Source organism: Microbacterium sp. HM-570, from assembly GCF_054165885.1.
In genome coordinates this window covers 3,079,842-3,137,512 of record NZ_CM135111.1, presented here as the reverse complement: position 1 = coordinate 3,137,512, position 57,671 = coordinate 3,079,842, and the positions used below count along the sequence as shown (strand labels likewise).

Here is a 57,671-nt window from a genome sequence, read left to right as displayed (position 1 = left end):
CTCCCCCGCCTCGGGAGTCGCGCGGCGACGCTTCCTCCTGATCAGCGGCATCGCTGCCGCGGGGGCCGTGGTGGTCGGCATCGGCTCACGTGTCGCCGGGGCCACGACATCCTCGATCGCGGCGCTTCGGCGCGGACTGAACCTTCCCGCACCCCGCACGACTGTCACGGTTCCCGCCGGCGCCGAACTGGACATTGAGGGCATCTCGCCCTTGTACACGCCGAACGCGGACTTCTACCGTGTCGACACCGCGCTGACGGTGCCGACCATCGACCCCGAGACCTGGCGCCTCAGCGTCGTCGGCATGGTCGACACGCCTCTGGAGCTGACGTTCGATGATTTGGTCGGGATGGGCCTGGACGAATACTCCGTCACCCTGACCTGCGTCTCCAACGAGGTCGGTGGCGATCTCGTCGGGACGGCGAAGTGGTGGGGCGTCCCCATCCGCGATGTCCTGCGGGCGGCGGGACCGGCGGCCGCAGCAGACATGGTGCTCTCGCGCAGTGTCGACGGATACACGGCGAGCACGCCTCTCGAATCTCTGACAAACGACGGCCTCGACGCGATCCTCGCGGTCGCGATGAACGGCGAGCCCCTGCCCCTCGAACACGGCTTCCCTGTGCGGATGGTCGTGCCCGGCCTGTACGGATACGTGTCGGCGACCAAGTGGCTCACGGAGCTGAAGGTCACCACGTTCGCCGAGGACGAGGCCTACTGGACCCCACGCGGGTACAGCGCCGAAGCGCCGATCAAGATGTCATCCCGCATCGATACCCCGCGTCCGGGCAACCCCGTCGCCGCGGGACGCGTTCCCATCGCGGGTGTCGCCTGGGCCCAAACCGTCGGCATCGAGCGGGTCGAGGTATCGATCGACGACGGTGACTGGCAGGTCGCAAACCTCTCGACCGCCGTCGGTGTCAACACCTGGGTGCAGTGGTACGTCGACTGGGATGCCACCCCAGGAACGCATTACGTCACGGTGCGCGCGGTGAACGCCGTCGGCGAGGTTCAGACGCAGGAACGCGCGCCGATCGCGCCCAACGGGTCGAGCGGATGGCAGCGGACCCTCGTCACCGTGACGTAGCAAAGTCTCTTCGACAGGCTCCGCAACCGGTCACTCAGCGACCGGCGAAAAGTCCGTCCGGGTCGCCCTGCTCCGCGAGATACGCGCTCCGGCGGGCGAACAGGTCGGGAGCGAGGAATCGCACACGATCGATCAACTCGCCGAGATCCGCGGTCTGCAACTCGCCGTCGCGCACCACGATGCGCCCGTCGACCATCGTCAGATCAACATCAGAGCCGCGCACCGCGTGCACGAGGTTGTGGTGCAGATTGGCGTAGCCGCCATCCGCCAGGAGGGGCGTCATCCTCGGTGTGTGCGTCCGCACCGCGATCAGGTCGGCCTTACGCCCCACCTCGATCGCACCCAGCTCAGCGCCACGCCCGATCGCCGCCGCTCCCCCGCGTGTTGCCATGCGCAGCACGTCCCAGGAATCCATCGCCGCGGCATCCATCGTCCGGAGCTTTCCGAGAAGGGACGCGACCTTCATCTCTTCGAACATGTCGAGGTTGTTGTTCTCTTTTTCGCCGTCAGTGCCGAGCCCGACGTTGACGCCCGCCGCGAGCATCTCGGCGATCGGCGCCATGCCGCTCGCGAGCTTCATGTTCGAGACGGGGTTATGAGAGACGCCGACGCCGCGCTCGGCGATCAGGTCGACCTCGGAGCCATCGAGCCACACGGCGTGCGCGATCATCGCTCGTGGCACGTCGAAGAATCCGAGCTTCTCGAGCGCGAACATCGGCCGCATGTCGTACCGGTCACGGAAGTCGGCGAGTTCGATCTCGGACTCGCTGCAGTGCGTGTACAGCCCCGTGTCGAACTCCCGCGCCATCGAGATCGCTCGCTGCATGCCCGCTTCATCCGCGTAGAACGGATGCTCCAGCCCGACCCACGGCATGATTCGGCCGTTCGCGGCACCGGTCCACTCGCGCAGCATCCGCTCGTTGTCATCGAGCGTGTCGAAGTAGTCGAAGTCGGGGTGCTCGCCGACGTAATTGACCGTGACGACCCGGTTGCCAAGTGCCTCCGCCGCCCGGGCCGCGCCATCCATGTAGCGCCACATGTCGACGACCGTCGTGGTGCCCGAAAGCAGCCCTTCGGCGTAGCAGAGCCAGGCAGCGGCTTCTGCCTCTTCCGGCTTCAGCACCCGATGCATGGGGTCGATGTGCAGCCGCAGCCACTCCCAAACGGGCAGGTGCTCGGCCGTCCCTCGCAGCATGCCCGAGTGGTGGTGTGCGTTGACGAGGCCCGGCATCACCAGGCGGTCGGGCAGGTCGACGATCTCGGCGTCGGGATGACGAACCCGCAGGTCCTTTCCTTCACCGACCTCGGTGATCGTGTCGCCCACGACGAGGATCCCCACCCCCGACAGCACCGTGAGGTCATCGTCCATGGTCACGACGTGGTCGGGCAGCAATAGGAGGGGGCGGGTCACTCGACGAGTGTGCCGCCTCGACGCCTGTGAACCTGGCCGATGGGCGGTCGCGAAACAAAGAGTTTACGAAACGGGAACGCGCACGCCCAGCAACATCCGGGATATATGCCCGGTCAGAATGCTTTATCTGCGCGCCTGAACCGAATAGTACAACGCGCGACCATCCGCCTAACATGGGGCTACTCCCGCGCAGTCGCCCGTCTGCGGAGTGCGAAGGATGCTCCATGAACCACTCGATCCGGCCCGAGAGGCCAGACCTCGACCCGGGCGTTTCTGCGTTCCTCGATCAGGGCCCGCACGGCCTGCTGATCGGCGGACGGTGGCATCCAGCTGCGTCGGGCGAGACGTTCGAGACTCGCGACCCCGCGACGGGCGCGCTGCTGACGAGCGCGGCCCGCGCGGGAATTGCGGATGTCGACGCCGCCGTGACTGCCGCGACCCGGGCCTTGCGCGATCCCGGCTGGGCCGACATGACCCCGGCCGCCCGCGGTGCGTTGCTCTGGCGCATCGCCGACCTGATCGAGGCGCACGCGGACGAACTCGCCCAGCTCGAGAGCCTCGACCAGGGCAAGGCGTGGCGCACGTCTCGGTTCGGCGAGATCCCCGCGGCGATCAACCAATTCCGCTACTACAGCGGGTGGCCCACCAAGATCCTCGGTCAGACCATCCCGACGTCCCTGTCACGGACTCCCCCGGGCAAGAAGGTCTTCGCCTACACGGTGCGCGAGCCGGTCGGTGTGGTGGCCGCCATCGTGCCCTGGAACTCGCCGCTGCTCATGGCCACGATGAAGCTGGCACCCGCGCTCGCCGCCGGATGCACCGTCGTGCTGAAACCCGCGGAGGACACCCCGCTCACCGCGCTCCGCCTCGGGCAGTTGCTCGTCGAGGCGGGGGTGCCGGACGGTGTCGTGAACATCATCACCGGCTATGGAACCGAGGCCGGGAGTGCGCTCGCGGCGCACCCGGGTGTCGCGAAGATCACCTTCACGGGATCGACCGTCGTGGGCAAGCAACTCGCGGCATCCGCGGGTGCTGACCTGCGTCGGTTGACGCTCGAGCTCGGCGGCAAATCCCCCTCGATCGTCATGCCCGACGCCGACCTCGATGCGTCCGTCGAGGGAATCTCGCGCGGCATCTTCGACAATGGCGGGCAGGTATGCGTCGCGAGCGCGCGGGTGTACGCGCACCGGGATGTCTACGACCGACTCGTCGCCGGCATGGCGTCGTTCGGCTCGGCGTTGCGACTCGGGCACGGGCTCGACGCCGAAGCCGATCTGGGTCCCCTCGTGAGTGTGCGGCAGGCCGAGCGCGTCGACGACTTCATCCGCGAGGGCGCCGCCGATGGCGTGGAGGTCGTCACGGGCGGGCGGCGCGAAGGACCCCTCGGCACGTTCTTCGAACCGACCGTGCTGACCGGCGTGCGCGAAGACATGCGCATCATGCGTGAGGAGATCTTCGGTCCCGTCGCCGCGGTTGTGCCCTTCGATGACCTCGACGAGGTGCTCGGATGGGCGAACGATACCCGGTACGGACTCGCCGCGAGCGTGTGGACCGAGGGACTCTCGAACGCGCACCGCATCGCCTCCCGCCTGCAGTCGGGCACGGTGTGGATCAACTGCCACTCGTTCCTCGGCCCGGAACTACCCAAGGGCGGCCATAAAGAATCCGGTTGGGGATACGAGAACGGATCGCAGGGGCTCGAGAACTACCTCGAGACCAAGACCGTGGTGGCGGTCATTTAGTGGCTGGCATCTGATGGCCGGCATCTGATGGTTGGCATCTGATGGTTGGCATCTGATGGTTGGCATCTGATGGTTGGCATCTGATGGTTGGCATCTGATGGTTGGCATCTGATGGCCGGTGTCACGGCAAACAATGACGGGAACGGCCAAGGGATGAAGATGCTGCTGGGCGCATTCGAGATGGTCAACCCGAACAACGGGATGCCGACGTGGACGCATCCCGACGGACGCGGCGACGACTGGGATGACCTCGCGCATTGGACGTCGCTCGCGAAGACGCTGGACGCCGCAGGCTTCGACTTCCTCTTCTTCGCCGACACCTACGGGTACCCGACGCTCGACGGACGAGTGCCCGACGAGACGATCGCCCACGGCATCCAGTTCCCCGCGCTCGACCCGATGCTGATGATCGCGGCGCTCGCGGCGCAGACGACATCACTCGGCTTCGTGGTGACGTCGCCGACCGTGGCCGAACGGCCCTATGGCACGGCACGCCGCTTCGCGACCCTCGATCGGCTCACGGGCGGACGCATCGGCTGGAACATCGTCACGGGCAGCTCTCAGGCGACGACCGACGCCCTGTTCGGCCTCGAGGCGGCTGCCCCGGGTGCACACGACTCGCGCTACGACGCGGCCGAAGAGTTCGTCGAGCTGTGCCTGCGGTTCTGGGAGCAGTCGTGGGATGACGACGCCGAGGTGCGTGACCGCGCGCGGAACGTCTATGCGGACCCCGCGAAAGTGCGACCCGTCTCTTTCGAGGGCGAACACCACCGCGGACACGGGGTTTTCGCCGTGCCACCGACGCCCCAGCGCACGCCCGTCCTCTTCCAGGCCGGGACCTCAGACCGCGGCCGCGCCTTCGCCGCGCGGAACGCCGAGGCCGTGTTCATCCAGGGCCAGTCGATCCCGCAGGCGGCGGGCGTCGTCGCGGATGTCCGGGCCCGCGCGATCGCGGCGGGTCGCCCAGCCGACGACATCGCCGTGATCAGCGGCGCGACGATCGTCGTCGCGCGGACGGGCGAAGAGGCCCATGCCCGCCGCGCCGAACTCGACACCCTGTACGCCCTGGACGATGCCGCGGTCATGTTCGCCGGGTTCACCGGGGTCGACCTGACCCGCGAAGACCCCGACACACTGCTCGAGGATGTCGTGCTGCCCGCCGGCGGCGCGCAGGGGCAGACCCTGCTCGACCGGTACCGGGCACAGGGCAGCGTGCGCGTGCGCGATGTGCTCGACGGATTCCGGCGCCGAGGCATCCGCGGGTTTCTCGTCACCGGGTCGCCCGTCGAGGTCGCCGACGAACTCGAGACGATCGCCCGCGAGACGGGACTCGCGGGCTTCATGCTCGAGCCGACGTTCGGCGGGCCCGGGTGCTTTGAAGACTTCTGCGAGCTCGTCGTGCCGCTCCTGCGTGAGCGCGGGTTGCTGGCGGACGCGCCCGGCCCCACGCTCCGCGAGCGCATGCACCCGGGCGGCGGGCCGCGCCTCGCGCCGACCCATCCCGCCGTCTCGCTGCGCGCGCACGCCTGAATCCGCACGTACGCCTGAACGTCCCCAACGAATTCCCGAAGGCCGAGAGGACCCCATGCACAAGACCGGAGTGGAGGCCGTTCTGCGCGGCCTCGAACGTGCGGGGGTGAGCGTGGCGACCTACCTGCCCGACTCTCTCCTGAAGGAGCTGTACCCGGCGCTGGACGCGGCCCCCGACATCCGGACCATCCCCGTCACGAACGAGGGAGAGGGCGCCGCGATCGCGGGCGGGGTCTTCCTCTCCGGCAAGCGCGCCGTGCTCGTGATGGAGAACTCGGGCCTGCGCGCCGCGACCGAGCACCTCGCGCGTCTCGGGCTCGGCTCGGGCATCCCGGTCGTCATGATCATGAGCTACCGGGGCGAGATGGGCGAGAACAACTGGTGGGCCATCCCGCACGGCATCACGATGGAGCCGCTGCTCGGAGCCCTGCGCGTCCCGTACCGCGTCGTCCGACGCGAGGATGAGATCGAACAGGCCATCGTCGACGCGTTCGAGTGGTCGTACACGGCGTACTACCACTCGGCCGTGGTTCTGGGCGGGGAGGTCGTGCGATGAGCATGTCGCGTTTCGCCTGTATGCAGGCCCTGGGCGCTCGGCTGAACGACGAGCTCGTCATCCTCTCCCTCGGTGGCGCCGTCGATGAGTGGTTCAACGCCGCCCCGCACATGCGCGAGGGGAGCCTGTTCCAGCAGCAGCTCGGATGCGTGAGCGCCGAGGCATTCGGCCTCTCGGTCGGGCTCCCCCACCGCCGCATCGTGTCGCTCGACACCGACGGCGGCCTACTCTTCAACCTCGGCATTCTCGCGACGCTCGGCAATGAGCAGCCGCAGAACCTGTTCATCGTGGTCTGGGATAACGAGCAGTACCAGTCGATCGGCGGCCCTCGCACCCACACCGCTTCGGGACGGGTCGATCTCGCGGGCATCGCGCGCGCGGCGGGTGTCGAGCGCGCGTACACGGTCGACACGCTCGACGCCTTCGACGAGCACTGCGCCGCGGGCCTCGCCGCGACCGTGCCGTACATCGTCGTCGCCAAGACCGACGGCATCCTCGAACCGGGCATCAAGCGCAAGCACTCCGACGGCCGCGAAGACACCTACACGTTCGTCCGTCACGTCGAGCGCACCGAGGGCATCTCGATCATGGGTCCGAGCGAGCACAACTGATGCCGATCGTTCGTGCGGCGCGCCCGGGGTATGACTGGGTCATCGTCGGCGGCGGCTCTGCGGGGTGTGTGCTGGCGAACAGGCTGTCGGCGGATCCGGATGCCTCGGTGCTGCTGATCGAAGCGGGCCCCGTGGGCACCGGTTCGGACGGAACCACGGTCGAGGCGATCGACCGGGCCGACTCGTGGGTTTCGCTGTTGGGGTCGGAGTACGACTGGGGGTACAGCTACACCCCGACGCCTCTTGTCGACGCACGGACAATCCCCATTCCCCGCGGACGTGTGCTCGGCGGCAGTAGCGCGATCAACGCGATGCTCTGGTACCGCGGACATCCATCCGACTACGACCGGTGGGGCGCCGAGGGCGCGACGGGCTGGGATGCTGCGCTCATGACACGCCTGTTCCGCACCGTGGAGGACTGGGAGGGCGGAGCGGATGCCTGGCGGGGCGCCGGCGGACCGATCCGCATCGAGCGGTCCCGCAATCCGCACCCGATCGCCGTCGCGCTCATGGAGGGCTCGGCCGATCTCGGACTACCCGTCACGGACGATTTGAACGGCCCCTCGAACGAAGGCGCGGCGTGGACGAACTTCTCGGCGACGACCGCGCCGGATGGCTCGATGCGGCGTTGGAGCGCGGCGCGCGGATACCTCTGGCCGGTGCTGTCGCGGCGGAACCTCGACGTAGTCGTCGACTCCCCCGTGCTGTCGCTCGAGTTCGAGGGGCCGCGGGTTTCCGGCGTTCGGCACCTCGTCGGCGGCGCCCCTGTGCTGACGCGCGCCGGGCGGGGTGTCGTGATGACCGCGGGCGCGATCGACACCCCGCGCCTGCTGATGCTGTCGGGCATCGGCGACGCCGATGCGCTCGGTGCCCTCGGCATCCGTCCCCGGGTCGATCTGCCGGGCATCGGCGCGAACTACCAGGACCACCCGCTGATCGAGGGGGTGACCGCCCGAGCCCGCGGTCCGCTCGGGCCGGTGCGCGACAACGGCGGCGGCGCGATGCTGAACTGGCGCAGCAGCCTGGCCGGGGTCGCCCCCGACCTGCACGCCTTCGTCGTGCAGGGACCGCACGCCACGCCGGCCGTGCGTGACGAGTTCGATCTCTCGGGCGACGTGTTCGCGGTGTCGCCGGGGCTGATGGATTCGCGGAGCGTGGGCCACGTGCGGCTGCGGTCGGCGGACCCCGGCGTCGCCCCTGACATCCAGCCCAACTTCCTCGCAGAGCGTCATGACCTCGACGCGCTCGTCGAGTCGTTCGACACGATTCAGGACCTCTTCGGCACACGGGCGTTCGCCGACCTGATCCATGCGCCGCTCGCCCCGCCGGGCCGTCTGCCGCGGAAGGATGCCGAGCGGTACATCCGGCGTTCGGTGTCGACCTTCTTCCACGCGTGCGGCACCGCGCGCATGGGGTCGGATGCCGCAGCCCCCGTCACCCCCGAGCTCGCCGTCCGTGGCATCGAGGGGCTGTGGGTCGCGGATGCCTCGGTCATGCCGACGATCCCGACCTGCAACACCCTCGCCCCGGTCTACGCGATCGCTGAGCGTGCGGCCGAGCTGCTCGGCGCGCCCGCGGTCGCACCCGGTGACCCCGCGTCACCCTGACCCCGCGTCGCCCTGACGCCCCGACCCCAGACCCGCTCCCCTGGCAGTAGTCGCGGTCTACACGCACCGAACACCCCGATTACTGCCAGGCGAGCGGTGCCGACGGGCACGCAGAGCTCGTGCCAGGACCCGGGCGCGGATGCCTCGGCTAACGTGGATCCGTGACCCACGACGCCTCGCCGACCGAGATTGCCCGACCCCAGACATCCGCTCCCACCGCGCTCCGCGTGCCGCACAGCCGCGAGTTCCACGGCGACGTCGTCGACGATCCGTACGAGTGGCTGCGTGCCAAGGACGATGCCGGAGTCATCGCGCACCTCGAGGCCGAGAACGCGTATACGGCCGAGCGGACGGCGCACCTTGCCGGGCTGCGCGAGCGCATTTTCGGCGAGATCAAGGAGCGCACGCTCGAGACCGACCTGTCGGTGCCCTCGCGTCGCGGCGCGTGGTGGTACTACGGCCGGACGATCGAGGGCAAGCAGTACGGCGTGCAGTGCCGCGCGCCCCTGTCATCGCCGGATGACTGGACCCCGCCAGAGCTCACGCCCGGCGAGCCCGTGCCCGGCGAGCAGGTGCTGCTGGACGCCAACATCGAGGCCGAGGGTAACGAGTTCTTCTCGCTCGGATCGTTCGACGTGTCGGATGACGGACGCCTCATGCTGTTCGGCGTCGACGTTGCGGGCGACGAGCGGTACACGATCCGCGTGCGCGACCTCGAGACCGGTGCCGAACTCGGCGACGAGATACCCGGCACCTCGTCCGGCGCGGAGTTCTCGCCCGACGGCACCTCGATCGTCTACTCGACCGTCGATGACGCGTGGCGACCCGACACCCTCTGGCGGCACATCGTCGGCGCCCCGGTCGCCGACGACATCAAGCTGTTCCACGAGCCCGACGAGCGCTACTGGCTCGGCGGTGGCTTCACGCGCAGCGAGAAGTTCCTCGTGATCGGGCTCGGTTCGTCGATCACGTCCGAGATCTGGCTGGTGCCCGCCGACGACCTGGCGACCGAGCCGCGGGTCGTCTGGCCGCGCCGCGAGGGCATCGAGTACTCGGTCGACCACGCGATCGTCGACGGGGAAGACCAGCTGTACATCCTGCACAACGAGGATGCGCTGGACTTCGAGCTGGTGCGGGTTCCGGCGAGCGACCCCGCCGGCGAGCGCACGGTCGTACGGCCACACACCCCCGGCATCCGCTTGCTGGACGTCGATTGCTTCCGCGACTTCGCGACCATCGAGTACCGGCGCGAGGGGCTCGCGCGCATCGGCCTGCTCGACTACGCGAGCGGGAATGTCGACGAGCTCGCGTTCGACGAACCTCTTTACGCCGCGGGCTTCGGCGGCAACCGGGAGTGGGCCCCGCCGATGCTGCGGCTCGGATACGACTCGTTCGTCACCCCGAACACGGTCTTCGACTACCGCCTGGCCGATGGCGAGCTTCTGCTGCGCAAGCGCCAGCCGGTGCTCGGCGGGTACGAGGCATCCGACTACGAACAGGCCCGGGTGTGGGCGACGGCGCAGGACGGCACCGAGATCCCGATGTCGCTCGTCTGGAAGCGGTCGTTCGGTGATGCCGGCGTCGCGTCCCGACCGCTGCACCTGTACGGCTACGGCTCGTACGAGCACTCGATCGAGCCGCGCTTCTCGGTCGCACGCCTCTCGGAGCTCGACCGCGGCGTCGTGTTCGCGGTCGCGCACGTTCGGGGCGGCGGCGAGATGGGCCGCCAGTGGTACGAGGACGGCAAGCTCTCGAGCAAGCGCAACACGTTCACCGACTTCGTCGACTGCGCGCTGCATCTGATCGGCGCGGGGTACACCACGCCCGAGCGGCTGGTCGCCGAGGGCGGATCGGCCGGCGGGCTGCTCATGGGCGCCGTGGCGAACCTGGCGCCCGAGCTGTTCGCCGGGATCGTCGCGGACGTACCGTTCGTCGACGCCCTGACGACCATCCTCGATCCGTCCCTCCCCCTCACCGTGATCGAGTGGGACGAGTGGGGCGATCCGCTGCACGACGCGGATGTCTACGCGTATATGAAGTCGTACACGCCCTACGAGAACGTGCGCGAGGGCGTGACGTACCCGCGGATCCTGGCCGTCACGTCACTGAACGACACGCGCGTGCTGTACGTCGAGCCCGCGAAGTGGGTCGCGCGCCTGCGCGAGGTCGGCGCCGACGCGATGCTGAAGTGCGAGATGGTCGCCGGCCACGGCGGGGTTTCGGGGCGTTACAACGCGTGGCGCGAGCGGGCGTTCGAGTTGGCCTGGCTGTTCGACGTGCTGGGCGTCGCCGACGCCTGACCCGGGCCGCTCCGCGCTGTGTGTCCCACTTCCTGTGACCCGTGTCCCACTTCGGCACGGTAAACGCCCTGCATACCGCTTCGAAGTGGGACAACCTAGATGAGTGAGTCCGTTTGGTTCAGTGGTCGTAGGCGATGAGGGAGCGTTTGGCGGGGGCGTTGGTGAGCCAGTTGTGCCAGATGCCGGCGGCGAGGGCGAGGAGTCTTGCGGCGACGCGGGAGTAGACGCCTGCGGGGGTTCTGCCGCCGTGGTCTTCGAGGGTGAGTTGGCCTTTGAGGGTGTCGAACACGGACTCGACCCATTGTCGGATGCTGCCGAGTTTCCCGAACCTGGGGGTCTCGTCTTTGCGGTCGGGGCGGATCAGGTGCGCGCCGAGTTCGTTGGTGACGAAGTCCTCGAACTGCTTCCCAGCGAAGCCTTTGTCGCCAACGATGACCTGTCCAGGCTGGATGAGGTGTCTGTCGTGGTCGAGCATCGCTTGGGTGGCTTCGCGTTCACCGATCTTCGGGCTCGCGAGTCCCCAGATCACGGGCATTCCGTCGGGAGTGCAGATCAGATAGAGCCGGAAGCCCCAGAAGTATCGGGAGTGGGATGCGCAGTATCCGTAGTCGGCGTGCCCGGCAAGGTCTGAGCGTTTCACGGTCTCCCGCGATTTCCCGCACGGTAACGGGGTCGAGTCCACCAGCCGGGTGATCTCACCCCAGGACGGGGTGTCACGGGCCAGCTCGGTGATCACCGCAGAGAGAAGCCCGGTGGATTGGCGGACGCGTTTGCCCCACCCGGACTGGCCGGGCAGGTTCGGGAACATGCCCTTCAGGTGAGCGTGCGCGTATCGGATCCATTTCCGATCCGACGCGATCCCGAGCAGGTGTTGCGCGACCAGCAGGCAGAGCAATTCCGCGTCGTTGAGGGCGGGTTTGCGGCCCGGGTGGTGATCGCGGGTGAAGCCGATCGCGGGCAGGATCCGGTCATCGAGGTGGACGTAGAGTGTGATCAGGAGGGTGTTGAGTTCAGTTTTCACACACCGGGGTTAACACCCTCCGCCTGCGATTAACAGCATCCACGCCGACCCAGCCAAACGGACTCACTCATCTAGGGTCGGGCCGGGTCGGGCCGGGCGGACGACGCCGACGCGGGCTCATGCCCCGTGATGCCAGCCGGCACGGATGAGCCCATCCCGCACCCGCTCCACGGCCCGCCACGCCCCGTGCTGCATATGGACATTCAGTATGCGCACGTGCTCCCAACCCTGCTCCCGAATGCTGTCCCATCGGTCGGCATCCTTCGCGAATTGGCGGCGGTCGGTCTCGTGCACACGTCCGTCGTACTCGGCACAGACGCGCCACCGGGGATAGGCGAGATCGAGTTCGGCCACCGGCATCCCGTGTGCGTCACGCAGAACCCAGTTGATCTCCGGCTCGGGCAGACCCCCACGCGTCAACGCCAGTCGCAGTCGTGTCTCGCGAGGCGAACGTACGCCATTGCGCGCCTCGACCAATGCGCGACGAAGGATGCCTCGCCGCACGTCGCCCATCACCTCGATCTCGTCACGCAGCTGCTCCGACGTAGCAAGCGGCTGCTCGCCCGAGATCAGGTAGTCCGCGGCGGCGATGAGGTCGTCGAGAGGCCACAGCGACCCGACCTGGCGCCAGGCACGCACGGGGGACTCGATCGGAAGGCCCAGACGACTCAGAATCACCGCCGATTGCCGCGTCTGAAGGCGATGACCGACGACACCGGGGATGCGGGGTTCGCGACTCGGTCGATGCGCGGCCACATGCAAGCGCGGACGATAAGGCCATTCCGGCATCGGCGTGCCCACCCCTTCGAGCGCGGTCTCGTGGCTGAAGAACTGCCAGTCTGCGAGGCGTGGCGCATACTGCGCGGCGATCTCGAGAGACGACGACGGGACGGGTAGCGACCGCGACGTTCTCAGCCCGCGATACGGCGACCGGAGGTCGCTGCGGGAGAGCCGTGCGGCTTGCACGCCCATATCCCGCGCCTCGGACACCCGGAACACCGGAGGAAGGTCGCTGGGAAGAGGCTCGGGGCGCCGCATCCGCCCAGCGTCCTGGATTTCGAGCCGCGACCCGCCCGAACACGACCTCGTCGCGGACTCACTGCGGCCGCGCGTGGTTGTGGAGGATGCATCCGAGCGCCCGCTATCCCGGATCGTCAGCGGCTCCCGCCAGGGTGTGCGTGTCCCACTTTCAACCGCTGCGCGAGGCGCAGAACGGTCAGAAGTGGGACACTCACCCGAGAAAGTGGGACATCAGCAGCGCGAGGCGCGCCGCGCAATAACCAGCCGGATCAACCGAAGAGCGCCGCGGCCTCTTCGTAGCGGTACAGCGGCACCGTGTTGAGCTCGCCGAGCGCGTCGGCGAAGGGCACCCGCACGATGTCGGTGCCCTTCAGCGACACCATCTGCCCCCATGAACCCTCCACCACGGCGTCGGCCGCATGCAGGCCCAGTCGCGTCGCGAGCACGCGGTCAAAGCCCGAGGGCGAGCCGCCGCGCTGAATGTGGCCCAGCACCGTCGCGCGCGTCTCGATGCCCGTGATCCGCTCGATCTCGGGCGCGAGCACCTCGCTGATGCCGCCGAGACGCGGACGGTTGAATGCGTCGAGCCCCTTGTCGCTGAAGGCTTCGTCCATGTCCTTGAGCTTGAAGCCCTCCGAGACCACGACCAGCGGCGCACGGCCGCGATCGTGAGCCTTCGAGACGAGCTCGCAGATGTCATCGATCGTCATCGGCACCTCAGGGATCAGGATGGCGTGGGCTCCCGCCGCGATGCCCGCGTGCAACGCGATCCACCCCACGTGCCGCCCCATGACCTCGGCGACCATGCACCGCTGGTGCGAGTCGCCGGTCGTGCGCAGCCGGTCCATCGCCTCGGAGGCGATGTTCACCGCCGTGTCGAAGCCGAACGAGTAGTCCGTCGCCCGCAGGTCGTTGTCGATCGTCTTCGGCACGCCGACGACGTTGATGCCGTCCTTCGACAGGCGATCGGCCGCGGCGAGCGTCCCCTCGCCGCCGATCGCGATGATGCCGTCGATGCGGTGCCCATACAGAGTCTTCGCGATGTTCTCGGCGCCGCCGCGGGGACCTTCGTAGGGGTTGGTGCGCGAGGTGCCGAGGATCGTGCCGCCGACCTTCGACAGACCCTTCACCTCGTGGCGCGTGAGGGGAAAGAAGTCGCCGTCGACCACGCCGCGCCATCCGTCACGGATGCCGACGAACTCGAGGTCGTAGTTGGTCGTGCCCTTCAGCACGACGCCGCGAATGACCGCGTTCAGTCCGGGGCAGTCGCCGCCGCTGGTGAGGATGCCGATCTTCATGTCTGATCCTTGCGTTTCGGGAAAGGGATCCGGCGACGTTGCCCCCGTCACACTATCGCCGGATGACTCGCCCTGCTACACGAGCGCTGCCGCACGAGCGCAACCGCATGGCCGGATCGCGGAGGCGTGGCCCCCACGCCTCCGGTCGCCAAAGCCGCTACTCGCCGCCGAGGGCCCGGCGTGTGAGATGCATGAGCGCGCTGAGCTGCACGGAATCGCTCGAGGCCGGGTCGACCGCTTCGCCATCGAGAGCCCGCAGAGACAGACCCTGCTTGGAGTCGATGAGTTCGGCGATCTTCGTGTCGATCGTGTGCGCGGCGATGATGCGCCAGGCCGTGACCGGTTCGCCCTGACCGATGCGGTGTACGCGGTCGATCGCCTGCGTCTGCTCGGCCGCGGTCCAGCTGAGCTCGGCGAGCACGACGTTGGACGCCGCCTGCAGGTTCAGCCCGACACCGGCCGCGGTGAGCGAACACACTGCGATCCCGACGCTCGGGTCGTTGTTGAACGCGTCGATGCCGTCCTGACGGTTCGCCGTGGTCTGATCGCCACGGATCGAGATCGTCTTGAGTCCCGCCGACGCGAAGTGCGCCTCGGCCGCGTCCATGACGTCGATGTGCTTGGCGAAGAAGACGACCTTGCCGACGGCGCGCTGCAGCTGCACCGCGTAGTCGGCCGCGAGGTGCGCCTTCGCCTGACCGATCTTGCGGACCATGGTGAAGACGTTCTCGGACCCGGAACCGGCGGCCTTGGACTCGCCGAGTTCGTTCTGCGCGACGAGCCGCACGATGTCGGCGTCGATGTCGTCCCCGAGAGAATTGGCCATCCCGCGATCTCCGCGGGCGGTGACGATGCGACGATAACGATCGGCGAGGCGCTGACCGAGCTCGCGCTCCGCGTCCCGGATCGAGCGCCCGAATTCGTCGTCGAGCTCGACGGGCAGGTCGGCGACGAGCTTGTCGGGCAGGTCGGCCGCGACATCCTTCTTCTTGCGACGGACGATGCCCATCGAGATGACGGCCTCGCGCGCCTCGGGGTAGAAGGCCTTATCGGCCGGCGTCATGCCGGTCGAATCGAGCTTCTCCATCAGCTCAGGACCGGGCTTCTCGCCATTGGTCCAGCCGAGGAAGCGCCAGATCGCGTCGAAGTCTTCGACGTCGTTGATCAGGGGCGTTCCGGTGAGCGCCATGAGCAGCGGGTTGCCGCCGGGAGTCATCTCGCGGATGCGTCCCGCCAACGTCAGCACGTTCTGCGAACGCTGCGACGAGAGGTTCTTGATGAAGTGCGCCTCGTCGACGACCATGCCGCGCAGGCCGATCGAGCTCAGCCACGCGAGGTGACGGTCGAGGATCTCGTAGTTGACGATGAAGATGTCGGCGAACGCGTCGAGCGTCGCGCCGTCGCCCTGGATGACGGTGGCACGGCGGTGGGGTGTCCACCGCTCGACCTCGCGCGCCCAGTTCATCTTGACGACGTTCGGCACGACCGCGAGCAGCGGGTACGCGCCAGCAACGGATGCTGCGAGCAACGACTGCGCCGTCTTGCCGAGACCCGGTTCGTCGGCGAGCAGGAATGTGCGGTGTCCGTCGCGGACCGACTCGAGAAAGCGCGACTGGTGCGCCATGATCTCGCGACCCTTCGGCGAGAGCCGATCGAACTCGGGCACGGGAGGCAGCTCCATCGAGGCCGCACCGCCTCCGGCTCCGGTCTCGAACGCCTTGTACAGCGGGCCCATCAGTTCCCAGCCGTCGAGTCGACGGCGCGGGCTCTCGCGCCGCACGGGGCGGTCGAGGTCGGGCGCGAGGAACGGGTTGGCGAGCTGGCGAGCCTCGATCGCGGGCGGCACGACCTGCTTCTCGGCGAGTGCGGGCGGAACGACCGGGGCGAGCACGGGAGCCGCATCCGTGATGATGAGCTCGTCGGGGGCAAGTTCGGCACCCGACTCGAGCAGCCAGTCACGGCGCATGCGGCGGGCCACGGGCGACGTCGCCTGGTCGACCTCGAGCAGTTGGATGAGTGAGGTATCGCGCGCGGCGGTCTTCGCGAGAATCGTCGCGACGCCGTCGAGGCGCTTGAGCGACTCGGAGCGCACCGCATCCGGAACCGTGGTGTCGTTCTTGACCCGTGCGCGCTCTTCGCGCACCAGGAACGCGATCACCTGGAACTTGACGCGGTTGGTCGGTCCCAGCTTGCCGCGCTGCGCCTTCGCCTCGACCTCGCGCACCTTGCGCGCGAGGATCGGGATCAGGGGCGCGTCGTCGTCGCGACGTGCGGGCGACTGCTTGCGACGCCTGTTCAGCTGTGGCTGTGCCGTGCTCGGCATGCTCCTCCTGAGCGTGTGCACCGGCTGCTCCGGTGTGATCTCCAGCGCAAGGCTGGCGAGCTGATGAATCCCCGTGGGCGGCTGGTGGGCCGTGACAGACACGGGCGAGAAAAGCGGGGACGAAGCACGAAGCGGATGCCTCGATGCGAACGTCACAGCGCCGTTCCTCCCCTGTATTCTACGGCATCCGGGGCCGTGCTTGTGCGTTCGACGCGTCAGCCGCGCCGATCATCACTCCCAGAGCGTCGCGACGACGTCCTCGGTGTAGCCCTGCGGCCCGAAGTTGATCCAGCGCGTGGAGACCCATCCGTTCGCCCGGAGATAGTGGCTCTCTCCGAACGAATTCTCTTCCTCGGTCTGCTGGATCCGGCACACAGCGCCATCCGCGAGGTCGCCACAGGCGAAACCGGCGGCATCGAGCGCATCGCGCACGGCGTCGGTTTGGTCGGCGTCGACGATCGTGACGTTGGTGGCGAGCCCGTAGGACGACGGCAGCCCCCACGAGCAGCGGAGGGTTTGGGCGCCGGATGCGAGGACCTCGAGCGCTTTCGGTACCTCGGTGGAGTCCATCGTGACGCCCGGATCGTTCAGCGGCGGGTTGCCTGTCTGCAGCAGCGAGAGCATTTCGGCCGAGTAGATGTCTTCGCAGCTCGCCGGGATGGAGATGTCGGCCACGGGCTCCGAGCTGGGCGTCTCCGAGGCCTCTGGCGTCTCACCGAGGGTCGTGATCTCGGGCGTCGGGTCGCCCGTGCTCGTCGGCGTCGGCTCGGGGGCCGCGGCGCAGCCGGCGAGCGCGACCGCGCTCACGACCACCGCGCTCGTTACCCGGGCCAGCGCACCTCGACGAAGCAACGACACGTAGGGATCGGGGCGCATGGCATCCTCTCGGCGCGAGTGACGTTTCCCCAATGTACCGCCGCGGAGAACGCCGAAAGGACCGGATGCCTCGCGTCAGCGCGCGGAACGCAGACGCAGGCTGTTCAGCACGACGAAGACGCTGGAGAACGCCATCGCCAGGCCCGCAACCATCGGGTTCAGCAGACCCAACGCTGCGAGCGGGATCGCCGCGGCGTTGTATCCGAACGCCCAGAAGAGGTTGCCCCGGATCGTCCGCATCGTGCGGCGAGCGAGCCGGAGCGCCGTGACGATCGACTCGGGGCCGTTGCGGACGAGGGTGATGTCGCTGGCGTGCATCGCGGCATCCGTCCCGCCGCCCATTGCTATTCCGAGATCTGCCGCGGCGAGAGCGGCGGCATCGTTCACCCCGTCGCCGACCATCGCCACCCGACGTCCGGCCGCCCGCCGACGCTCCACCTCGGCCAACTTCGCCTCGGGCAACACCCCGGCAACGACCTCGTCGATACCGACCCGTGCCGCGACCGCGTGAGCTGCGCCCGGGCCATCGCCCGTGAGCAGCACGACGTCGATCCCCTGTTCACGCAGGCTCGCCACGGCCCGCCCCGCGCCCGCACGCACGTCGTCACCGACGGCGAAGGCGGGACTGCCCGCGAAGGCACGCACACCGTCGACGAGGTCGGTCACTCCCCGGCCCGCGTGACTGCGGAAGTCGTCCACCACGACGGCTGTGGGGGTTGTTGCTCCGGAGGACACGGCTGACGGCACACCATCCGACGCGACGAAGGTCGCGATAGCGCGCGCTATCGGATGCTCCGACCGACCCTCGAGCGCGGAGGCAACCGGCAGCACGTCGGCGCGGGCGCTGTCTCGTGCCACAACGACCTCGCGGACCGTCATGGCACCGGTCGTGAGCGTGCCGGTCTTGTCGATCAGCACGGTGTCGATGGGGTTCGCGGATTCGATCGCCTCGGGACCCGTGATGAGTACGCCCAATTGCGCGCCGCGGCCCGTGCGGACCAGCAGTCGCCCATCGACAGCGACGGTGCCACCGGTGACTTCGCCGCCCGTGCCGACCTCGATCGGGAAGGACTCGCCGGTCGACACCGAGGCGTCCACGGCCGCTCGACCCTCGACGACGATCCCGTCTGTTGCGATCGTTTCGCCCGGACGGACGACGAACGTGTCGTCGACCCGCAACCGGTCGACGGGGATGCGCCGACCGCTCTCGAGTTCGACGTCTTTTGCGCCGAGGTCCATGAGCGACCGCAGTGCGGCTCCAGCGCGGCGGCGCGAGCGTTGCTCGATGTAGCGACCGAGCAAGAGGAACACCGTGACCGCCGCGGCGACCTCGAAGTAGACGAGCGCTGTCGCGTCATGGACGGGCCCGAAGAGCACGACGTCGTGCCGCAGCCCGATCTGCCCCGCGTTGCCGAAGAACAGCGTCCACACGCTCCACAGGTAAGCGGCCATCGTGCCCAGGGTGATCAGGGTGTCCATCGCGGCTGCGCCGTGCCGTGCGGCTGCGAATGCGGCGCGGTGGAACGGCCAGCCTCCCCAGAACACGATCGGGGTAGCGAGCACGAGCGACACCCATTGCCAACCCGCGAACTGCCACGCCGGAACCATTCCGAGCACGACGACCGGCAGGGCGAGCGCCGCGCTGACGATCAGACGAGTCGCGAGCCGGGTCTGGCCCGGCACGTCTTCCACGTCGTGCTGGTGCCCGCCGGGGTCGTCCGAATCGTTCGGGCCGTGGTCGCCCGAGTCGTTCGGGCCGTGCCCGTCACCGGTGCCGCGTTCTTCATGCGCGTGCGCCTGCGCCGAGCTCGCGTATGGAACCGGCCGAACACGCGCGGTGTACCCGGCTTCGGCGACCGCCGCCACGAGTCGCGCATCATCGACATCCGCCGACAGTTGCTCGCGCGCAGACTCGGTGGCCAGATTCACGGATGTCGAGACTCCATCGACCTTCTCGAGGCGCTTCTCAACGCGCGCAACACAGCTGGCACACGTCATGCCTTCGATGTCGAGGGTCGCCTCGCGGTACAGGGTGGGAACGGCGGAGGTCATACCCCCCTGGGGTATTCCCGAACGTCCGAAACCATGCGATCAGGAGGAGGCCAACCACGTTGCGAGCCTCTCGGGCCGATCCGTGACGATCCCGTCTACGCCGAGATCGATGGCGTCGCGCCACTCGCGATCCTTATTGAACGTGTAGACCACCACACGGAGACCGGCGGCGTGCAACTCGTCCACGATCTCGGGGCGTGCGATCACGGCGCTGCCCTTCGCCACCACACCTCGCACCCCGAGTGCCCGCGCGGCCTGTACGACGTCGTCCGGAAGCGACCGCAGGATGGCGAGGCGCGAAATGACCTCAGACTCCGTCGCCACCACGGCGAGAGTGCGGGCGTCGAAACTCGATACGGCGACCCTTCGCTCGAGGCCGCGCGTCTCGATCTCGGCGACCAGGTGCGCCATCGCGACGGGGGTCCACTTTCCCTTCAGTTCGATCAGCGCGCGACTCTCGGAGGCGGCGAGAACGTCGAGGAATTCTTCGACCAGCGGCACGGGGGTACCCACGAACGCCGCGCCGAACCATCCGCCCGCGTCGAGGGATCGAACGTATGCCAGCGGAAGGTCTCCGAGGCGACCCGACCCGTTCGTCGTCCGATCGACCGTGGCGTCATGCATCAGCACGGCCGCGCCATCAGCGGTCAGCGCCACATCGACCTCGACGTAGTCGAACCCCGCCGCTAGCGCCGCAAGGACGCCGGGCAACGTGTTCTCGGGGGCGCTGTCGGCGTCGCCGCGATGGCTTGCGACAAACGCTGGCTGGCCCGGGTCGCGGGCCCCGCCCATCAGCTCGCGCGCGGAAACCGGAGCGGGCGATGCACCCAGAAAGGCGACCGTGAGGCTCATGGCTGCGAGCACGGCGATGACGATCAGCGGGCCGGCGCTGCGAGTGGCAGCGCGCCCGTCGGCGACGGTTTCGGGCATCGTCGATCCTTCGAGACAGCCGCGTCGTCGTTGACGCGTGAGCCCACTTTAGACCCCACCGTTATTGTTTCGTTACAGCGAAAGACCGCGGAAGCAACCGGTGGCGGCGGCGCGTACGCTGGAAAGCATGCCCCTCGACATCACCGAGGCCGCACTCGCGGCCACCCTTGACCACGCGATCCTCAAGCCCGACTTCACCCGCGCCGACGTCGACGCCGAGCTCGAGACAGCGGCACTCTGGCGTGTATTCAGCGTCTGCGTGCGCCCGTCCGACATCCCGTACGCCGTCGCACGACTCGAGGGCACCGGCGTCGCGGTCGGCACCGTGATCGGTTTTCCGCACGGCACCACCTCGACCGCCGCGAAGGTCGCGGAGGCCCACCAGGCCATTGCCGACGGCGCGACCGAGCTCGACATGGTCGTGAACATCGGATGGCTGCGCTCAGGCCTCGATGACGAGGTCACCGCGGACATCGCGGCCGTGGTCGAAGCCGCTGGCGGCCTGATCACGAAGGTCATCCTCGAGACGTCGCTGCTCGACGACGAGCAGATCGCCCGGGGAAGCCGCTTGACCGAAGCCGGCGGCGCCGACTTCGTCAAGACGTCGACCGGATTCGCCGGCGGCGGTGCGACCGTCCCCCACGTCGAGCTGATGCGCGCGAGCGTCGGCCCCCAGGTTCAGGTCAAAGCATCCGGCGGCGTCCGTGGCCTCGACACGGCGCTCGAGATGCTCGACGCCGGCGCGACACGCCTCGGCACCAGCGCGAGCGCGACGATCCTCGGCGAGCTGCGCGCCCGCCTGAGCGGTAGCGAGACGCGCACCACGATCGACGAGTCGTCGTACTGACGCCCACCGCTGGTCGTTCGGAGTTGCGCTCAGCCGCGTCGCTGCGCGTCTGACGCAGAGGGCACCGTCAAGAGGATCTCGCGGGACCGCTCGACATCGTCCGCCATCTGATCTTTCAGCGCTTCGATTCCGGCGAAAGCCGACATCCCCCGAAGGCGTGCGACGAACTGGACCTCGACGACGTGCCCGTAGAGGTCCAGTTCGGTCTCGTCGAGGACGTATGCCTCGACCTGCCTGCGGTGAACGTCGTCGAAGGTCGGGTTGTCGCCGACCGAGATGGCGGCGGGGTAGCGCACACGCGTGCCCGGCTGGCTCGCCGCGACGCCGTCGATCAGCCACCCGGCGTACACCCCGTCACGGGGCACGAGGCCCTGTGTGGCGGCCTCGAGGTTTGCGGTGGGGTAGCCGAGCTCGCGCCCGCGCTTCGCACCGTGCACGACCTCACCCCAGACGGCGGGCGGACGGCCGAGTAGCTGAGCCGCCGTTGCGACATCGCCGCTGGCGAGCAGTTCGCGAATCCACGTGGACGAGACGCGCCGACCGCTCGGCGCGCTGCGCACATCCGGCAGCTCGTCGACCGTGAAGCCGTACCGCTCGCCCAGCTCGCGCAGAATCGCAGGTGTGCCGGCTCCGTCGCGCCCGAACCGGAAGTCTTCGCCGATGAGGACGGAGCGTGCGTGCAGCGAATCAACCAGGACGCGGCGGACGAAGTCCTCGGGTTCTTCCGAGGCGAGCTTCTCGTTGAACTCGAGCATGAGCGTCGCGTCGATCCCGGTCGACGCGAGCAGGGCCGCTTTCTGGTGCGGCGCGACAAGGGCGGGCGGCAGCTTCGCGGGGTTCAGAAGAGCAAGGGGGTGTCGGTCGAACGTGACGACGGCCGACCGCGCGCCCAGACCTGCCGCGTCCACGAGCATCTTCTGCAGAACCGCGCGATGTCCCGCATGTACGCCGTCGAACTTGCCGATAGCGACAACGGTCGGCCCGAAGTCATCGGGCACCTCGTCCGGCGAGCGGAAGAGGATCATTTCCGCTCCCCGGCAACGGCTGATGTCTCGGCGTACGACACGTCGGCGTCCGAGACGGGCGGGTGCGTTCTCAGCCACCACAATCCTACGAAGGGCAGCACCAACGGAATGAACAGGTACCCGTATCCGAACACCGACCAGACGGTGGGGTGCTGAAACACGTCCGGGAACACGAGGCTCAGGGTGCCGACGACCAGGACCCCGAGCAGCTCGAAGGTGATCGCGACCCACGCCACGATGTACCACGTGCGCGTTCCGGCGAACACGAGTGCGAGCGTCGCCAGCAGGTAGACGGCAGCCGCCAAGGCCGACAGCGAATACGCGACCGGCGCCTCGTCGAAGCGCTGCGCGATCTGCACGAACGAGCGTCCGAGAGCGGCCAGCGCCATAATGGCGTACACCGCAACCAGCACACGTCCGATGCCGGTCATCCGTCGGCGCGCAGGAGATCTCATAACCCGTCAATCTTACGGCGGTCCTCCGACCCTGCGAGGCGCCCGCGTCATTCAGCCGATCGGTGCGGTCCAAATGACCTGCATACGCCAGACCATGACCGCAATGGACAGGGCCACGACACCCATGATCACGGTGCTCCAGCGACTGCGCTCCAGGAGCGCCCAGGCGACGCCCGCCGCGGGCAAGAGCGCGGCCGATATGAGGTAGACCCAGAATTCCAGCGCGCTGCCCGTCGGAGGGTTGCCGACGAGAGGCGCGCCGATCGAGACGACGACCTGCGCGATCAGCAGCAGTTCGATGAGCGCGAGTGAACCGACGGTCCAGTCGCTGGGTCGTCGACCCGCGAGGCCCGCCACGAGGCTGAAGAGTCCGACCGCTACCGCCACCACCACCTGCGTGATCGTGAACCACAGGATCATCGCGCTCCCCCGCTCTCCGCAGCACCCTCGGTCGTGCCTTCGGCCGGGGTACCTGTCGGCAGGTTCATCAGGCTCTTGAGGTCATCGCCGCGCCGGCCGATGATCCCGATGAGCTCCCCGGCCGGATCGATCGCGGCGGCATGCTCGCCCACGATGCGTCCAGCAGCGCCGGTCAGACGCTGACCGTGACGCAGAGCGGATGCCTCGGCATCCGTCACCTCGATGCCCCCGAGCACCCGCACGGCGACATCGGCGGACGACAGCAGCGGTTCGGTCGCGATCGCCTCGGGGACTACAGCATCGGCGATTTCGAATGGTCCGACGCGGGTCCGCCGGAGCGCTGTGAGGTGTCCCCCGACGCCGAGCGCAGACCCCAGGTCGCGGGCCAACGCACGGATGTAGGTGCCGCTCGAGCAGTCGACGACGACGTCGAGGTCAACCGTTTCGTCGGTACGTCGCACATCAAGCACGTCGAACCGCGACACGGTCACCTCACGTGAGGCGAGCACGACCTCCTCCCCCGCGCGGGCGAGGTCGTAGGCCCGGCGCCCGCCGACCTTGATGGCCGACACCGTGCTCGGGACCTGAGAGATGCGCCCGGTGAGCGCAGCGATGTGGGCGTGGATGGCCTCGGTATCGACCGCCGCGAGCACCTGTGGGTCGGAACGCCATACGATCTCGCCGTCCGAGTCATCCGAATCCGTCGCGGCACCGAGTCGGATCGTCGCCTCGTAGGTCTTGTCGAGCCCGACCAGATAGGTCAGCAAGCGCGTCGCTGCATCGACCCCCAGCACCAGCAGTCCCGTGGCGAGGGGATCGAGGGTCCCGGCGTGGCCGATTTTGCGCGTGCCGAGCGCCTTGCGAGCCCGCGAAACGACGTCGTGGCTCGTCATCCCGTCCGGCTTGTCGACGAGCAGGATGCCGGGTCCGTGTGCGCTGGCCATCAGCAGAAATCGGCGTACATACGCCGCGGATGCTCGGGGTCGGTGTTGTCGACGATGACGGACGCTGCACGAGAGGGAGCCGCCTCGCGCCGGTACAGCTCCTGACCGGCGCGGTACCGGTGGTTTGCGGGCGCCGTGGGGTCGGGATCGGAGCCGTCGCGCACGGCCATCCGCTGCGAGGCGACATCGACGGGCACCTCGAGCCACACCGACCAGTGCCACAGCCCTCGCAAGGTCGGCCGATGGAGGAAGATGCCGTCGATGATCAGCACCGCGTCCTCGGGCCCCGTCACCCAGCGCGCCTCGGCGCGAACATCGCGATCGACGTCCCAGGCTGCGAGCTGGAAGCCGGTCGAGGGCATCGTGGCGCCGTCGCGGAAGGGGTCGATCAAGACGCGGCGCAACGTCGCCTCGTCGTAGGAGTCCTGATAGAAGCCCTCGGGCGAGTCGCGGCCGCGCGCGTAGCGCTCTGCTCGAGGTCGGTGGAAGCCGTCGACCGAGGCGCGGAAGACGGATGCCCCGTCCTCGGCGAACACGTCGGCAAGTCCGTCGGCGAAGATCGTCTTGCCCGCACCGTCGATGCCGTCCACCGCGATGATCACGCGGCCGGCCCGGTACGAACGGCGCACCTCGTCGCGGAGCTCCCGCAGCAGGGTCGTGCGGGGCGTGACGGGCAGGCGCATCCCCCCAGCCTACGGCGCAAACCGGAGCGCGAAACTTCATCTATGTCACCGATACAGGGCGAAAATGTGCCACAGGTGAAGTCTCGAGCGAGGAACGGGTGGGGTGCGGGGATCGTAGGGTGGAGGTTGTGCCCACGTCACTCCGTCCCGAAGCGGCGGACGAGGTCGAGTGGGTGCCCGAGCTGATCGACTGGTACACGGCCACGGCGCGCGAGCTGCCGTGGCGGCGTGCCGGATTCGGGGCGTGGGGCGTGCTGGTCAGTGAGTTCATGCTGCAGCAGACCCCCGTGAACCGCGTCGTGCCGCGTCTCGAGGCATGGCTCGAGCGCTGGCCGACTCCCGCGGCGTTGGCAGCGGATGCTCCGTCCGAAGCCGTGCGGCAATGGGCGAACCTCGGCTATCCGTGCCGCGCCCTCTGGCTGCATCGCGCGGCGGTCGAGATCACCGATCGGCACGGCGGGATCGTGCCGGCCGACGTCGACGCGCTGCTCGCCCTCACAGGAATCGGCGACTACACGGCACGGGCCGTCGCCGTTTTCGCGTACGGTCTGCGCGAACCGGTCGTCGACACCAACACCCGGCGTGTCCTCGCCCGGGTCGTCGCGGGACGCTCCCAGCCCGGCCCCGCGCATCGCCGCGATCTGGACGATATGCGTGCCGTGTTGCCCCAGGATGTCGCACGCTCTGCCATCGTCAATGCCGCGACGATGGAGCTCGGCGCTGTGGTGTGTGTGGCGCGCTCACCGCGGTGTGACGGGTGTCCGATAGCTCGATCCTGCGCCTGGCGCGCGGCGGGCTACCCGGACACGGGCGACACTCGGCCGCTCCAAGCGCGATACGCGGGCAGCGACCGGCAGGCGCGCGGTGCCGTTCTCGCGGTCCTGCGCGCGGCCGACGGTCCGGTGACGCTCGACGAGATCATCCCCGATTGGCCGGATGCGTCGCAGCGCGACCGCGCGATCGATTCGCTCATTGCGGACGGCCTAGCCGAGGCATCCGACGGCCTTCTGCGTCTGCCGGGCAGCTGAGGCACGCCGCGCGCGCCCGCCGTCCCGGGACATCATCCCCACAGCGACTCACCGAGCGCGCCGGTTGCCACCCAGTCCGCCCGTTTCTCGCGCCCACAACCGGCGCACTCGGCGAGAACCGGCGCACTCGGCGAGCAATCAGGCGTCGGCGTCGGGGGCTGCCTCAGCGTCAGCGAGGTCCGCGTCATCAGCGGGGTCCGCGTCATCAGCGAGGTCCGCGTCATCAGCGGGGTCTGCGTCATCAGCGAGGTCGCGGGGCTTGACGTACGGGTCGGCGTCGCCGGCGTACTGTGCCGACGCGGCGAGGCCCGCCACGGCGGCGTCGCGTTCGCGCGCCTCGCGCAGCAGCGCCGAGATCGCGTCGGCGCTCTCGGGCAGAGCGTCTTCGATGAACGTCAGCGACGGGGTCAACCGGGTGTTCAGGTGCTTGCCGAGCTCTGAGCGCAGGAGCCCGGTCGCGGAGGCCAGAGCCTTGCCGCTATCGGCGCGCTCTTCTTCGGACCCGAGCACCGTGTAGAACACGCTCGCGTGTTGCAGGTCGCCGGTCACACGGACATCGGTGATGGTCACGAACCCGAGCCGCGGGTCGCGCAGTCCCTTCTCGAGACGCTCGGCGAGAACCACTTTGATGCGGTCGGCGACGCGCGCCGCTCTCTCACTTGCCATGTTCCTACTTCTTTCTCATCACCAGCCCACCGCGCAGTGAGCGCGTGGAGAACGACGGAGGTTCCGGATGTCGGCGGCGGAAGCATCGGGTTAGGTTCCCGCTCTGCTTCCACCACCGGCATCCGGAACCGGAGCCGATGTGGGTGCGGACGATTTCCCGTCCGCACCCCGATCAAGATCAGCCGCGCGGCTTCTCCACCATCTCGGTCGTCTCGATCTCGTCGCCGATCTGGATGTCGTTGAACTTACCGAGTCCGATACCGGCCTCGTAGTCCGTGCGCACCTCGGTGACGTCGTCCTTGAAGCGACGCAGCGACTCGATGGCCAGGCCATCGGCGATGACGACACCCTCGCGGATGACGCGGGCCTTCGCGTTTCGGGTGATCGTTCCGCTGCGGACGATGACACCGGCGATGTTTCCGAACTTGGAGGAGCGGAACACCTCGCGGATCTCGGCCACACCCGACTGCTTCTCTTCGAACTCCGGCTTGAGCATGCCGGTGAGGGACTGCTCGACGTCGTCGATCGCGTTGTAGATGACGGAGTAGAAGCGAACATCCACGCCTTCGCGGGCGGCACGCTCGCGGGCCTTGGCATCGGGCCGGACGTTGAACCCGATCACGATCGCGTTGTCGATCGTTGCGAGGTTGATGTCGGACTCCGTCACCGCACCCACACCACGGTGGATGATGCGCAGCTGCACCGAGTCGTCGACCTCGATCTTGAGGAGCGACTCTTCGAGGGCCTCGACGGCACCCGAGACGTCACCCTTGATGATGAGGTTGAGCGATTCGACCTTGCCCTCTTGCAGAGCACGCGTGAAGTCCTCGAGCGAGATACGCTTGCGCGCCTTCGCCAGGGCAGCGTTGCGCTCAGCAGCTTCACGCTTCTCAGCGATCTGGCGCGCGAGGCGGTCTTCGTCGGTGACGATGAACGTGTCGCCGGCGCGGGGCACCGAGTTGAGTCCCTGCACCTGCACGGGCCGCGACGGGTAGGCCTCGAGCACGGGCTCGCCGTTCTCGTCCGCCATCGCACGCACGCGGCCGTAAGCCGTGCCCGCCACGATCGCGTCGCCGACCCGGAGCGTTCCCGACTGGATGAGGACGGTGGCGACCGAACCGCGGCCCTTGTCGAGCTTCGCTTCGATCGCGACACCGCGGGCAGCCTTGTTCGGGTTGGCCGTGAGATCCAGGCCCGCGTCGGCCGTGAGAAGAACCGCATCCAGAAGATCCTGGATGTTGGTGCCCTTGGTGGCCGACACATCCACGAACATCACGTCTCCGCCGTACTCCTCGGCGACCAGACCGTATTCGGTGAGCTGCTGACGAACCTTGGCCGGGTTGGCGTCGGGCTTGTCGACCTTGTTGACCGCCACGACGATCGGCACACCGGCCGATTGAGCGTGGTTGAGAGCCTCGACCGTCTGCGGCATGATGCCGTCGTCGGCCGCGACCACCAGGATCGCAAGGTCGGTCACCTGCGCACCACGTGCACGCATGGCGGTGAACGCCTCGTGACCCGGGGTGTCGATGAAGGTGATGGCGCGTTCGATGCCCTCGTGCTCGGTCCACACCTGGTAGGCACCGATGTGCTGCGTGATGCCACCGGCCTCGCCGGCGACGACGTTGGCCTTGCGGATCGCGTCGAGCAACTTGGTCTTACCGTGATCGACGTGACCCATGACGGTGACGACGGGGGGACGGATTTCGAGATCGCTCTCGTCTTCGTCGGCCAGCTCCTGATCGAGGTCGAGACCGAAGCTCTCGAGGAGCTCCTTGTCTTCGTCCTCGGGAGAGACCATCTGAATCTTGTAGCCGAGTTCTTCACCGAGGACCTCGAAGGTTGCCTCGTCGAGCGACTCCGTCGCGGTCGCCATCTCACCCAGGTTGAACAGGATGGTGACGAGCGTGCCGGGCTGCACGGTGTAGCCGGTGATGTTCTCGATCTTGTCGGCGAAGTCCGAGATGGATGCACCACGGCGCATCCGGATCGTCTGCCCGTTACCGCGCTGGACGTTGACGCCACCGACGACCGGGGCATCCCTCATCTCGAATTCCTGGCGCTTGGCCCTGCGCGACTTGCGCTGCTTGGACTTGCCGCCACCCTTACCGAAGGCACCTGCCGTGCCACCGCCGGGGCCACGGCCGCGGCCGCCACCACCGCCGGGGCGACCTGCGAAGCCACCGCCGCCGGGGGCACCCGCACCGGGCGCGCCGGGTCGGAAGCCACCGCCGCCGGCACCGCCGGGGCGACCGGGGCCGCCGGGACGCTGCTGGAACGGGGCGCCACCGGGGCGACCGGGACCGCCGGGACGACCGGGGCCGCCGGAACGCGGTGCGCCGAGACGCGGGGCGCCGGGTCGCGGCGCCTGCGGGCGCGGGATGTTGCCGGGCGTCGGGGACGGGCGCTGACCCATGCCCTGCGCGCTGGCGAACGGGTTATTGCCGGGGCGCGGTCCTGCCGGACGCTGTCCCATGCCCTGCGCGCTCGCGAACGGGTTGTTACCCGGGCGCGGTGCTCCTCCGGGACGCGGGGGCGCCGAGGCGTCACCGGATGCTTCGGCCGCGGGTGCCGCGGGTGCCTCTGCAGCTGCGGGCGCATCTGCCGGGGCAGCGGGAGCCTGTGCGGCGGGCGCCGCGGGGGCTGCCGGTGCCGGTGCGGCCGCGGCGGGCGCCGGGGTCGCGGGCGCCGGGGCGGGAGCAGCCGGGGCGGGAGCGGCCGCGGGTGCAGCCGGCGCCGCCGGGCGCACGGGACCGGGACGACCGGCCGGGCGCGGGGACGACGACGCGGCGGCGGGCGCCGGGGCCGCAGGCGCGGCTGCGCCCTCGGCCTCGAGCGCTTGGCGAAGCTTGCGAGCCACGGGGGGCTCGATCGTGGACGAGGGGCTCTTGACGAACTCGCCGAGCTCTTTGAGCTTGGCCAGCGCGACTTTACTGTCGACGCCGAGCTCGGAAGCGATCTCGTGTACGCGTGGTTTGGAAGCCACAATTCTCCTGTCTGGGTCCACCCAGGCAGGGCAGACCGTTAGTCGCGGACGGGACTCATTCTGAGCCGTTCACTTTGTTTCCATAGCCGTTCAGCCTGTTCTCTAACGTCTGCGTGTCGAGTGGCCCCGAAGCACGTAGTGCTCGTACGAACGCGCGGCGCCGCAGAGCGGAATCCACGCAGGCGGGTGTCTCATGCACCCACGCACCCCGACCCGGCATCGACCCACGCTCGTCTGGGACGAGATGAGAATTGATGGAAACGACCCTGAGAAGGGCCGACCGGGGGGCACGTGCGCGGCATCCGACACACGTCCGTACAGGTTCCATCTTACACCTCCGAGGCCCCGGTCGTTGAGCGAGCGTAGCCCCGGTCGTTGAGCGAGCGAAGCGAGACGAAACGGCGACGTGGGAGATTTCGTCTCGCTACGCTCGCTCAATCTGGAGTCGTAGCGCATCAACGCGGCTTCGCCACATTGATCCCCTACGACTCCAGGATGCTGTCGGGCTGAATGTCGATCTTCGCGCCGGTCAGCTTGGCCGCGAGCCGCGCATTCTGGCCCTCTTTGCCGATCGCCAGCGACAGCTGATAGTCGGGAACGAGAGCACGAACGGCCTTGGTCGAGGCATCCAGAATGAAGCTCGACGTCACCTTCGCAGGAGACAGCGCATTGCCCACGAACTTCGCCAGTTCGGGGTCATAGTCGACGATGTCGATCTTCTCGCCGCCGAGCTCCTCGGTGACGGCGCGCACGCGACGCCCCATCTCGCCGATGCACGCACCCTTGGCGTTGATCGCGGGGTCGTTGGCCCGTACCGCGATCTTGGTGCGGTGCCCGGCCTCGCGGGCGAGCGAGATGATCTCGACGAGCCCCGACGCGATCTCGGGCACTTCGAGCGCAAACAACTTGCGGACGAGACCCGGATGCGTGCGCGAGACCGTGATCGACGGGCCCTTCGGCCCCTTGCCGACGCTCGTGACGTAAACGCGCAGACGCGAGCCGTGCGGGTACGCCTCGCCGGGCGACTGTTCTTCGGGGGGCAGGATGGCCTCGACCGAGCCGAGATCGACGTGAATCATGCGCGGGTTGGGTCCCTGCTGCACGACACCGGCGACGATGTCGCCCTCTTTACCCTTGAACTCCCCGAGCACCGCGTCATCCGCGATGTCCCGGAGCCGCTGGCCGATGACCTGCTTGGCGGCGAACGCGGCGATGCGACCGAAGTCGTCGGGAGTGGTCTCTTCTTCGCCGATGACGGCGTCGTCGTCGTCCGTCACGGGAATGAAAACACCGACATGGCCGGTCTTCCGGTCCATCACCACACGGGCACCATCCGGCGCCTCGCCCGAGGGCGACGTGTGCTTGCCGTAGGCGGTCAGAATCGCCTGCTCGATGATGCTCACGAGTTCGTCGAAGGGGATTTCCTTCTCCCGCTCGATCGTCTTCAGCAGTCCGAGATCGATATCCACGGAGACCTCCCTATTCAGCTCTCGTCAACGCGTCACACGCGTCGACATCCCGCCTACTTTACCGGATGTCATCACGAGAAGCCGGTGCGGATGAGTGCGGCGCCGCCGCATCGTTGCTACAGTCCGGTGCATCCGCACGCGGCCGCACTCTCGGGCAAGGTAGCCCCGTTCGTGTTGCGACCGTTGTGAACTCGAAATGTAGGCGAAACGCGCTTCGGCTTTCATCAACCTGACGAAAAGCTGAAGAAACCCTGAACACGGAAAGCGGTCGATCTATGGACATCATGGCGTTCCTGCAAAGCATCTTCCTTCAGATCGACTTCTTCACCTGGGGGTGGTCGCTGATTCCGATGCTCGTCATCTTCGGCATCGTCTTCACGATCTCGACGAGATTCATCCAGCTGAAATACTTCGGGCGCATGTGGCGGGTCCTCGGCGGCGGCGACAAAGTGGCCGATCCCGACCAGATCAGCGCGCGCCAGGCGCTCGTCGTCTCGATCGGCGGTCGCGTCGGCGGCGGAAACATCGCGGGCGTGGCGGTCGCGATCACGCTGGGTGGCCCCGGCGCCGTCTTCTGGATGTGGATGATCGCCCTCGTCGGCATGGCGACGAGCCTGATCGAGTGCACGCTGGCGCAGGCATTCAAGCGCCGCATGCCCGACGGATCATTCCGAGGCGGGCCAGCCACATACATCCGTCACGGCCTCGGCAAGAGCTTCCAGTGGCTCGTGATCATCTACGCGGTGAGCCTGCTGGCCTCGTTCGCTCTCGGGTTCAACGCCTTCCAGGCGAACACGGTCGCGGGTGCGGTGGAGAACACCTTCTCCATCGATCGTTGGATCACCGGGATCGTGATGGCCGCGCTCGCGGGCGTCATCGTCTACGGCAGCATCCAGCGCATCGCGAAGGTCGCCGACGTGATCGTGCCCGTCATGGCCATCGTCTACCTGCTGATGGCTCTCATCGTCATCGCCGTCAACATCACCGAGGTCCCGGCCATGATCTGGACGATCCTCCAGAACGCCTTCGGCTTCGAATCCGCCGTCGCCGGCGGAATCGGTGCGGCAATCGCCAACGGACTGCGGCGCGGCCTCTTCTCCAACGAGGCAGGTCTCGGTTCGGCTCCGAACGTCGCGGCCACCGCCTACGTCAAGCACCCGGTCAGCCAGGGCATCACCCAGATGCTCTCGGTGTTCGTCGACACGATGCTGGTCTGCTCGGCGACCGCGTTCGTCATCCTGCTCAGCGGTGCCTACGTTCCAGGAAACGAGGAGGTCGACGGCATCGTGCTCACCCAGACAGCCCTGGCCGACAGCCTCGGCGACTGGACCCTGTATGTTCTGACGTTCTCGATCCTGCTCTTCTCGTTCAGCTCGATCATGTACAACTACTACCTCGGTGAGACGGCGCTGCGAGAACTCACCAAGAGCAACATCGCCACCCACATCCTCCGCTGGGCGGTCATCGCGATCGTCCTCATCGGAGCGATCGCTCCGGGAGCCACCGCGGTGTTCTTCTTCTCCGACCCGCTCATGGGAGTGCTCGCGGTCGCGAACCTCATCGCGATTCTGGCGATGCTGCCCACAGCACTGCGATTCGTGTCGGACTACGTGAGCCAGGTGAAGGCCGGAGTGGACCGACCGGTATTCAACGTCGCGGAGTTCGCCGACCTCGACCTCGATGTCACGGCATGGGAAGACGTCGACGTGGACACAGACGTCGTCAAGGAGAAAGTCCGCAAACGATAGGGGCACCGCCGCCCTGGTGTCCTGAAGGTGTCCATCGGCTCGGCCGGCCAGACCTAGGCTGAGCCGATGGACACCGATGCCCCGAAGCGCGTTGCGCGCGAGGCGACGACTGTGCCGTGGTTCCGCGGCCTGGCGCGGCTCGGATATGTCTCGAGCGGCATCGTGCACGGCTTGATCGGCGCCATCGCCCTGATCGTGGCTCGCGGGGGCGATGCAGTGAGCGATCAGACGGGCGCGCTGCGGGCCATCGCCGTGCTTCCCCTGGGGTTCACGCTGCTCTGGATCATCGCCGCGGGATTCTTCGCCCTGGCCGTCTGGAAGATCGCCGAGGGCGTGCTGGTCTACCGCGAGAATCCGGTGCAGAGATGGGGCGGACGCGTGGGCCAATGGGGACAGGCCGCCGTTTTCGCCGTGTTCGGCACCGTCGCGGCCGCCATCGCACTCGGCGCGCAACTGAGCAGCGAGCGCGCGGCGGAAGCACTCAGCGGCGGAGTCCTGCGGATCCCCGGTGGGGCATTCCTGCTCGTCGGAGTCGGCATCGGCGTCGGCATCACCGGGGTTTCTTTTCTCGGCATGGGCGTGCGGCGCAGCTACCGCACGCAGGTCTCGGTTCCGGACGGCTGGCTCGGCACCCTCGTCGACGCCCTCGGGATCGTCGGGTTCGTCGCCAAGGGCATCGCCCTCATCGCGATATCGGTGCTGCTCGTGATCGCCGCGATCCGGGACGAGGCGAGCACGGCCGGCGGTCTCGACGGCGCGCTCGGGGCTCTTCTCGCGCTCGCCCTCGGTCCATTGCTCGTCGGCGCTATCGGCGTCGGTTTCATCGCCTACGGGATTTTCTGCTTCTTCCGCGCGCGCTACGCGCGCCTGTGATCCTGGCTCCGGCGATCCTTAGCACGCGCGCTGGTCGGCGTCGAGACCCGCGCTTCCCCTGCGTGAACGGCTCCGGTCGCGCGTAGCCTCGGGGGCATGGCCCCTGACGTCGCAGACTCCGCCGAGCAAACGGCTCGCAAGGCGGCATCCCATCCCGCATTCCGCACCCTCGCGCGGACCGGCTACGCCGCCAACGGTGTGGTGCACATCCTGATCGGCGCGATCGTGCTCGCGGTCGGCGCGGGTGGAGGTGGCGAGTCCGACCAGACCGGAGCTTTCCGCGCGATCTCGGAAGCACCCCTGGGGTTCGTCGCCCTGTGGATCCTGACGATCGGGCTCGCCGCCCTGGCCCTCTGGTACGTCATCGAGGGCGTCCTGGTCGACGAGGATGACGCGCGAAAGCGTTGGGCGAAGCGCATCGGCGAGTGGGCGAAGGCGATCGTCTACGCCGCGATCGGCTACAGCGCGGCCTCGGTCGCCCTGGGTGCCGGGTCGAGCGGTGACGAGAGCGCACAGGACGCCAGCGGCACTGTCCTGTCGCTGCCCGCCGGTCCCCTGCTCCTCGGCGTCGCCGGCATCGTCATCGTGGTGATCGGGGGCGCGTACGTCGTGAAGGGCGCGACACGCAGCTTCCGAAAGAAGCTCCGGATGCCCGGGGGCACTGCCGGACGCGTCGTGACAGCCCTCGGCGTCGCGGGCTACATCGCGAAGGGTGTCGCCCTCGCGATTGTCGGCATTCTGGTCGTCACGGCGGCGGTACAGGTTGATCCCACCGAGGCGGGTGGGATCGACGAGGCGATAGCTTCACTGGTCGCGCTCCCCTTCGGGCCCTGGCTCGTAGCCGCGGCCGGCGTCGGGTTCATCGCGTACGGCGTCTACTGCTTCTTCCGCGCCCGCTACGCGCGTCTCTGACCACGACGGGGACGCCGGTCAGGCCGGGCAGTCATTCGCCGCGGCCGTGACGGGCACGCCATCGAATCGCGCCTGCGTCCAGCGCATCATGGTCGAGAGCAGCGGCGAACCGGGCAGCATCGGGCCCGTGTGGTCCATCCGATCGAACACGCGCACCTGCAGGGCCTGCCCCTCGGCGCATCGTTCTTCGACGAAACGCTCGTACAACATGGACGGGATCACCTCGTCCCGGCCTCCCCACGCCACGAGCACCGGGGATGTCCAGGGTCCCGTCGCCGAGTTCTGCGCCAACCGCTCGCCCAACGCTCCCGCCGTCAGGTCGGTGTCGTAGAGGGGCCGATCGGCCGAGACCCCGAGCGCGGCGAGCACCGACACGACGACGCCGGGCTCGGTCGGGCAGCGCTGTGTCATCTCACGCACGATCGAGCGCCCGCCGGGCGCGACGTAGTCCGAGATCTCGACATCGGGATACGTGTCGGCGTAGGGCACCAGCACCCACGAGATCAGCACCGACAGGATCGCCGAATCCTGAGTCCGGGCCAGCTCCGCGGCGAGGGCCAGGGGGTCGGCCGCGGGCGAGATCGCCACGGTCCCCTGCACGCTCAGTTCGGGTGCGTACTCGGGCGCGACCTGACTCACCCAGAGCGCGGCATGGCCGCCCTGCGAATGCCCCCACACCACGACCTCCGGCGAAAGCCACATACCGTCCGCGTCGTCGGCCGCACGCACCGCGTCGATGGCCGAGCGAGCCTCGCCCTCACCGATCAGGTAGGGGAAAGTACCCGGTGCACCCTGACCCGTGTAGTCGGTCGCGACGACGACCCAGCCCGCCGCCAGGGCGCGATCGATCGCGGGGATCGCCCATCGTGTCGCCGAGGCATCCGCGAGGCTCGGGGCACACCCCCGCGCGACGCCGGTGGTGCCGTGATTCCAGATGATGACGGGGCGCGGGCCCGGGGGCATCTCGGTGGGCGAGATGACCAATCCGCTCGCCAGCGCACGGTTTCCGAAAGTGTCCGTTGTGCTGTACAGGATGCGTCGCACCTCGCCGCCGACCGGGGTGCGTCCGTTGTACGCACCCTCGCGCAGCAGCGTGCCGGGGGCGGTCGGGGGGCCGTCGGGGGCGTCGTAGAAAGCATCGACGACGGGCGCGCCGTCGGCCAGCCACGTGCTCACCCACCAGGACCCGCCCGCGAGCCCGAGCAGCACTGCTGCGAGCGCGTACCGGCCGACCGCCGCCCAGACGATCCCGCGGCGGTTTCCGGTCGTCTCACCGGGGCGCGCAGAACGTCCTCGAATCCGCCGCGACGCGCGCCAGGTCAGGACCGACCCGAGCACCAGCGTCCGCAACCCGAATGCGATCGCCACCACGAGCAGGGTGACATCCGGCCACAACAGGGCGAGCAGGCCGAAGACCACCTGCGCCGCACCCGAAGCGCCGGCCAGCACCCTCTCGCTCACCCGCCCGCGGAACAGACCGATGAACGCCCCGAGCCCGCCGAGCACCAGCAGTCCAGCGATCAGCTCGGGCAACAGGTCGAGATTTCGTCCGAGCCAGAACAGGATCACGCCACCACCGATGATCCACAGGACGGCGAGGAGGATGTTCGCCCGGCGGGGAACGTCGCGTGGCGCGATCAGGTCCATCGCACCGGAGGCGATGGCGCTGATCCCGATATAGATCGCCAGGACCCACAGCGAGGTCAACGGGCGGGTGACGATGAAGACGCCGAGCACCATCAGTCCGAGTCCGACGACGACGCCCACCCACGCGGGCGCGCGGCCCACGAGCCGGCCCACCCCGCCGCGTCGCGGCACGGGCGCGCGCGGGGCCCTCGGCTCGTCAGTCACTCGGGCAATGCTAGATCGACTTCCGGCGTACCGGCCTCAGGAGGTGAGGGCAGCGACCGCGTCGGCGACCGACACGACCTCGCGGTCACCGGTGCGGCGGTCCCACAGCTCGACCTGGCCCTCGGCGGCACCGCGGCCGACGATCAGGATCCGGGGCACACCGATCAGCTCGGCATCGCCGAACTTCACGCCCGGTGACACCTTGGGCCGGTCGTCGTAGAGCACATCGAGTCCGGCGCCCTCGAGCTCGTCGGAGATGGATGCCGCGAGGTCGAACGCCACGGCATCCCGTCCCGTCGCGACGACATGCACGTCGAACGGCGCGACGGAGGCGGGCCAGATCAGACCCTTGTCGTCGTTGCCCAGCTCGGCAATGATCGCGAGGATGCGCGTCACGCCGATGCCGTACGAACCCATCGTGACGGTGACGAGCTTGCCGTTCTCGTCGAGCACCTTCAGGCCCAGCGCCTCGGCGTACTTGCGGCCGAGCTGGAAGACGTGACCGATCTCCATGCCGCGTGCGAGATTGACCGGGCCAGAGCCATCCGGAGCCGGGTCACCCTCGCGCACCGAGGCGACCTCGACGAAGCCGTCGGCGACGAAGTCGCGGCCCGCGACGAGCGAGTGCACGTGCTTCTCGTGCGCGTTCGCGCCCGTGATCCATGAGGTGCCGTCGACCACGCGAGGGTCGAGAACGAAGCGAATGTTCGTGGCGGATTCCGCGCCGAGGATCGCTCCCGTGGTCGACCAGGGGCCGATGTAGCCCTTGACCAGCAGCGGATGCTTGGCGAAGTCGGCCTCGGTGGCGGCCTCGACCGCGGCCGGTGCGAATGCGACCTCGACGCGCTTGTCGTCGACGTCGCGGTCACCGGGCAGGCCCACGACGACCAGTTCGCGCGTGCCATCGAGGTGCGTGAGCGCGAGCACCACGTTCTTCAGCGTGTGCGCGGCGGTCCACTCCCCCGACGCGGGTGCGTCGAGGTGCGCGTTGGCGTGGGCGACGAGCGTGGCGATCGTCGGCGTGTTCGGCGAGTCGAAGATCACGGGCTCGGGCAGGCCGTCGAACGGGATCGGCTCGGGCGCGAGCGTCGTGAAGGCTTCGACGTTGGCGGCATAGCCACCGTCCGAGCGGACGAATGTGTCCTCGCCGACCGGGGTCGGGTGCAAGAACTCTTCGCTCCTCGAACCACCCATGGCCCCGGCATCCGCCTGCACGATCACGTACTCGAGGCCGAGGCGCGAGAAGATGCGCTCGTACGCATCCCGCTGCGACTGGTAGCTCGCGTCGAGACCGGCGTCGGTGTAGTCGAAAGAGTAGGCATCCTTCATCGTGAACTCGCGGCCACGCAGCAGGCCTGCGCGGGGCCGCGCCTCGTCGCGGTACTTGTCCTGGATCTGGTAGATCGACAGCGGCAGGTCCTTGTACGACGAGTACAGGTCCTTCACGAGCAGCGTGAAGACCTCTTCGTGCGTCGGCGCGAGCAGATAGTCGGCGCCCTTGCGATCTTGCAGGCGGAACAGCGCGTCGCCGTACTCCTCCCAGCGGCCGGTGACCTCGTAGGGCTCGCGCGGCAGCAAGGCCGGGAAGTGCACCTCGTACGCTCCGGCATTCGCCATCTCTTCGCGAACGACGGCCTCGATCTTGGCCTTGACCTTCAGCCCCAGCGGCAGCCAGGCGAAGACACCGGGCGCCTGGCGCCTGATGTAGCCGGCGCGAACGAGCAGCCGATGGCTCGTGACTTCTGCGTCAGAGGGGTCCTCACGGAGTGTGCGGAGGAAGTAGTGCGAGAGACGGGTGACCACGATCGTCCAGTCTAGGCGCGCGGATGCCCGGGGCCCTTCGCCGCGTTCTGCCTATCCCCGCGCCCGGTCCGCGCAGCGCCGCTGGATCCGCTCACCTGGCACTTGTTGTTGGCTCGTGGCGTCCCATCCCGCAACGACTGCCAGGCGAACGGATCCGTGGGCCGGATAGGCTCGCCCGCGTGTGCACCCGCATCTTCTGGAACGACAATCCCATCGCCAAGACCGTGGCACGGTGCATGGACTGGGCCGTCAGCGACGAACCGGAGCTCTGGTACATCCCGGCCGGACAGCAACGCTCGGGCGACGCTGGCGAAGGATCCCTCGCCTGGGTCTCGCAGCACGCCACTGTCGTCGTCAGCATGTGGGGCATCGGCACGGTCGACGGGCTGAACGACGCAGGTCTGGCTGCTCACGCGCTGTACTTGGATCCCGAGGATGTGTCGTTCCCCGCCGCCGACGAACGCCCGACTGTCGCCCACACGATGTGGGTCCAGTACCTGCTCGACAACTTCGCCACCGTTGCGGATGCGATCGCGGCCGTGGAAGACATCCGGATCGTCGCTCCCCTACTCCGCGGCGAAACCTTCGGCGTGCACATCGCCCTCGAGGACAGCACCGGCGACTCGGCGATCATCGAGCCGCTCGGCGGGCGGATGGTCGTGCACCACGGACCCGAATTCACGGTGATGGCCAACTCGCCGACACTCGACCAGCAGCTCGAGAACCTCGCGCGCTATCGCCCGTTCGGTGGTGAGCTTCCTCCCCCGGGCGACATCACCTCGCCCGACCGGTTCGTGCGCGCGGCATACTTCCTGCACTATCTGCCCGAGCCCGCAAGCCTCGACGAGGCCGTCGCCGGGGTCGTGCAGCTGATCGCCAACGTGTCGGTGCCCTACGGCGCGCCCTACGCCGATGGCGGCGTGTACCCGACCTGGTGGCGCTCGGCGGCGGACCTCACGAACCGCACATACTTTTTCGGCTCAACGCGGAGTCCGGGCATCTTCTGGATCGACGTGCCCTCGCTCGCGGGCACCACCGAGGCGCTGCGTCTCGACCCGCGCGACACATCACTCGTCGGCGACCAGACATCCCGTCTAGCGCCCGCCGCCCTCCGCTACTGAGCTCGGCTACGTCGAGCTGTCACAAAACGCTCCATACATCGAACGGATGCAGCGGTTCGTGACGGCTCGCCTACTCGGGACACTGCAGCGCGGCCAATAGCGCAACGTCCATCCCCGCGCAACGGGTGCCCGGATGATCGCGCTCAGAGCACGCCTGTGACAGGTTAGAGAGGTGGTTCATTGCCTGCCTGCCACCCCGCACGCGTAGAACCAGCGACGACCGCACCCGAGTGAGGACGAACGTATGACTGCCGCCGCAGAGCCCGCCCCCTATACGGCCTCGATCCCGATCATGACGCAGGAGCCGTTTCCGGATACGCCGGGCAGCCCCGAACCGGAATGGTTCAAGACCGCCGTCTTCTACGAGGTACTTGTGCGCTCGTTCAAGGACGGGGATGGCGACGGCACCGGAGACTTCCGCGGGTTGATCGACAAACTCGACTACCTGAAGTGGCTCGGCGTCGACTGCCTGTGGGTTCCGCCGTTCTTTCCCTCGCCATTGCGTGATGACGGGTACGACGTGGCCGACTACACCGGCGTCCTGCCGGAGCTCGGCACGGTCGCCGACTTCCAGGAGTTCCTGAACGCGGCGCATGAGCGCGACATCCGCGTGATCATCGACTTCGTCATGAATCACACGAGCGACGAGCATCCGTGGTTCCAAGCCAGCCGCAACGACCCGGATGGCCTGTACGGCGACTTCTACGTCTGGAGTGACACCGACGAGCTCTACGAGGAAGCCCGCATCATCTTCGTCGACACCGAACCGAGCAACTGGACGTGGGATCCGGTCCGCAAGCAATACTTCTGGCACCGGTTCTTCTCGCACCAGCCCGACCTCAACTTCGACAACCCGAAGGTGCATGAGGCCATGATCGACGCCATGCGATTCTGGCTCGATATGGGCCTGGACGGCTTCCGACTCGACGCCGTGCCCTACCTGTACGAGCGGCCGGGCACGAACGGCGAGAACCTTCCCGAGACGCACGAGTTCCTCCGCAAGGTGCGGGGGATCGTCGACACCGAGTACCCAGGTCGGGTGCTGCTCGCCGAGGCGAATCAGTGGCCGGCCGACGTCGTCGATTACTTCGGAGATCCGGATGTCGGGGGTGACGAGTGCCACATGTGCTTCCACTTCCCCGTGATGCCCCGCATCTTCATGGCGGTGCGCCGCGAGTCGCGGTTCCCGATCAGCGAGATCCTCGCCGAGACGCCGTCGATTCCGTCCGGATGTCAGTGGGGAATCTTCCTCCGAAACCACGACGAGCTCACGCTCGAGATGGTGACCGACGAAGACCGCGACTACATGTGGAACGAATACGCCCAGGACCCGCGGATGAAAGCCAACATCGGCATCCGTCGGCGTCTCGCTCCCCTGCTCGACAACGACATCGACCGGATCGAACTGTTCACCGCGCTGCTGCTGTCGCTGCCCGGGTCCCCCGTCCTCTACTACGGCGACGAGATCGGGATGGGCGACAACATCTGGCTCGGCGACCGCGACGGCGTCCGCACCCCGATGCAGTGGACATCCGATCGCAATGCCGGGTTCTCGACCGCGAACCCGGGCAAGCTCGACCGTCCGATCGTCCAGGACCCGGTCTACGGATACCTCGCGGTCAACGTCGAGGCTCAGCAGGAGGACCGCTCGTCGCTGCTGCACTGGACGCGCCAGATGATCCACGCCCGTAAACGCCATCCGGCATTCGGGCTCGGCAGCTTCAACGATCTCGGCGGATCGAACCCGTCGGTGCTCTCGTACTCCCGAGAGCACACGAACGATGACGGTACGGTCGATGTGATCGTGTGCGTCAACAACCTGTCCCAGTTCCCCCAACCCGTCGAACTCGATATGCGCCGCTTCGAGGGAATGGTGCCCGTTGAGCTCATCGGTGGCGCTCCGTTCCCCCGGATCGGCGAGCTGCCGTACCTGCTGACTCTCGGCGGCCACGGGTTCTACTGGTTCCAACTGCACGAGCCGGCGACCGAGTCGGAGGAGGTGGGGTTGCTGTGAGCGACATCGGTTACGCCCTGTTGGAGGGCTATCTCGTACGAACACGTTGGTTCGGCGGCAAGGGACGCCCGTTCCGGGTCTCGCAGGCTCGCGTGCTCGCTGAGCTTTCGGCACCCGAGCGGCCGAAGGTGACCGTGTACCTCGTGTCCGTGGAGTACGACGACGAGGTCGGCGGCACGGAGCTGTACCAAGTACCCCTGGCCGGCTACGGCGACATCGAAGACCGCATCGGCCACGCGTACGTCGGCGCGATCGAGGTCGACGGTCACCAGCGGCACCTCTACGACGCGGTGCACGACCGCGACGCCATGGCGCTCTGGCTGGACGCCTTCGTAGCCGCCGAAACGAGCGGCCAGGCCGACGCAGGTGGGTTGCGATTCCATCGACTGCCCGGCGGCGAGCCCCTCGATCCCGAGCTGCGCCCCTCGCCGATGACGGGCGAGCAGTCCAATTCGTCGGTCCGGTTCGACGAGACCGCGATGATGAAGATCTTCCGCAAGCTCAGTCCGGGCGTGAACCCCGACATCGAGATTCACGAGGAACTCACTCGGGGCGAGTCGGAGTACATCGCCGAGCTCTACGGGTGGATCGAGGCGACGGTCGACGGCGAGGTCTTCCAGCTGGCCATGCTGCAGGAGTTCCTCCGCACCGCCACCGACGGATTCGAGCTCGCGATGGCGAGTGTCCGCACGCTGCTGGCAGACCTCGAACAGGGAGTGGATGACTCGGGTGGCGATTTCGCGGGAGAGGCCGCGCGCCTCGGCGAAGCCCTCGCCAAGGTGCACGCGGTGCTTCGCGAGCGTTTCCCGTCAGATCGGACCGGGCAGGAGGCCACCGCGGCTCTCGCGGCTGCCATGACGGAGCGTCTGGACCAGGCCCTCCGGGTGGTTCCCGAGATCGAGCCTCACGCCGATCGACTGCGCGCCGTCTTCGCGGACGTCGCGGCGCTCGACGGACTCGACGTGCAGCGCGTGCACGGTGACCTGCATCTCGGTCAGACGCTGCGCACGTCACGCGGTTGGCGCCTCGTGGACTTCGAGGGCGAGCCAGGCCGGCCCTTCACAGAGCGGGCGCTGCCCGATTCGCCGTGGAGAGATGTCGCCGGCATGCTGCGTTCGTTCGACTATGCGCCCGGTGTCGTGGAGATGTCGTTGGCAGGCACGACCCGGATCATCGATGAGGAAGAGTGGGCCCTGCGGGGCGAACGCTCGAGCGAGTGGTCTTCGCGGGCACGCACTCACTTCGTCGACGGATACATCGCGGCTCTGAGTCCCCCGGAGGCCGACGAGGCCGACGAGGCCTCGAACGATGGCGGCGACACTCCGCGAGCCGAAGACGAGGCCAGCGCCCACGAGCGCCGCGTGCTGCTCGCGGCATACGTCGCCGATAAAGCCGTCTACGAGGTCGTCTACGAAAAGCGCAACCGCCCCGCGTGGGTGGGAATCCCGCTGGCCGCGCTCGCGCGCATCAACGCGGAGTAATTCGCCACCAGACCGGGTGGCCCGGCTCTGAGGTGGCCCGGCTCAGGGCTACCTCGGGTCAGGGCTGCCCGCTCAAGATTGCCGGGTCAGGCGGTGATGACCTGGGCCGTCCCAGGCGCGGCACCGGGGCCCATTTCATCCGCCAGACGGTTTGCCTCTTCGATGAGCGTTGCGACGATCTCGGACTCGGGGACGGTCTTGATGACCTGCCCCTTCACGAAGATCTGGCCCTTGCCGTTGCCTGATGCGACGCCCAGGTCGGCCTCGCGGGCCTCGCCGGGGCCGTTGACGACACAGCCCATCACCGCGACGCGGAGCGGGACGGTCATGTCCTTGAGCCCCTCGGTCACGTCGTCGGCGAGCGTGTAGACGTCGACCTGCGCACGCCCGCAGGACGGGCACGAGACGATCTCGAGCTTGCGCTCGCGCAGGTTCAGCGACTGCAGGATCTGGTGGCCGACCTTGACTTCTTCGGCGGGCGGGGCCGAGAGCGAGACACGAATCGTGTCGCCGATGCCTTCCCCGAGCAAAATGCCGAACGCCGTCGCCGACTTGATCGTGCCCTGGAAGGCGGGGCCGGCCTCGGTAACCCCGAGGTGCAGCGGCCAATCGCCCATCTCGGCCAGGAGACGGTATGCCTTGACCATCACGACGGGGTCGTTGTGCTTGACCGAGATCTTGAAATCGTGGAAGTCGTGCTCTTCGAAGAGGGATGCTTCCCAGCGCGCGCTCTCGGCGAGCGCCTCGGGCGTCGCCTTTCCGTACTTCTGCAGCAGGCGCGGGTCGAGAGATCCGGCGTTCACGCCGATGCGGAGTGAAACTCCGGCGGCCTTCGCAGCCGCTGCGATCGAGCCGACCTGGTCATCGAACTTCCGGATGTTGCCCGGGTTGACGCGCACGGCGGCACAGCCCGCGTCGATCGCTTGGAAGACATACTTCGGTTGGAAGTGGATGTCTGCGATGACCGGGATCTGGCTCTTCTTCGCGATGATGTGCAGCACATCGGCGTCATCCTGCGACGGGACGGCGACGCGCACGATCTCGCAACCGGATGCGGTCAGTTCGGCGATCTGCTGGAGCGTGGCGTTGATATTGGTCGTCGGCGTCGTGCACATCGACTGCACACTGACCGGCGCGTCGCCACCGACGAGCACCTTGCCGACGCGGATCTGTCGACTCTTGCGACGAGGCGCGAGAACATCCGGCACTTTCGGCATTCCGAGATTCACTGCTGGCACGCACCCAGCCTACGCGGATACGACCCCGCCGGGTCGGGAGCGAGATTCAGGAGATGCGCTTCATCTCGCTCTGAATCTGGCCCTCGGACGGCCCTCCCGCCGCGGGACCGAAGGCCCGAACGCCCGTGAATGCAACCCCGATGGCGATGCCGACGATCGGCCAGATCGGCCAGAATCCCTCGAACCCTCCCCCGGGTCCGCCCGAGAAAGCCCAGATGAGGATGAAGAGGACGCTCAAGATCAGCCAGGTGATGAGGGACTGCCAGAAGTGGTTCTTGGCTTTCAATCGGTTGATGGCGCGTGCGCGCAGATCGTCGCTCATGGCGAAAGCATAGGGCCGTAGGGGCGCCGCCCGGAAGAGCGGTGGCCCGCGTCCCGCGTGCTATCGTGACGGCATGTTCGCGAACCGTTCCTGGTGGCCCGCCTTCTAGGCGGTGTGTTCGCGTTTCCACGAATCCAGACCGCCCGAGTGGCGGTCTTTTCGTTTGAGCGACCGCCCCGCCGGGCCGAGCCGAAGGACCCACGATGACCGGCCATCGCCCCCCTAGTGATGCGGACGGCAGCGAGCTGCTGAAGCGTCTGCGCGATTCCGCAGCCGACCGTCCCCTCGTCCTGATCGCGCGCGACGGCGCTGATGTCGAAGTCCTCACGGGCACCGTCGTCGACGTCGAGCTGCTCGCCGACATCCCGCTGACGGATGCGGGGGGCGCACCGCAAGAGGTCCTGGCCCTGGTTCCGTACCGGCAGGTGCGCGAGCGCGGATTCGAATGCCACGACGACGGAGCACCGCTTCGTTGCATCATCGTCACCGAGCGCGGCGTTGTGTCCCGAGACAACGCGATGCGCGTCCTTCCCACCGCGCCGGTGCCTCTGCACGACACCGGCTTCGACGTCTCCGACGAGGACTACGCCGAGATCGTGCGCGACGTCATCGCCGACGAGATCGGACGCGGCGAGGGAGCGAATTTCGTCATCCGCCGTGACTTCACAGCTCGTGTCGAGGCCGACCCGCTCGAGACCGCCCTGACCTGGTTCCGCGCGCTACTCGAGCACGAGCGCGGCGCGTACTGGACGTTCGCGATCGTCACTCCCGGCCATGTCGCCGTGGGCGCGAGCCCTGAGGCGCACGTCAGCGCCAGTAACGGCGTCGTCACGATGAACCCCATCTCGGGTACGTTCCGCCACCCCGCGGGCGGCTCGACGCCGGAGGCGCTCACCGAGTTCCTCGAAAACACGAAAGAGACCGAAGAGCTCTTCATGGTCGTCGACGAAGAGTTGAAGATGATGAGCGCCGTCTGCTCGGATGGCGGACGCATCACGGGTCCGCATCTGAAAGAAATGTCCCGGCTGACGCACACCGAGTACATGCTGCGGGGCCGGAGCACGCTCGATCCTCGGGACATCCTGCGCGAGACGATGTTCGCGCCGACCGTCACGGGTTCGCCGATGCAGAACGCGTGCACGGTGATCCGCCGACACGAGACGAGCGCCCGGGGTTACTACTCCGGTGTCGCCGCCCTCTTCACCCCGAACGGCGACGCACACGATCTGGATGCGCCGATCCTGATTCGCACGGCCTACCTCGTCGATGGGCGCCTGCGCGTGCCTGTCGGTGCGACGCTCGTGCGCCACTCCGACCCGGATGGCGAGGTCGGCGAAACGCACGGCAAGGCCGCGGGTCTGCTCGGTGCGATCGGCGCGGTTCCGCGCGAGAGTGCGCCAGCACCCGTTGCGGATCCGGACGCCCCGACGACGCTCCGCGCACCGCTGGCCGACGACCCCGCGATCGCGACGCTGCTCGCCTCGCGCAACTCGCGGCTGGCTCCGTTCTGGCTCAACCCGCAGGACACCGACGCCCCGGGGCCCTTCACCGGGCGCACCGCGCTGGTGGTCGACGCCGAGGACCGGTTCACGACGATGCTCGCCCACCAGCTGCGCCATCTCGGGCTGACCGTGCGCATAGAGCACTGGTCCGAGGTGACGGATGCCGAGGCATCCGACGCCGAACTCCTGATCGCCGGCCCCGGTCCGGGCGACCCTCTCGACGACAGCCCCCGGATGCACCGCATGCGCGAGATCGTGTCGGCTCGGCTGGCTTCGGGACGTCCGCTGCTCGCAGTGTGCCTGAGCCATCAGATCCTCGCGCACACGCTCGGGATGACCCTCGCCCCGCTGGCCCGGCCACACCAGGGCCTGCAGCTCAGCGTCGACGTGTTCGGGCAACGCCCATCGATCGGGTTCTACAACACGTTCACGGTCAGCGTGGAGCCCGGAACGACGCGGCTCGGGCAGACCGAGATCGCGGCGGACCCGGCATCCGGCGACGTCTATGCGATGCGCGGCCCGGGCTATGCCTCGGTGCAGGGCCATCTCGAGTCGATCCTCTCGCGGGACGGGATCGAGACCCTCGAGCGCCTGATCGCTCAGGCCTTCACCCCCGTCGACGCCTGACCTCGCGGGCGCTGAGTCCCCGGCGGAGCACCTGCTGGGCCGCACTGCCCCTCTGATCTAACCTGGGGCGCCAGAATCACCCTGGGGCGCGAGCCCCCGCGCCCCAGGGTGATTCTGGCGCCCCAGGTTGCGAGGTGACCACCAGCCAGGGAGCGTCGAGGGGACGACAGGCTCAGGGAGCGTCGAGGCGACGACAGGCTCAGGGAACTGCAGGAGCGCCGGATCGTCAGTTGAACAGCTGAATCGGATTGAACACGTCGGCGAGCAGCAGCAGCGCTCCCATCCCGATCAGCAGAACCACGACGACGAACGTGACGGGCACGAGCTTGGTCGCATCGACCGGCTTCGGCGGCGGGCGACGGAACAGGCGCGCCGACGCCTTCTTCACGCCCTCCCAGAGGGCGACGACGATGTGACCGCCGTCGAGCGGGAGCAGCGGCACCAGGTTGAAGACGAAAAGCGCAATGTTGAGCGAACCGAGCAGGCCGAGCAGTACCGAAACGCGGCTCAGGATCGGCGCGTCCGTCGAAGCGACCTCGCCCGCGATCAGACCCACACCCACGACGCTCATCGGTCCGTTCGGGTCTCGCTCACCACCGGTGAACAGCGCGACGCCCGTCTCGTAGAGCTTGACCGGCAGCTGCGCGACGATACCGACCACGGCACCGACGTTCTCGATCGCGGCCTGTGGCCCTGTCCAGATCGGTTGGCTCTGCAGTTCGTTCGCCGGAGTGATGCCGACGAAGCCGACATCCTGAGTCTCCGCCACACCGTCCGCATCGACCACGGGCTGCCCGGTGTCGTCGTAAACCGGGCGCTCGGCGAGCAGGGGCGTGACCGCGAGGGTCTGCTGTGCACCGTCCCGCTCGATCTCGAAGTTCAGGCGCGTGCCGGGGTTGTCGCGGATGATCGCGGATGCCTCATCGAACGTCGCGACGGGTGCTCCATCGATCGAGAGGATGCGGTCGCCGGGAAGGATGCCGGCTGCCGCCGCGGGGCTCGCGGGGTCGTCCGGTCCGCACTCGGTCTGTTCGGATCCGGCCGCGACGACGCACTCGCTGACGGCCGCGACCGATGTCGAGGCGCTCTGCACGCCGATCCCGCTGAAGACCAGCATGAAGAGCAGGATGGCGAGCAGCAGGTTCATGACGGGCCCGCCGAGCATGATGATGATGCGCTTGTAGACGGGCAGGCGGTAGAAGGTGCGTGTGTCGGCGGTGCCGATCATCGTCTCTTCGTTGGCGACGCGTGCGTCCTGGATCATCGCCGCGAACATCCCCGCCGTGCGGCCCTGGCGTGGCGGCGCTGCTGCTCCCCCGCCGTCTGCATCCTGAGCGCCCACTCGCGTGACCTCGGCCTCGCGTTCGGCGGGCGTCGGGGGGTACATGCCCGACATCGAGATGTACCCGCCGATCGGAAGGGCCTTGATGCCGTACTCGGTCTCGCCGAACTTCCGCGACCACAGAGTGGGGCCGAGCCCGATCATGTATCGGCCGACGCGCACGCCGAAGAGCTTGGCCGGCACCAGGTGCCCGACCTCATGCAACGCGATGGAGATCGCCAGGCCGACGACGATGACAAGCAAGCCAATGGCGAAAGTCAGCACGGTCACGGGCCTACGCTACCGCCGGTTGCTTGGAGCGCGCCCCGAGGCTCGTATGCGTGCGGCCGGAGGCGCGGGAGGACGCCGCTAAAGTCGACAGAGCACCAACGAACGAGCGGATCGGGGCCGGGCATGCGCACACGCCAACTGCGCGCGCTCCGCGGGGCATCCGCCGCCACGATCGCCGTTCTCTTCGCCGCCGTCTCGCACACCATCGCTGGCGGTTCCGCACCGAGCTTCGCTGTCCTGCTCGGGGTATCCGCTCTCGCCTGGCCGATCACGACCGCGCTCGTCGGTCGGGGGCTCCGTCCGGTCGGACTCGCGTCGGCCGTGGTCGTCACGCAGGTGGCCCTGCACACCGTCTTCGCACTGACCTCGGGCTCCGGTGCGCCCGCGAGCGCAGCTCCGCAGAGTGGGGCCCTGCACCAGCACGGTCAGATCGTCGTAGATGCCACCGGGTCCGTCGCGCAGCTCGTGCTCCCCACTCCCCCCATGCTGGCCGCGCACGCTCTCGCCGCGATCGCCTCGTTCGTCCTGCTGCTCGCCGGCGAACGGATGCTGCGCGCCATCGCCGCGTGGACCCTCCGCCTGCTCGGCCGCGCCACCGCCACGGTGGTCGGTTGGGCATCCGTTCCACGCGCGACCTTCGCGGACGCGCCCGCACCTCTCGTCCGTATGGCCCGCGGTGTGGTTCGCCGCCGTGGGCCACCTCTGCAGTGGGGCGACGCCAGCGTCGCATGATCCGCCGGGCAATCCGCCCGAGCGTTCCCCACGAATCCGTCGTACCGGCTCATCGCCGCGCGGCGTCCACAGAGAGAACTTCGAACATGAACGGCACGACCCCTGCACGTACCCGCCCCACCCGCCGCCGCTTCGGCGCGCGGGCCGGAGCCGCGCTCCTCGCTTCGGCGGCCCTCGTCCTCGCGGCGCCCCTCGCCGCGCACGCACATGTCACAGCGACACCGGATACTGCGACCGCCGGCGGCTACGGCACACTGACCTTCGCCTTCAGCCACGGGTGTGACGGTTCGCCGACGACAGCACTCGAGATCACGATCCCCGAGGGGATGTCGTCCGTCTCGCCGACGATCGCCCCCGGATGGGATATCGACGTGCAGCGCGACGGAGAGGACGGTCCTGTCTCGCTCGTCACCTACACGGCACAGGAGCCCGTCGCGGACGGACTGCGCGCGACCGCCGTGCTCGGCGTGCAGTACGCCGAGGACACGGCGGGTGAGACGCTCGCATTCCCGATCAACCAGGTGTGCGAGGTCGGTAACACCGACTGGGCCGAGATTGCGGAAGACGGAGTCGACCCGCACTCGCTCGACGCTCCGGCGCCCACGGTGACCGTCGGCGAGGCGACCTCGGACGAGCACGGCACCGGCACCTCCGACAGCGAGCACTCCGACACCGACGAGCACGCCTCCGACGCTGAGGCCGCGACGGAGGCAACACCTCTGCCGATCGTGCTCGGTGGCGCGGGACTCGTGCTCGGCGCGGGCGCCCTCGTCGTCGCCCTGCTGGCCTTCCGTCGCGCCCGCAGCTGATGCGGTTCGGCCCGGTCACCACGTCCCGCGTGGTGACCGGGCCGAGTGCGTGCAGACCGAGGCATCCGTCCACTCGTCTGATTAGATGGAGGCGCCATGACGACACCCGCCTCTGAATCATCGTCTGACTCGTCCCCGGGTGCGTCGCGGCTTCCGCCGGTGCTCCGGCCCGAACGCCCGCCCGTCCGCTCCCTGCAGGCGCTCGCCGATCGGTACGCGACTACCGTGCACGGTGACATCGCCGGCACATCGGTCTCGGGCATCACCCTGGCAACCGCCGACCTACGCCCGGGCGAGGCGTTCGTCGCGATCCGGGGCGTCAACCGGCACGGTGCCGAGTTCGCCGCGCAGGTCGCTGAGAAGGGCGCTGTCGCGGTCATCACCGATGCCGCGGGCGCTGAGATCGCAGCCGACGCCGGTTTGCCGATCATCGTCGTCGAGAACCCCCGAGCCCTGCTCGGCGATCTGTCGGCCTGGGTGTACGGCACCGGCCCCGGCGACGACCTGCCGATCCTGCTCGGCACGACCGGCACGAACGGAAAGACCAGCACGTCACACCTCCTCGCGGGAATCCTCGAGCAGCTCGGGGTGGTCGTCGGGCTCAGTTCCACGGCCGAACGGCACATCGCCGGAGAAGTCATCGTTTCGCGGCTCACGACGCCCGAAGCATCCGAATTCCACGCCCTCCTCGCTCTGATGCGCGAACGCGGCGTCGAGGCCGTCGCCGTCGAGGTGAGCGCCCAGGCCCTCAGCCGTCATCGCGTCGACGGACTCGTCTTCGACGTCGCGGCATTCACGAACCTCACGCACGATCACCTCGACGACTACCCCGACATGCGGGCTTATCTCGAGGCCAAGCTGCCACTCTTTCAGCCCGACCGCGCCCGGCGCGGCGTGGTCTCGCTCGACTCGGCCGCGGGCGCCGAGTTCGTCGCGAGCTCGGGCATTCCCGCCGTCACGATCGGCACGCCAGCCATCGCCGCGGATCCCGAGGCTGCCGCGGCGGCCGACTGGACCGTCACGATCCACGACGAGACGCAGGCGGGTACCCGGTTCACGCTCTCAGGTCCCGACGGCGACCTGACCACCGTGGTACCCGTGATCGGTCCGCACATGGCCGCGAACGCGGGCCTCGCGATCGTCATGCTGCGCGAGGCGGGGTATCCGTGGGATCGGATCGTCGAGGCCCTGGAACGCGACGGCACCATCCACGCCTACCTCCCCGGGCGCACGGAACGCGTATCGGGAGACCGCGGACCCGCGGTGTTCGTCGACTTCGGACACTCCCCCGACGCATTCGAGAAGACCCTCGCCGCGGTGCGCCGTGTCACGCCCGGCAAGGTGCTGATGCTGTTCGGCGCCGACGGCGACCGCGATGCCACCAAGCGCCACGACATGGGACGGACTGCGGTGCAGGGCAGCGACATCCTCGTCGTGACCGACCACCACCCGCGCTTCGAGGACCCGGATTCGATCCGCGCGACCCTGATCGAGGGGGCGCGACGCGCGCGACCGGATGCCGAGATCCACGAGTACTCACCGCCGGAGCGCGCCATCGACGCGGCGGTCGACATGGTCGGCGAAGGCGACGCGATCCTATGGGCGGGCCCGGGGCACCAGGACTACCGCGACATCCGAGGTGTCCGAACCCCGTACTCGGCGCGGGAGCTGGCAAGGCGGGCGCTCAAGGCGCGCGGTTGGCCCGTGCCGGAGCCGCACTGGCCGGTCCCCTACCCCGACTGAGAGCGTGGGAGATCAGGATGCAGCGGCGATCGCGGCATCCGCCGTTCGGCGCGCCCAGGCCTCGGCATCCGCGAGGCTCTCCCTGGTCAAGGCATCCGGCGGCTCGTGTGCGTCCACGACGCGCGCCACGGTGTCGACGATGCCGGTGAATGCGAGGCGCCCCTCATGAAACGCATCCACCGCTTGCTCGTTCGCCGCGTTGTATACCGCGGGGTACGCGCCTCCCGCGCGGCCGACCCGCTTGGCGAGGGCGACAGCGGGAAAGGCCTTCTCGTCGAGCGGCTCGAACGTCCATGACGTCGTCGTGGTCCAATCGAGCGGACGGCCGACGCCGCCCACGCGGTCCGGCCAATCCAGCCCCAGCGCGATCGGCAGGCGCATGTCGGGCGGCGACGCCTGCGCCAACGTCGAGCCGTCCACGAACTCGACCATCGAGTGCACGATCGACTGCGGGTGCACGACGACATCGATCTCGTCATACGGGACATCGAACAGCAGGTGAGCTTCGATGACTTCCAGACCCTTGTTGACGAGCGTCGCCGAGTTCGTCGTCACCATCCGACCCATGTCCCAGGTCGGGTGAGCCAGAGCCTCGGACGGGGTGACATTCTCGAGCTCGGCACGGGAGCGGCCGCGGAACGGGCCTCCGGATGCCGTGAGCACGAGCCGTCGCACCTCGTGCGCCGCCCCGGCGCGCAGACACTGCGCTATCGCGGAATGCTCAGAATCAACGGGCACGATCTGACCGGGCGCGGCAACTCGCGACACGAGATCTCCCCCGACGATCAGCGACTCCTTGTTCGCGAGCGCGAGCGTGCGACCGCACTCCAGCGCTGCGAGGGTTGGCCCCAGGCCCACCGAGCCGGTGATCCCGTTCAGCACGACATCCGTCTCGACGCTGCGCACGAGCGCCTCGGCCTCGTCCGCTCCCAGGGCGGTATGCTCCACCCCGAACTCGGCGGCCTGGGCCTCCATCGTCGCGCGATCCGTGCCGGCGGCGAGCCCCACCACTTCGAACCGTCCCGGATTGGCACGCACGACGTCGAGCGCCTGCGTGCCGATCGAGCCGGTGGATCCGAGGATGATGATGCGGCGCATTCGGTCAGCCTACCGAGCGGGCAGAGCAGGCCACTTCGACAGGCTCAGTGACCGTGCCGGTCGCTGACCGCGCTGCAGCTCAGTGCCCGCAGCGCAGCGACCGGGCTGTCAGCCCGCGGCGCGCTGCGTGGCGGGCTGTCAGCCCGCGGCGCGCTGCGTGGCGAGGATGTCGACGACGAAGACGAGGGTCTCGTTCTGAAGTTCGTTGCCCTCGACCGCGCCGTAGCCGAACTCGGGCGGGATCACGACGACAACCTGCGAGCCGACAGCCTGCCCCTCGAGCGCCTGACGGAACCCGTCGACGACTCCGGTGGTCGTGAAACTCGCGGGCGCCCCACTCTCCCAGCTGGAGTCGAAGACCGTGCCATCCGACCACTTCACGCCGGTGTACTGCACCAGGACGGTGTCGCCCGAGTTGACGGTCGCACCATCACCCTGCTTCAGCACCTCGATGTCGACGGTCGTGGGCGCATCCCCTCCCGGGAGGGTGATGGTCGGTGCGCCGTCCTCGGCGAGTTCGACGGCCGGAAAGCCATCCACGGGCGACTGGTCGGCGCCCCACGCGGCGAGGGGGGTCACGCCGAGCACATCGACGACGTACACCTCAGCACTCACGGCCTCGCCCGAGGTCGAGTCCTGGCTCGCCGGGAACGTGAGCACGAGGCGCGAGCCGATGTTCGCGCATCCCATGATCTGACCGAAGTTCGAGTCGCTCGTGACGGCAGCGGGCAGGATCTCGCCCTCCACGTAGCCGACGTCGCCGAGACGCTCGCCGGTGTCGGCCGAGAATGCGCTCAGCGCGTACTGGACGTAGTCGCCCTCTTCAAGCGGGTCGCCGTCACCCTCGGTGATGACCGTCCGCTCCAACTCGGGAACCTCGAGTCCCGTCGTGAAGGTCGCGGTCGATACCGTGCCGGCATCGCCTTCGACCGTCACGGCCTCGGATGCGTCGCCGGAGGGCGCAGCAGCATCGCAGAGCGACCCGGTACCGGAAGCGGCGGCATCGGGCGTGCCCGCGCCGGAGCAACCCGCCAGGACGATGGCGGACAGGGCGAGCGCCGACAGGGCGACGAGCGGGCGAATGCGCACGGATAGACCTCGATGCTGTTCGGGGAGAGACATCCATCCTGACGGAGGTTTCTTTGACTCACCTGAACGCCCGCACACGCGTGCTCGCATTCCCTGGCGTGCATGCTTACCGGTATAGCCTCGGGCAATGACCTCCGCAGAACCGGAGCCCACCGGCGCGCCCGCAACTGGCGAACTCGCCCACGGTGAACCCGGGATGAGTTGGACCTATCGACTGGGTCGCACGTTCGTCGCCCCGCTCGCGCGAATGGTCTATCGCCCGATCATCGAGGGCCGCGAACACGTTCCCCGTGACGGTGCCGTGATTCTCGCGAGCAACCACCTCTCGTTCATCGACTCGGTCTCGATTCCCGTTGCGGCGCCGCGACCCGTGCACTTCTTGGCGAAGTCGTCGTACTTCGAGGGCTCCGGGATGTCCGGATGGTTCACGCGTGAGTTCTTCTTCGCGATCGGAGCCGTTCCCGTCCAGCGCGGGGCCGGTCAAGCGGCGCTCGATGCCCTCGACCAGCAGCGGGCGCTTCTGGATTCCGGCCGCGCCGTCGCCTTGTATCCCGAGGGCACGCGGTCGCTCGACGGTCGTCTCTATCGCGGTCGGACGGGCGCGGCGTTCCTCGCTTTGCAGACCGGTGCCCCGGTCGTGCCGGTGGGACTCATCGGGACGGCCGAGGTCATGCCGGTCGGCGCACGGATGCCGTCGCTCCGCGAGAGGGTGACCGTCCGCTTCGGTCAACCTCTCGACCTGTCCCACCACGGCGCACCCGAGTCTGGGCGTGCTCGCCGCGGCGCGACCGACGAGATCATGGCTGCGATCCACGCGCTCACGGGTCAAGAACTCGCGGGCACCTACAACGAGGCACCCGCGCAGGGCGCCGTCGAGAAGATCAAGCGCGTGCTGCCGCACGAGCGGCTCTGACCCGCCGACCCAACCCGACGCGCCCGACCGAACGCCGGGCGGGTCCGGGCAGCTTCAGCCCGCGACGCTGATCGTCGCCTCGTGGCGCACCGGGAAGTTGACCGAGTTCGCGATGAAACACCACTCGTTCGCGAGAGTGTGTGCCCGGTGCGCCTCATCGAGCATCGAGGCATCCGCCACCACAACGCGCGGCCGCAACACCACCTCGGTGAAAGCGCCTCCCCCGCGGCCGTCGAGCGCCATCGTCCCCTCCGCCTCGTCGGAGTAGTCGAGCACGATCACCCCGAGCGTGACGCACGCGTGGAGGTAGCTCAGCAGATGACACTCTGACAGCGCGGCGACCAACAGGTCTTCGGGATTCCACTTCGCGGGATCCCCCCGGAAGGGACGATCCGCGGATGCCTCGAGCCCGGGTTTCCCGGCGATCTCGATCGTGACCGACCGGTCGTAGTCGCGGTAGCCGCTGGTGCCCGTTCCGCGGTCGCCAGTCCAGGTCGTGGCCACGCGATAGCGGTGTTCGCCGTTCATAGGGGAAGTTTCCCATGCCTCGGGATGCTGATCGCTTACGCCGGCCGCGGAGCCCGCCGAGCGGGTGGCGCGTGGCGACGCGATTAGGCTGACCTGGTGTCAAGATCCCTCACCGTTCCGGGCGCCGTCGAACTCGCCACCGTCGATCGCGGCGGCTTCGTCGAGTCTCGGCATAGTGGCGCCGCGGTCGTGCTCTCACCCGACGGAACGATCCGTGCATCCTTCGGCGATGCGGAAGCGGCTCTTCTGCCCCGTTCGAGCCTCAAGCCGTTCCAGGCCGTCGGGATGCTCACGGCCGGCGTCGAGCTCGACGGCGAGCGCCTCGGGCTCACCACCGCGAGTCACACCGGCACGGATCGCCATGTCGGCGTCGTCCGCGCCGTCCTCGAGCAGGCGGGATTGACCGAGGATGCCCTCGGATGCCCGGCAGCCCGGGCGTCGGATCCCGAAACCCGCGACCGCCAGATTCGTGACCTCGATCCCGCGGCGCCGGTCCGGATGAACTGCTCGGGCAAGCACGCCGGAATGCTCCTGACGTGTGTCACGAACGACTGGGACACGGCGGGCTACCTCGGCTCCGACCATCCGTTGCAGCGTCACCTGCGCGACACGATCGAGCGTCTCACGGGCGAGAAGATACAGGCGAGCGTCATCGACGGATGCGGGGCGCCGGTCCATGCCGTGACCCTCAACGGGCTCGCACGCGGCATTCACCGCATGGGCACAGCGTCCGAGCGATCGCCCTTCGCCCTGCACCGTCAGGCCGCGGCCGTCGTCCGTGCGGTGCGCGAGAACCCGTGGACGATCGCCGGACCTGATCAGCCCGACACGCTCATCGCCGAGCGTCTGGGGGTTTTCGCAAAGCTCGGCGCCGAGGGCGTTCAGGTCGCGGTGGCACCCGATGGCACGACCGTGGCTCTGAAAATGCTCGACGGGGGCCAGCGCGCGGCACCCATCGTCGCCCTCACCCTGTTGCAGACGGCTGGCGCCCTGAGCGCGGCGGCTGTCGCACTCGTATCGAATGACCTCCAGCTCGACATCCACGGCGGTTCCGAGGTTGTCGGCCGCATCCGCCCCACCGTCGGCGTCTCGTGACGGACGACGCGTCCGTCTGCATCTGACGTCCCGCATTCACCACCCTCAGGAAGAGAGACCGCATGAGGATCGCCGTTCCGACCGAGGTCAAGAACAACGAGTATCGGGTCGCACTGACGCCCGCGGGAGCCCACGAACTGGTGCGTGCCGGACACGAGCTGTTGGTCCAGCGCGGTGCGGGAGAGGGCTCGTCGTTATCGGACGGCGAGTACGCCGCAGCGGGCGCAACGCTGATCGACGACGCCGACGAGGTGTGGGCCGCAAGCGAGATGGTGTTGAAGGTCAAGGAGCCCGTGGCATCCGAGTATCACCGCTTCCGCCCGGGGCTCGTGCTGTTCACCTACCTACATCTGGCCGCGGACCGTTTGCTCACGGAGCGTCTGCGCGATGACGAGGTCGTCGCGATCGCGTACGAGACCGTGCAGTTGCCGGGCGGGGCCCTCCCCCTTCTTGCGCCGATGAGCGAAGTCGCCGGCCGTTTGGCTCCGACCGTCGGAGCGCACACCCTGCTCAGATCGGAGGGCGGACTCGGCGTTCTGATGTCGGGGGTTCCGGGCACGCGGCCCGCTCGAGTAACGATCATCGGAGGCGGCGTGGCGGGCGCGAGCGCTGCGGCGGTCGCCGTCGGCCTCGGTGCTGACGTCACGGTCTTCGACACCCAGGTCGCGCGCCTGCGAGAACTCGACGACCGTTTCGCGGGGCGAGTGAAGACCGCCGCATCCAACCCGCTCGATCTCGACCGGGCAGTGATCGATTCCGACCTCGTGATCGGCGCGGTCCTGGTACCGGGCGCGCGTGCGCCGAAGCTGGTGACCAATGAGATGGTTGCCCGGATGCGTCCCGGCAGCGTGCTCGTGGACATCGCCGTGGATCAGGGCGGATGCTTCGAGGACACGCATCCGACCACTCACGCCGACCCGACTTTTCGCGTGCACGGGTCGGTGTTCTATTGCGTGGCGAACATGCCGGGCGCTGTGCCCCATACCTCGACCGCCGCGCTCGCCAACGCGACTCAGCCGTACATCCGTCAGCTCGCGGGCCGCGGTTGGCGCTCGGCGCTGGCGGCTGATCCCGCCTTCGCACACGGCTTGAACGTCGCCGAGGGGCGGATCGTCAACGCGGGAGTTGCCGAGGCGCACGGCCTGCCGCTGACGCGGCTCGAGGATATCGTCGGCTGAGCGCCCGCCGCTCGCGCCCGGCACTGGCGCGACTAGGCGAGGCCCCCGTCGATCGAACGCCCGTATTCGGCCGGGTCGTCGGGCACGAGCACCTCTGAGTCGCGGTTGAGGGTGTCGCCGCGGAAGAACGGCTTGGACCGCGGGAACGCGAACCAGATGAGCATCAGCAAGACGCCGAAGGCGAGCGCACCGATACCGAGGACGAAGGTGCTTCCGATGCCCAGCAGCGACCCGCTGTATCCGTAGTCGACGTCGTACATGTCGATGGCGGACTGAACGAACGCGTACGTGAGCATGAGCGCGCCGAGGAGAGGCAGCAGCCCCTTGTAGAAGAAGTCACGCCCCGACTGGAAAAGGTCTTTGCGGAAGTACCAGACGCAGGCGTAGCCGGTGATGCCGTAGTAGAAAGCGATCGCGAGCCCGAGCGAGAGGATCGAGTCCTGCAGGATGTTGTCGCTGATCAGTGTCATACCGATGTAGTACAGCGACGCGACAACG

General features: G+C 68.3%; 48 protein-coding genes (2 of these 48 cut by a window edge). 22 read left to right on the top strand and 26 right to left on the bottom strand.

Features of this window, described 5'->3' with window-relative positions; translation table 11 throughout:
• On the top strand, positions 1-1,084 hold the 3' portion of the coding sequence (locus ACT9TC_RS14955) for a molybdopterin-dependent oxidoreductase (protein ID WP_458041245.1). Its footprint begins 512 nt before the window's first position; only the last 1,084 of its 1,596 coding nucleotides appear in the window; its start codon lies off the left edge, out of view; its stop codon occupies positions 1,082-1,084.
• A gap of 34 nt (positions 1,085-1,118) precedes the next feature.
• Here the strand turns inward: ACT9TC_RS14955 and ACT9TC_RS14950 are convergent, their stop codons facing one another.
• Positions 1,119-2,495, bottom strand: a complete 1,377-nt coding sequence (locus ACT9TC_RS14950) for an amidohydrolase (RefSeq protein WP_458041244.1) — start codon at positions 2,493-2,495, stop codon at positions 1,119-1,121.
• A gap of 224 nt (positions 2,496-2,719) precedes the next feature.
• Between ACT9TC_RS14950 and ACT9TC_RS14945 the strand changes: the two genes are divergently transcribed.
• From ACT9TC_RS14945 to ACT9TC_RS14920, 6 genes are all read left to right on the top strand, one after another.
• Complete coding sequence (locus ACT9TC_RS14945) at positions 2,720-4,237, top strand: aldehyde dehydrogenase family protein (protein ID WP_458041243.1); 1,518 nt, start codon at positions 2,720-2,722, stop codon at positions 4,235-4,237.
• A 153-nt stretch (positions 4,238-4,390) separates the two neighbouring features.
• Positions 4,391-5,767: an NtaA/DmoA family FMN-dependent monooxygenase gene (locus ACT9TC_RS14940; protein ID WP_458041242.1), complete on the top strand. Its 1,377-nt coding sequence runs from the start codon at positions 4,391-4,393 to the stop codon at positions 5,765-5,767.
• A gap of 55 nt (positions 5,768-5,822) precedes the next feature.
• Positions 5,823-6,323, top strand: coding sequence for a thiamine pyrophosphate-binding protein (locus ACT9TC_RS14935; RefSeq protein WP_458041241.1), 501 nt, complete (start codon positions 5,823-5,825; stop codon positions 6,321-6,323).
• Positions 6,320-6,934, top strand: coding sequence for a thiamine pyrophosphate-dependent enzyme (locus ACT9TC_RS14930; protein WP_458041240.1), 615 nt, complete (start codon positions 6,320-6,322; stop codon positions 6,932-6,934). The genes ACT9TC_RS14935 and ACT9TC_RS14930 overlap by 4 nt, the downstream gene beginning before the upstream one ends.
• Positions 6,934-8,541 carry a GMC family oxidoreductase gene (locus ACT9TC_RS14925; protein ID WP_458041239.1) on the top strand — a complete coding sequence of 536 codons (1,608 nt, stop codon included), beginning with the start codon at positions 6,934-6,936 and terminating at the stop codon, positions 8,539-8,541. Before ACT9TC_RS14930 ends, ACT9TC_RS14925 begins: the two co-directional genes overlap by 1 nt.
• A gap of 161 nt (positions 8,542-8,702) precedes the next feature.
• Positions 8,703-10,841 (top strand): S9 family peptidase, encoded by a 2,139-nt coding sequence (locus ACT9TC_RS14920; protein ID WP_458041238.1) that lies wholly within the window; start codon positions 8,703-8,705, stop codon positions 10,839-10,841.
• Positions 10,842-10,959: 118 nt separating this feature from the next.
• Here the strand turns inward: ACT9TC_RS14920 and ACT9TC_RS14915 are convergent, their stop codons facing one another.
• From ACT9TC_RS14915 to ACT9TC_RS14885, 7 genes are all read right to left on the bottom strand, one after another.
• Complete coding sequence (locus tag ACT9TC_RS14915) at positions 10,960-11,862, bottom strand: IS982 family transposase (protein ID WP_458040813.1); 903 nt, start codon at positions 11,860-11,862, stop codon at positions 10,960-10,962.
• A gap of 117 nt (positions 11,863-11,979) precedes the next feature.
• Entirely contained in the window at positions 11,980-12,900 is a 921-nt protein-coding gene (locus ACT9TC_RS14910; RefSeq protein WP_458041237.1) for a hypothetical protein, read from the bottom strand.
• A 251-nt stretch (positions 12,901-13,151) separates the two neighbouring features.
• The gene (locus ACT9TC_RS14905) at positions 13,152-14,180 is read right to left on the bottom strand and encodes an ATP-dependent 6-phosphofructokinase (protein ID WP_458041236.1); all 1,029 of its coding nucleotides are present in this window, start codon (positions 14,178-14,180) and stop codon (positions 13,152-13,154) included.
• 157 nt (positions 14,181-14,337) lie between these two features.
• Positions 14,338-16,503 carry a DEAD/DEAH box helicase gene (locus ACT9TC_RS14900; protein WP_458041235.1) on the bottom strand — a complete coding sequence of 722 codons (2,166 nt, stop codon included), beginning with the start codon at positions 16,501-16,503 and terminating at the stop codon, positions 14,338-14,340.
• A gap of 231 nt (positions 16,504-16,734) precedes the next feature.
• Entirely contained in the window at positions 16,735-17,379 is a 645-nt protein-coding gene (locus ACT9TC_RS14895) for a hypothetical protein (RefSeq protein WP_458041234.1), read from the bottom strand.
• Positions 17,380-17,454: 75 nt separating this feature from the next.
• On the bottom strand, positions 17,455-19,431 hold the full coding sequence (locus ACT9TC_RS14890) for a heavy metal translocating P-type ATPase (RefSeq protein ID WP_458041233.1): 1,977 nt from the start codon (positions 19,429-19,431) through the stop codon (positions 17,455-17,457).
• A gap of 39 nt (positions 19,432-19,470) precedes the next feature.
• Positions 19,471-20,361 (bottom strand): glycerophosphodiester phosphodiesterase, encoded by an 891-nt coding sequence (locus tag ACT9TC_RS14885; protein ID WP_458041232.1) that lies wholly within the window; start codon positions 20,359-20,361, stop codon positions 19,471-19,473.
• A 127-nt stretch (positions 20,362-20,488) separates the two neighbouring features.
• Between ACT9TC_RS14885 and deoC the strand changes: the two genes are divergently transcribed.
• Complete coding sequence (gene deoC / locus ACT9TC_RS14880) at positions 20,489-21,208, top strand: deoxyribose-phosphate aldolase (RefSeq protein ID WP_458041231.1); 720 nt, start codon at positions 20,489-20,491, stop codon at positions 21,206-21,208.
• A 29-nt stretch (positions 21,209-21,237) separates the two neighbouring features.
• On the opposite strand, the gene ACT9TC_RS14875 is transcribed toward deoC, so the two are convergent.
• From ACT9TC_RS14875 to ACT9TC_RS14855, 5 genes are read right to left on the bottom strand one after another with little or no spacing between them, the layout of a single operon-like run.
• Entirely contained in the window at positions 21,238-22,233 is a 996-nt protein-coding gene (locus ACT9TC_RS14875; RefSeq protein ID WP_458041230.1) for a bifunctional riboflavin kinase/FAD synthetase, read from the bottom strand.
• A complete protein-coding gene (locus tag ACT9TC_RS14870) occupies positions 22,230-22,688 on the bottom strand; it encodes a hypothetical protein (RefSeq protein WP_458041229.1) in 459 nt (152 codons plus the stop codon). Before ACT9TC_RS14870 ends, ACT9TC_RS14875 begins: the two co-directional genes overlap by 4 nt.
• A gap of 51 nt (positions 22,689-22,739) precedes the next feature.
• Positions 22,740-23,108: a hypothetical protein gene (locus ACT9TC_RS14865; RefSeq protein ID WP_458041228.1), complete on the bottom strand. Its 369-nt coding sequence runs from the start codon at positions 23,106-23,108 to the stop codon at positions 22,740-22,742.
• Positions 23,105-24,052, bottom strand: a complete 948-nt coding sequence (truB, locus tag ACT9TC_RS14860) for a tRNA pseudouridine(55) synthase TruB (RefSeq protein WP_458041227.1) — start codon at positions 24,050-24,052, stop codon at positions 23,105-23,107. Before truB ends, ACT9TC_RS14865 begins: the two co-directional genes overlap by 4 nt.
• Positions 24,052-24,735: a uridine kinase gene (locus ACT9TC_RS14855; RefSeq protein WP_458041226.1), complete on the bottom strand. Its 684-nt coding sequence runs from the start codon at positions 24,733-24,735 to the stop codon at positions 24,052-24,054. The genes truB and ACT9TC_RS14855 overlap by 1 nt, the downstream gene beginning before the upstream one ends.
• A 173-nt stretch (positions 24,736-24,908) precedes the next feature.
• Between ACT9TC_RS14855 and ACT9TC_RS14850 the strand changes: the two genes are divergently transcribed.
• The gene (locus tag ACT9TC_RS14850; RefSeq protein ID WP_458042948.1) at positions 24,909-25,763 is read left to right on the top strand and encodes an A/G-specific adenine glycosylase; all 855 of its coding nucleotides are present in this window, start codon (positions 24,909-24,911) and stop codon (positions 25,761-25,763) included.
• A 138-nt stretch (positions 25,764-25,901) separates the two neighbouring features.
• Here the strand turns inward: ACT9TC_RS14850 and rbfA are convergent, their stop codons facing one another.
• From rbfA to nusA, 4 genes are all read right to left on the bottom strand, one after another.
• On the bottom strand, positions 25,902-26,429 hold the full coding sequence (gene rbfA, locus ACT9TC_RS14845; protein WP_458041225.1) for a 30S ribosome-binding factor RbfA: 528 nt from the start codon (positions 26,427-26,429) through the stop codon (positions 25,902-25,904).
• Positions 26,430-26,607: 178 nt separating this feature from the next.
• Entirely contained in the window at positions 26,608-29,415 is a 2,808-nt protein-coding gene (gene infB, locus ACT9TC_RS14840; RefSeq protein ID WP_458041224.1) for a translation initiation factor IF-2, read from the bottom strand.
• Positions 29,416-29,470: 55 nt separating this feature from the next.
• On the bottom strand, positions 29,471-29,743 hold the full coding sequence (locus tag ACT9TC_RS14835) for a YlxR family protein (RefSeq protein ID WP_458041223.1): 273 nt from the start codon (positions 29,741-29,743) through the stop codon (positions 29,471-29,473).
• Positions 29,744-29,897: 154 nt separating this feature from the next.
• Positions 29,898-30,884, bottom strand: a complete 987-nt coding sequence (gene nusA, locus ACT9TC_RS14830) for a transcription termination factor NusA (RefSeq protein ID WP_458041222.1) — start codon at positions 30,882-30,884, stop codon at positions 29,898-29,900.
• 275 nt (positions 30,885-31,159) lie between these two features.
• Here nusA and ACT9TC_RS14825 point away from each other — a divergent pair, with 275 nt between their 5' ends.
• From ACT9TC_RS14825 to ACT9TC_RS14815, 3 genes are all read left to right on the top strand, one after another.
• Positions 31,160-32,632 (top strand): alanine/glycine:cation symporter family protein, encoded by a 1,473-nt coding sequence (locus ACT9TC_RS14825; RefSeq protein WP_458041221.1) that lies wholly within the window; start codon positions 31,160-31,162, stop codon positions 32,630-32,632.
• Positions 32,633-32,698: 66 nt separating this feature from the next.
• The gene (locus ACT9TC_RS14820) at positions 32,699-33,505 is read left to right on the top strand and encodes a DUF1206 domain-containing protein (RefSeq protein WP_458041220.1); all 807 of its coding nucleotides are present in this window, start codon (positions 32,699-32,701) and stop codon (positions 33,503-33,505) included.
• A gap of 96 nt (positions 33,506-33,601) precedes the next feature.
• A complete protein-coding gene (locus ACT9TC_RS14815; protein ID WP_458041219.1) occupies positions 33,602-34,417 on the top strand; it encodes a DUF1206 domain-containing protein in 816 nt (271 codons plus the stop codon).
• Between the two features lie 18 nt (positions 34,418-34,435).
• Here ACT9TC_RS14815 and ACT9TC_RS14810 read toward each other — a convergent pair whose 3' ends face one another.
• Together ACT9TC_RS14810 and ACT9TC_RS14805 are read right to left on the bottom strand one after the other, a co-directional pair.
• Positions 34,436-36,268: a lipase family protein gene (locus tag ACT9TC_RS14810; RefSeq protein ID WP_458041218.1), complete on the bottom strand. Its 1,833-nt coding sequence runs from the start codon at positions 36,266-36,268 to the stop codon at positions 34,436-34,438.
• A gap of 36 nt (positions 36,269-36,304) precedes the next feature.
• Complete coding sequence (locus ACT9TC_RS14805; RefSeq protein WP_458041217.1) at positions 36,305-38,071, bottom strand: proline--tRNA ligase; 1,767 nt, start codon at positions 38,069-38,071, stop codon at positions 36,305-36,307.
• A 179-nt stretch (positions 38,072-38,250) separates the two neighbouring features.
• Between ACT9TC_RS14805 and ACT9TC_RS14800 the strand changes: the two genes are divergently transcribed.
• The 3 genes from ACT9TC_RS14800 (at position 38,251) to ACT9TC_RS14790 (ending at position 42,687) form a co-directional block, all read left to right on the top strand.
• Positions 38,251-39,192 carry a linear amide C-N hydrolase gene (locus ACT9TC_RS14800; RefSeq protein WP_458041216.1) on the top strand — a complete coding sequence of 314 codons (942 nt, stop codon included), beginning with the start codon at positions 38,251-38,253 and terminating at the stop codon, positions 39,190-39,192.
• A gap of 244 nt (positions 39,193-39,436) precedes the next feature.
• Positions 39,437-41,206: a maltose alpha-D-glucosyltransferase gene (gene treS, locus ACT9TC_RS14795; protein ID WP_458041215.1), complete on the top strand. Its 1,770-nt coding sequence runs from the start codon at positions 39,437-39,439 to the stop codon at positions 41,204-41,206.
• Entirely contained in the window at positions 41,203-42,687 is a 1,485-nt protein-coding gene (locus tag ACT9TC_RS14790) for a maltokinase N-terminal cap-like domain-containing protein (protein WP_458041214.1), read from the top strand. Before treS ends, ACT9TC_RS14790 begins: the two co-directional genes overlap by 4 nt.
• A gap of 86 nt (positions 42,688-42,773) precedes the next feature.
• Here the strand turns inward: ACT9TC_RS14790 and ispG are convergent, their stop codons facing one another.
• Together ispG and ACT9TC_RS14780 are read right to left on the bottom strand one after the other, a co-directional pair.
• Positions 42,774-43,904: a flavodoxin-dependent (E)-4-hydroxy-3-methylbut-2-enyl-diphosphate synthase gene (gene ispG, locus ACT9TC_RS14785; protein ID WP_100814030.1), complete on the bottom strand. Its 1,131-nt coding sequence runs from the start codon at positions 43,902-43,904 to the stop codon at positions 42,774-42,776.
• Positions 43,905-43,971: 67 nt separating this feature from the next.
• The gene (locus ACT9TC_RS14780; RefSeq protein ID WP_458041213.1) at positions 43,972-44,247 is read right to left on the bottom strand and encodes a 2TM domain-containing protein; all 276 of its coding nucleotides are present in this window, start codon (positions 44,245-44,247) and stop codon (positions 43,972-43,974) included.
• Positions 44,248-44,450: 203 nt separating this feature from the next.
• Between ACT9TC_RS14780 and ACT9TC_RS14775 the strand changes: the two genes are divergently transcribed.
• Entirely contained in the window at positions 44,451-46,376 is a 1,926-nt protein-coding gene (locus tag ACT9TC_RS14775; RefSeq protein ID WP_458041212.1) for an anthranilate synthase family protein, read from the top strand.
• A 226-nt stretch (positions 46,377-46,602) separates the two neighbouring features.
• Here ACT9TC_RS14775 and ACT9TC_RS14770 read toward each other — a convergent pair whose 3' ends face one another.
• Positions 46,603-47,988, bottom strand: a complete 1,386-nt coding sequence (locus ACT9TC_RS14770; RefSeq protein ID WP_458041211.1) for a M50 family metallopeptidase — start codon at positions 47,986-47,988, stop codon at positions 46,603-46,605.
• A 123-nt stretch (positions 47,989-48,111) separates the two neighbouring features.
• Here ACT9TC_RS14770 and ACT9TC_RS14765 point away from each other — a divergent pair, with 123 nt between their 5' ends.
• The 3 genes from ACT9TC_RS14765 to ACT9TC_RS14755 all read left to right on the top strand — a co-directional run bounded on the left by ACT9TC_RS14765 (position 48,112) and on the right by ACT9TC_RS14755 (position 51,272).
• Entirely contained in the window at positions 48,112-48,720 is a 609-nt protein-coding gene (locus tag ACT9TC_RS14765; protein WP_458041210.1) for a hypothetical protein, read from the top strand.
• An 86-nt stretch (positions 48,721-48,806) separates the two neighbouring features.
• The gene (locus tag ACT9TC_RS14760; protein ID WP_458041209.1) at positions 48,807-49,529 is read left to right on the top strand and encodes a YcnI family protein; all 723 of its coding nucleotides are present in this window, start codon (positions 48,807-48,809) and stop codon (positions 49,527-49,529) included.
• Between the two features lie 159 nt (positions 49,530-49,688).
• Positions 49,689-51,272 (top strand): Mur ligase family protein, encoded by a 1,584-nt coding sequence (locus ACT9TC_RS14755; RefSeq protein ID WP_458041208.1) that lies wholly within the window; start codon positions 49,689-49,691, stop codon positions 51,270-51,272.
• Between the two features lie 12 nt (positions 51,273-51,284).
• Here ACT9TC_RS14755 and dxr read toward each other — a convergent pair whose 3' ends face one another.
• Positions 51,285-52,370, bottom strand: coding sequence for a 1-deoxy-D-xylulose-5-phosphate reductoisomerase (dxr, locus tag ACT9TC_RS14750; RefSeq protein WP_458041207.1), 1,086 nt, complete (start codon positions 52,368-52,370; stop codon positions 51,285-51,287).
• 138 nt (positions 52,371-52,508) lie between these two features.
• On the bottom strand, positions 52,509-53,459 hold the full coding sequence (locus ACT9TC_RS14745) for an FKBP-type peptidyl-prolyl cis-trans isomerase (protein ID WP_458041206.1): 951 nt from the start codon (positions 53,457-53,459) through the stop codon (positions 52,509-52,511).
• 127 nt (positions 53,460-53,586) lie between these two features.
• Here ACT9TC_RS14745 and ACT9TC_RS14740 point away from each other — a divergent pair, with 127 nt between their 5' ends.
• On the top strand, positions 53,587-54,372 hold the full coding sequence (locus ACT9TC_RS14740; RefSeq protein WP_458041205.1) for a lysophospholipid acyltransferase family protein: 786 nt from the start codon (positions 53,587-53,589) through the stop codon (positions 54,370-54,372).
• Positions 54,373-54,426: 54 nt separating this feature from the next.
• Here ACT9TC_RS14740 and ACT9TC_RS14735 read toward each other — a convergent pair whose 3' ends face one another.
• Positions 54,427-54,900, bottom strand: coding sequence for an OsmC family protein (locus tag ACT9TC_RS14735; RefSeq protein WP_458041204.1), 474 nt, complete (start codon positions 54,898-54,900; stop codon positions 54,427-54,429).
• A 96-nt stretch (positions 54,901-54,996) separates the two neighbouring features.
• On the opposite strand from ACT9TC_RS14735, the gene ACT9TC_RS14730 reads away from it, so the two are divergent.
• Together ACT9TC_RS14730 and ald are read left to right on the top strand one after the other, a co-directional pair.
• Positions 54,997-55,995 (top strand): asparaginase, encoded by a 999-nt coding sequence (locus ACT9TC_RS14730; RefSeq protein WP_458041203.1) that lies wholly within the window; start codon positions 54,997-54,999, stop codon positions 55,993-55,995.
• A gap of 62 nt (positions 55,996-56,057) precedes the next feature.
• A complete protein-coding gene (ald, locus tag ACT9TC_RS14725) occupies positions 56,058-57,173 on the top strand; it encodes an alanine dehydrogenase (protein ID WP_458041202.1) in 1,116 nt (371 codons plus the stop codon).
• A 32-nt stretch (positions 57,174-57,205) separates the two neighbouring features.
• Here the strand turns inward: ald and ACT9TC_RS14720 are convergent, their stop codons facing one another.
• Positions 57,206-57,671: the 3' end of an APC family permease gene (locus tag ACT9TC_RS14720; protein ID WP_458041201.1), read on the bottom strand. Its footprint extends 1,085 nt past the window's final position; the window shows 466 of its 1,551 coding nt (coding positions 1,086-1,551); the start codon falls outside the window, past its right edge — the gene reads right to left on this strand; the stop codon is at positions 57,206-57,208.

What these genes read in the sequence shown, in the direction of transcription:
- ACT9TC_RS14905 (WP_458041236.1), bottom strand. Translation starts at nt 14,180, where the DNA reads ATGAAGATCGGCATCCTCACCAGCGGCGGCGACTGCCCCGGACTGAAC.
- ACT9TC_RS14925 (WP_458041239.1), top strand. Translation starts at nt 6,934, where the DNA reads ATGCCGATCGTTCGTGCGGCGCGCCCGGGGTATGACTGGGTCATCGTC.
- ACT9TC_RS14910 (WP_458041237.1), bottom strand. Translation starts at nt 12,900, where the DNA reads ATGCGGCGCCCCGAGCCTCTTCCCAGCGACCTTCCTCCGGTGTTCCGG.
- treS (WP_458041215.1), top strand. Translation starts at nt 39,437, where the DNA reads ATGACTGCCGCCGCAGAGCCCGCCCCCTATACGGCCTCGATCCCGATC.
- ACT9TC_RS14825 (WP_458041221.1), top strand. Translation starts at nt 31,160, where the DNA reads ATGGACATCATGGCGTTCCTGCAAAGCATCTTCCTTCAGATCGACTTC.
- ACT9TC_RS14895 (WP_458041234.1), bottom strand. Translation starts at nt 17,379, where the DNA reads ATGCGCCCCGATCCCTACGTGTCGTTGCTTCGTCGAGGTGCGCTGGCC.
- ACT9TC_RS14930 (WP_458041240.1), top strand. Translation starts at nt 6,320, where the DNA reads ATGAGCATGTCGCGTTTCGCCTGTATGCAGGCCCTGGGCGCTCGGCTG.
- ACT9TC_RS14890 (WP_458041233.1), bottom strand. Translation starts at nt 19,431, where the DNA reads ATGACCTCCGCCGTTCCCACCCTGTACCGCGAGGCGACCCTCGACATC.
- ACT9TC_RS14945 (WP_458041243.1), top strand. Translation starts at nt 2,720, where the DNA reads ATGAACCACTCGATCCGGCCCGAGAGGCCAGACCTCGACCCGGGCGTT.
- ACT9TC_RS14735 (WP_458041204.1), bottom strand. Translation starts at nt 54,900, where the DNA reads ATGAACGGCGAACACCGCTATCGCGTGGCCACGACCTGGACTGGCGAC.
- ald (WP_458041202.1), top strand. Translation starts at nt 56,058, where the DNA reads ATGAGGATCGCCGTTCCGACCGAGGTCAAGAACAACGAGTATCGGGTC.
- ACT9TC_RS14820 (WP_458041220.1), top strand. Translation starts at nt 32,699, where the DNA reads ATGGACACCGATGCCCCGAAGCGCGTTGCGCGCGAGGCGACGACTGTG.
- ACT9TC_RS14760 (WP_458041209.1), top strand. Translation starts at nt 48,807, where the DNA reads ATGAACGGCACGACCCCTGCACGTACCCGCCCCACCCGCCGCCGCTTC.
- ACT9TC_RS14780 (WP_458041213.1), bottom strand. Translation starts at nt 44,247, where the DNA reads ATGAGCGACGATCTGCGCGCACGCGCCATCAACCGATTGAAAGCCAAG.
- ACT9TC_RS14940 (WP_458041242.1), top strand. Translation starts at nt 4,391, where the DNA reads ATGAAGATGCTGCTGGGCGCATTCGAGATGGTCAACCCGAACAACGGG.
- ACT9TC_RS14775 (WP_458041212.1), top strand. Translation starts at nt 44,451, where the DNA reads ATGACCGGCCATCGCCCCCCTAGTGATGCGGACGGCAGCGAGCTGCTG.
- truB (WP_458041227.1), bottom strand. Translation starts at nt 24,052, where the DNA reads ATGGCCAGCGCACACGGACCCGGCATCCTGCTCGTCGACAAGCCGGAC.
- ACT9TC_RS14870 (WP_458041229.1), bottom strand. Translation starts at nt 22,688, where the DNA reads ATGAGATCTCCTGCGCGCCGACGGATGACCGGCATCGGACGTGTGCTG.
- ispG (WP_100814030.1), bottom strand. Translation starts at nt 43,904, where the DNA reads ATGCCGAAAGTGCCGGATGTTCTCGCGCCTCGTCGCAAGAGTCGACAG.
- rbfA (WP_458041225.1), bottom strand. Translation starts at nt 26,429, where the DNA reads ATGGCAAGTGAGAGAGCGGCGCGCGTCGCCGACCGCATCAAAGTGGTT.
- ACT9TC_RS14885 (WP_458041232.1), bottom strand. Translation starts at nt 20,361, where the DNA reads ATGCCCGAAACCGTCGCCGACGGGCGCGCTGCCACTCGCAGCGCCGGC.
- ACT9TC_RS14865 (WP_458041228.1), bottom strand. Translation starts at nt 23,108, where the DNA reads ATGATCCTGTGGTTCACGATCACGCAGGTGGTGGTGGCGGTAGCGGTC.
- ACT9TC_RS14875 (WP_458041230.1), bottom strand. Translation starts at nt 22,233, where the DNA reads ATGATCCTCTTCCGCTCGCCGGACGAGGTGCCCGATGACTTCGGGCCG.
- ACT9TC_RS14900 (WP_458041235.1), bottom strand. Translation starts at nt 16,503, where the DNA reads ATGCCGAGCACGGCACAGCCACAGCTGAACAGGCGTCGCAAGCAGTCG.
- ACT9TC_RS14765 (WP_458041210.1), top strand. Translation starts at nt 48,112, where the DNA reads ATGCGCACACGCCAACTGCGCGCGCTCCGCGGGGCATCCGCCGCCACG.
- ACT9TC_RS14815 (WP_458041219.1), top strand. Translation starts at nt 33,602, where the DNA reads ATGGCCCCTGACGTCGCAGACTCCGCCGAGCAAACGGCTCGCAAGGCG.
- ACT9TC_RS14855 (WP_458041226.1), bottom strand. Translation starts at nt 24,735, where the DNA reads ATGCGCCTGCCCGTCACGCCCCGCACGACCCTGCTGCGGGAGCTCCGC.
- deoC (WP_458041231.1), top strand. Translation starts at nt 20,489, where the DNA reads ATGCCCCTCGACATCACCGAGGCCGCACTCGCGGCCACCCTTGACCAC.
- ACT9TC_RS14835 (WP_458041223.1), bottom strand. Translation starts at nt 29,743, where the DNA reads ATGGAACCTGTACGGACGTGTGTCGGATGCCGCGCACGTGCCCCCCGG.
- dxr (WP_458041207.1), bottom strand. Translation starts at nt 52,370, where the DNA reads ATGCGCCGCATCATCATCCTCGGATCCACCGGCTCGATCGGCACGCAG.
- ACT9TC_RS14740 (WP_458041205.1), top strand. Translation starts at nt 53,587, where the DNA reads ATGACCTCCGCAGAACCGGAGCCCACCGGCGCGCCCGCAACTGGCGAA.
- ACT9TC_RS14935 (WP_458041241.1), top strand. Translation starts at nt 5,823, where the DNA reads ATGCACAAGACCGGAGTGGAGGCCGTTCTGCGCGGCCTCGAACGTGCG.